A 57671-nucleotide genomic window follows, 5' to 3' on the forward strand; every position below is an offset into this window, starting at 1 on the left:
ATCCCCGGGCGTCTGCCTGCCTAAAGTCCCGGCTTTCTATGCAATGGCCCTGCGCATAACTTTTGGTCTGAACGCTTTTCTGGAACCCAAGTCGATTCTTTGTTGAAGACCACCGCGTCAGAGGGTTCATGGAACCAGGGCTCGACCTGTTCGGCCGTGCCAAGCCTCCAGGGACTTGAGGTGGATAAAAATGCACGAATAGCAGCAATAGTTTTGATAAATACGCACGAATAAGCCCGGAAAGATTGCCGTTGGGGAAATCGATGCAAAGTGTTTCCGCATTTTTGGTATGGTGCAGCACATTTTCACAGGGACTGATTGTTCATCCGCAGGAAGCGGCGTCGACCTTATTCCACGAGATGCTGTAGAAATGCCTGAACCGATACCGATCAAGGATCACGAAAAAGAAAACCGTCTGGTCAACAAGCGGCTGCTGGCCTGCGCGCTGTTTGTGATCGGCATTACCTGCGCTTTGGTAGGGCGCATGTATTTCCTGCAGGTGGTGGAATTCGACTATCACTCCACCATCTCCGAAAACAACCGGGTCCACGTCCTACCCATTACGCCTACTCGCGGTCTGATCTACGATCGCAATGGCGTAGTGCTCGCGGATAACCGGCCGAGCTACAACCTGATCATCACCCGGGAGCGCGCCTCAGACCTCAAGGGCGAACTCGACTCCATCGTCAGCCTCTTGCACCTGCCTGCCGAAGATCGGGCCTTGTTTGACAAGGCCATGAAGCAGGCTCGCCATCCTTTTGTGCCTGTGACGCTGTTCTATGAGCTGACCGAAGAGCAGATCGCCTTGCTGGCGGTCAACGAGTTCCGCCTTCCCGGGGTGGACGTTGAGCCGCAGTTCGTCCGTCATTATCCGATGGGGGCACACTTTGCCCATTCCATTGGTTACGTCGGCCGCATCAACGAGAAAGAATCCAAGGCCCTCGACTCGGTGGAATATCGCGGTACGCAGTCCATCGGCAAGACCGGTATTGAGCGTTTCTACGAGTCGGAACTGCATGGTCATGTCGGCTATGAGGAGGTCGAGACCAACGCTCAGGGCCGTGTGCTGCGAGTGCTCAAACACACCGACCCGATTCCCGGCAAAAACATCGTCCTCAGCCTGGACGTCAAGCTTCAGGAAGCCGCCGAAGAGGCCTTGGGGGACCGTCGAGGCTCAGTGGTTGCCCTTGATCCAGAGACCGGTGAAGTCTTGGCCATGGTCAGCAAGCCCAGTTTTGACCCGAACTTGTTCGTCACCGGTATCAGCTTCAAGGAATACGCCGCGCTGCATGATTCCCTTGATCGACCGCTGTTCAACCGGGTTCTGCGCGGGCTTTACGCACCAGGCTCCACCATCAAGCCCGAAGTGGCCATCGCCGGGCTCGACAGCGGTGTCGTCACCGCCCAGACCCGTGTTTTTGACCCTGGTTATTACCAGCTCCCGGACTTCGATCACAAATACCGCAACTGGAACCACAGTGGCGACGGCTGGGTGGACATGGACGCGGCGATCATGCGCTCCAACGACACCTACTTCTATGACCTGGCCCACAAACTGGGCATCGATCGCCTGCACGATTACCTGGCTGAATTCGGACTCGGCCAGAAAGTCTCCCTGGACATGTTCGAGGAGTCGGCTGGTTTGATGCCGTCTCAGGCCTGGAAGCGCGCCACTCGGCGCCAGCCCTGGTTCCCGGGGGAGACTGTGATCCTTGGCATTGGCCAGGGCTACATGCAGGTCACGCCGCTGCAACTGGCCCAGGCCACCGCGCTGATTGCCAACAAAGGTGTGTGGAACCGGCCGCACTTGGCCAAGACCATCAATGGTGTGCCACCGGTGGATGAGCATCCGATGCCCAACGTCGTCCTCAAGGACCCGCGTGGCTGGGAGCAGGTCAACCACGGCATGCAATTGGTGATGCACGATCCTCGGGGCATTGCTCGGGCCGCAGCCGCAGGCGCGCAATACCGCATTGCCGGCAAGAGCGGCACCGCGCAAGTGGTAGCGATCAAACAGGGCGAACGCTACAACCGTTTGAAGACCTCGGAGCGCAACCGAGACAATGCCTTGTTCGTCGGTTTCGCCCCGGCAGAACACCCTAGAATCGTGATCTCTGTGATGATCGAAAACGGTGAGGCGGGTGGTCGCGTGGCAGGTCCAGTCGTACGGCAAATCATGGACGCGTGGTTACTGGACCAGGAGGGCCATTTGAAGCCGCAATATGCGACCCCGAGTAAAGCACCGGGCGATCCTCACGTCTGATGCGAGAAGGCATGAACCTGTTCATGCCTTCCATTCCTCCCACTGCTCCAGCCCTTCGTACGACAGCCACGGCACATCATGGGACGTCCAGATATGGCACGTCGGCTGTTCTCCCGGATCGTCATCCAGCGTTGCCACCCGCACAATCACATGGGGCTGATGTCCCCGTTCAGCCATCAAGTGTGAGCCGCACCGCGAGCAGAAATGCCTGAGCTTGCCCGGTGAAGATTCGAAAGACGATAAAAGCTCTGCACCTTGAGTCCAGCGAAAGTGCTCGCGCATGACGCCAGCCGTGGCGACGAACGCCGTCGCATGGACTTTACGGCAACTGTGGCAATGGCAGTGGCTGATGGGCATGTCCAGGCGGTCCACCTGGTAACGCACGGCTTTGCAACAGCAACTACCATGGAGCGGTTTCAGTGGATCGTTCATGTATCAGCCTTGTCTGAATGAAAAGTGGCCAATCAATTTATCTCGCACGCCGATAGCTTCGTACCGTGATGTGGTACTGAAAGGTTGCGCATTGGTCGATGTGGCCTACTGTCAATGAAGGAGGTGACTTATGGACGTACATGATCGCATTGAACGAAAAGTCCTGCTCAAGGCCCCGCATGAACGGGTCTGGCAAGCGCTGACCGATGCCGAGCAATTTGGCAGTTGGTTCGGAATTGACCTTAAGGGAAAACAGTTTGTAGCCGGCCAGGCGATTGCAGCTCAGATCACATTCCCGGGTTACGAGCATGTTAAATGGAATGCAAGAATCGAACGGCTTGAACCGCAAAAGCTGTTCTCTTTCAGTTGGCACCCTTACGCGATAGAAGAGGGGATCGACTACGACTCGGAGACTCCGACTCTGGTGGAGTTCGCGCTAGAAGACCACACCGAAGGCACCTTGCTTCGGGTGGTCGAATCAGGTTTTCTCGCGGTCCCCCAAGCGCGCCGCGAGAAAGCCTTCAAGATGAACTCTCGTGGCTGGGATGAGCAGATGAACAACATTGAGGTTCACCTGAGGAAATCCCCTTAGCCTTCGTGAGCCGTGGTGATCTCCAGCGTATCGGTGTAGGTCACCAACACACTTTGCCCGACCTTGAGGTCTTTGAGGCCCGCACGTATTTCCGGCCTCTCGACTGTCAGCACTTTCGATAGGCCCGCTGGGTTTTCCAGGGTGACCTGGTTTTTCTTCAGGTCGATATGGGTGATCTTCAACTGCACCTGCACCTGACGGAACGCTGCGCCACCGGGGTTCGGATTATCGGCAGTCGCACGAACTATGCCGCTCTTCTCGCTGGCGTCCGGCGCGCTTGTGTCCACGTCAGTGTCCAGTACGGCGGCCACCGCATGAGTCACCAGCACCTTGACTTGATCGCCGACCTTCAAATTGTCCAAATCCTTGGCCTGGTCGCTGAGTTGCACATGCACTTGGCGACCTTCAGCGCCTTCCAGTACGACTTGGTGGTTGGCAGGATCAACGGCCAGCACCCTGGTGGTCACTTCATCGGCCTCCAGGGACCTGGACAGCGGGATATCGGCAGCATGGGCGGCAAGGCTGCCGGCGGACATGAGAATCGCCACGGCAACGGCCTGGCGCAAGGAGTGAAATGCTTTCATTGAACGGACTTCCATGTGAGAGGAGTCCTCAGTCTAGTGGCGAGTCATCGATACGCAACCTCACCCCACCAGACGAAAGCGAACCTCTGGCGCCAAACTTGATCACAACAGTATCGACAGCTGTCCGACAAGGAGAACGCCCATGTCCCGTCAAGGTCCATACCCGGGATTTATTCCGCCGTATATTCTCCATCGCTTGATAGACCATGGTTCAGAGTGGCAACGCTCCCGGGCGCTGAACACGTTGACCCATGTTCGCCAGCTGTTACCCAACCCGGGGCTTGCGTCGGTGATGGGCGCGGCGGCAGAGAAAACCGCCCCCGGCACATTGCAACGCCGTATTTACGATGCTCAACACCTGACCGTCCTGCCTGGCACCCTGACGCGGGCCGAGGGCCAACGCGCCAGTGGCGATGCGGCGGTGGACGAGGCCTATGACGCACTGGGTGCCACCCACGACTTTTTCTGGCAAGTCTACGGGCGCGACTCCATCGACAACCGAGGCCTGGCCCTCACGGGCACCGTGCATTACGGCGAAGGTTACGACAACGCCTTCTGGAATGGCGCGCAGATGGTCTTTGGTGACGGTGATGGTGAGGTGTTCCAGCGCTTCACCCGATCCCTGGATGTCGTGGCCCATGAGTTGGCACACGGGATCACCGAGAGCGAGGCGGGCCTGGTCTATCGCAACCAGTCCGGGGCCCTCAATGAATCGGTCTCTGACGTGTTCGGTATCCTGACCAAGCAATACGTCCTCAAGCAGACGGCTGAACAGGCCGACTGGCTGATCGGAGCCGATTTACTCACCGACAAGGTCAAGGGTAAGGGCCTGCGCTCGATGTCCCATCCCGGCACGGCCTATGACGACCCGGTACTGGGCAAGGACCCGCAACCGGCGCATATGCGCGACTTTGTCGTGACCCAGGATGATAACGGCGGGGTACACCTGAACTCCGGCATTCCCAACCGGGCGTTTTATCTGGCCGCCATCGCCCTGGGCGGCTCAGCCTGGGTGCAGGCAGGGCAGATCTGGTACGACACCCTGTGCGATAAACGCCTGGATAACGATGCGGATTTCCGGGCATTCGCCACACTGACCGTCGAGCACGCCGGCGAACGTTTTGGCGTCGCCCAGGGCAAGGCGGTACAGAAATCCTGGGCGGGTGTGGGTGTGGACTTGGCGTGAGGAGAATGCAATGAAAGAACTGCCACCCCTGGGCAGCGATGCCACCGTCCGGCTTTCCCGTCAGGGCGGGGTGACGGCGATGCTGAGTCGGCCCCGTGAAATCGAGTTTGCCCGGTACAATCCGGATGAGCGCGAGCAGATTTGCAGCCTGCTGAAGGGTTGCCTGCCGTTGACCTCATCCGAGCCGGGGCGGGGCGACCAGCGTTTCTATCAAATCGAAGTACGCTTTCGCCAGGATGACCGCGATGATCAGTTGATGCTCCAGGTGCCGGAAGACCGGGCACCTGGAGAACTGGTGCGGCTGTGGGACAAAGGGCTGGTGTCCTGACGTTTGCGAGACCTCAGAAACTCATCTGCCATTGCCCGACTACGGCGTGATTGCGGCTGTTGCTACCCAACTCACCGTTGTAGCCGACGCTCAGGGTATGTCGTGCAGACAAACCGACATCCAGCCCGGCTTCAACCATCAGACTATCGCGATCCAGCGCACTGCCTTCGACGTTGAATGCATCCCCTCCCACCACAAACGCTTGGCGGGTTTCGCTGTCGAGGTTGCCATACACATGTCGCCAACCGAGGCTGGCTCGCGGTGTCAGGCTGATGCCATTGTCCAGTTGGCTCAGGTGCGCCAGGCGCATGCCAAAGGTGCTGCTGAAGTTGTCCTGGGTTTGGGCATCGACCTTGAGTGACGCAATACCGCCTTTTTCGGTGAAGCTGTCGCGGTGATAGCGCTGATAACCCAGGTTGGCAAACGGCTCGATGTTGAAACGCCCGCTGCCCAAGGCATAGCCCAGTTCGGCAAATGCTTGCTGGCTGTCGGCGTCGTAATTGCCTTTTGGCTTGTCGCTGAAACCTTCGAACTCGACTGTGCGCTTGTTATCGCCGTCATGGTGACTGTAAGCAGCGCCCAGGCGCAGGGCCACCGGACCGTCCTGGCGCACGGCGTACCCACCGACGTGCCAGCTGCGCAGTTTGTTGTCGACGTTATGGCTGTCCAGGTTGGTCTTTGAATAACCACCCACGACACCCAGGCGCCAGGTTGAAGACAACGACCAATCCACCCCCAACAAGCTGCCTTGAGTCCGTTGCTGCATGCCGTCGCTGCCGTGCTGACCGTCGAGCTTGCCGTAGCTGCCAATGCCCTGCAGCCAGACGCGGCCGCGTGCGTTCGGGTCATTGAGGTTGCGTGCGCTGCTCGGTACGCCCGTGGCTGCCAGCTCCGGGGTTTGTGTCGATTCAAGCCCCACCAGCAAGCCTGCGCCGTTGCCTATCTGGCGCATGGCGGACAGCATTGATGTGCCGACCAGGGCGCTGGCCGTCAGGGTGGCACTGCTGAGGTTAGCGTTGCTGCTGCCAGCAAGGGCTTCGATGGCGGCGCTGGCGGTGGCTTCCGAGGTGTTGAGCAGGGCGTCGTTCAGCGGGTTTGGCTGCCAAAAAAACGGTGGATAGGGACCGTACATGTCATCCCGATATCTCCAACTGATTGACTCGATGCTCTGAACCGCTCGGGCGCCGTTGGCAGTGCGGGCGTACTCCATGAAGTCAATGTCGTTGCGGGTGTAACTCAGGTCTACCCTGTTGGCTTCATAGCTGAGTTTCGGGGTCAGAAAGGCGTAGTAATTGAGGTACGCTTCGTCGAAGGTTCCAGTGATGCTGCCAGCCTCAAGTATCGTGTAACGGCTATGCCACGGATAGTTATAGTCAGGTCCCGAGTTCGGTACCAAGTAAGCACCATTGAGCTTGGCATTCCCGGTCACATGGGTTGTCGCCGCGCTGCCATCTGAGTTGGTCGAAAAGTAGAAAGTGGACCCTGTGCCCATGATCAGGTTGCCGTTGACTTGCGGCGCTCCAACGGTCGTATTGGTGTTCAGTCGGCCATTGATGGTCAGGTTGGCGACTGAGCCACGGCCCTGGTATTCGCCGCCTTGGTTAACCAAAACGTTGCCAGCGATAGAGCCTTGGTTGTCCAGTAGACCGCCGTTGAACACCTGTGCGCCTTGGCTGAAGTCACCTTGGCTATTGAGTACCCAATAACCCCTACGGACCTGCAGCGATTCAAAATTACGGGTCTCGCCCAGGGTTCCATCAGGTGGGTCGGGATACCAAAAGTGTTGGTAGCCTTCCAGAATCATTGTGTTGTGTCCTGTGCCTCCGTCCACCAATCCTTCAAAACGCGCCCCATGGAGCAGCGTCAAGGTGTCATTGCCGCCTCCCAGATCAAGCGCAACACCGTTGCCGCCGCTGATCAGGCCCCCGTTGAAAACCTGATCATCAAAGTCACCGATGAACTTTGCGCCATACCCGTTCACCCCGCGAAGATCGACGAAGTTTCTCAGGGTTGTAGCACCCAACGCCGAACCATCATGGCCGTCACTGACCAGCAGGCCGTTGTCAGCCCCTGTGATTGATCCCGAGCGCGGAGTATTCCAAATGGCAGGTCCGCCATTGAAGATATAGCCGCCTGCGATGGACACGCCGTCGCTGGTGTTGGGCCGGCCGTGTTTATCCAATCCGCTGGCACCAGTACCTTGGATGATCCCTGCGTTGTTGATATAGGCAATGCCGCCAATCCGAATGCCATCACTGTCGACGTTGGTTTGCTGTCCATCGTGCCTGCCGATGATCGTGCCGTTGGCGTTGTAGACGCGACCGTCTCCCACCAAGGTGATACCTGCGCCGTTACGCCCGAGGAGGGTTCCCAGGTTGCGCAGATATTTGATCTGCTCCCCCGAGATGCCATTACGTCCGCCCGAGATCAGGCCGGAGTTCGTGATTTGAACATCCGTTGCAGAACCGATCTTGATCGCATCGAACGTATCTGCCGCGCTGCGTAAATCGCCGGTGCTGATTTCGCCGTCGTTGGTGAGGTCAACGTGCGAGCCGGTACGGATGGCGTCACCGGCATCAGCCCGAATAACCGCGCCCTTTTGGTTCTCGATAGTCGTGCGGGCGCGTTCTCCCACTACGGAACTGAAGTCCAGGGCTTGTCCGTTCAATGCCCGGATCGTGCCACTGTTCTTGAGCTTGATTTCGCTGTTGTTTTCCAGGCCTGCATTGATCCGAATGGCGTCATTCGCGCCTTGGATCAACGCACCTGCGGCGTTTTCGACGGTGTAGGATCCAGAGCCATTCTGGAAGTCGCGCGTAGCGATTGCCGCTGCGCCAGAAGAAACAATCTGGCCGTAGTTACTGACACGGCTATATGGATACCAGGACGGAGAGCTCCGGATTTCTACCGAGGTCCCGACGGTGTTAATACTGCCAGTGCTCAACACCCATAGACCTGGATCCATACCGTTACCACTGCCAATGAACTGAGCAACGGTAGTCGGTGTACGAATCGCGATTTCTGCTTGGCTGGCCTGGGAAAACCAGGCACCGGAAACGATCAATGAAATATTCAGGGCAAGACGGCGGGGCGTAAACGACATGCTGGAAGTCCTTTTCTTGTATAACGCTATCTTCCTACATAGCGCTTTGCTATTACCAGCCCACCCTGGCAATCAGGTGCGCTGGTAACAGATGCAGCCATTAGAAATCGATGGTCGCCGACAATTTCGCCACTCGCGGTTCACCCTGGCTCAAATACCCACCCAACGCCGATTCCCAATACTTCTTGTTGGCCACGTTCTCCACCGTGGCACCCAGCGTCACATCACGCTGAGCCACTTTGAAGTTGTACCGCGCACCCACGTCGAAGCGATTCCAGGTCGGCAGGCTGAGGTTGTTGGCCGCATCGGCATATTGCCCACCGGTACGCAGCATGCGGCCGTTGAGCGTTACGCCTTGCAGGCCGGGTACGTCCCAATCCACGCCAGCATTGAGCTGGAAGGTCGGTACACCGATGGCACGGTTGCCGTCGTTGGTGCCGTTTTGCGTATCCTTGAGTTCGGTATCCATCACCGTCACACCGCCCAGCAAGCGCAAGCCATCTAACGGTTCGCCAAAGATGTTGAGTTCCACGCCTTTGTTGATCTGCTTGCCTTCGCGGATATAAGTCGCCGAAGTGCCCGCCGCGTTAATCAACGAATACCCATCGCTAGGCTGCTCGATGCGGTACACACCCAACGTCGCACCGTAGGTGCCCATATCGACCTTGATACCGGCTTCCAGCTGTTTCGAACGTGCCGGTGCATAGGTCTGGTTGCCGTTCGTGACTTTGACCCCGCCGGCCGATACAGGCGATGTCGGCCCTTTGGCTAAACCTTCGATGCGGTTGGCGTAGAGGGAGATGTGGTCCCACGGTTTGAACACGATGCCGTACACCGGAGTGGTGATCGACGCGTCGTAGTTGGCAGTGCGGGTACCGGTGCCATAAGCGTAGCCCTGGACCACCATTTCCTGACGTCGTACACCTGCGGTGATCAGCAAGCGGTCATCCATGAATCCAAGGGTGTCGGACACTGCCGCGCTGCGTACGAAAGTCTTGGCGGTGATGCCTGGATCACCCAGGTCACCACCCTTGAAGCCACCCGGTTTGGGCTCCGGAATATCCGAGGGGTTGTAGATATTGCTGCGGTGTTTGGTCAGGTCAAAGTCGTAGGCGTTGCGGGCCTGGGTCCAGATACCGGTCAGCCCGAAGTTCAGCTTGTGGCTCACCGGCCCGGTCTGGAACTTGCCGTTCAGGCCGGCCATGGCGCTGGTGTTGTCTTCCTGGTGGGCGATGCGCGAGCCGGTGACGTTGGCGTTACCCAGGTTGTCGGTCAGGGTCACTGACGAGTAGCGGCCATTTTCCTTGGTGTGTTTGGCGCCGGCGGCGAGGTAGGCCGTCCAGTTGTCGTTGAGGTCGTACTCGCCGCGCAGCATGCCGAAGGTGTCTTCGATGTCGGTGGCACCCCATTGTGGCGCGTAGTTGGTATCCGCCGAGGGTACTTTGGGCACCTCGGTCGCGGTATTGAGGAACACCGAGTTACGCCCGCCATTGACCCGCTGTTTCTGGTAGACAAAATCGCCCGACAGGCGCAGTGCATCACCGCGGTAATCCAGGCCTATGGCAAACAGTTTTGAACGCTGGTTCTCATCATCGATACCCGTATCGCCTTCACGCTGGGACAGGTTCACCCGCGCCCCAAACCGATTGTCTTCACCAAAGCGCTGGCCGATATCCAGGTGCTCGCCCACGCGGCCATCACTGCTGATATCGGTACTGAAACGGCGCAACGGCACATCATCGGCGCGCTTGGGTTGCAGGTTCACGCCGCCGCCGATACCGGAACCAGTGGGTGTTACGCCGTTGATAAAGGCGTTGGGCCCCTTGAACACTTCAACCCGCTCCAGAGCGTCGGTGGACATGATCTGGCGCGGCAGGATGCCGTACAGGCCGTTATAGGAAATGTCATCACCGTTGAGGGGCAAGCCTCGGATCACAAAGACCTGGGCCTGGTTGGCATAGCCCGAGGCCTGGCGCACGGACGAGTCGTTGAGCAACACGTCGCCGACGGTTTCGGCTTGCTGGTCGCGTATCAGTTTCTCGGTGTAGGAAGACATGCTGAACGGCACATCCATGATGTCCTGATTACCCAGCACCCCCAACTGCCCACCGCGAGCCACCTGGCCGCCGGCATACACCGGGGGCAGGGCATTGGCGGTGATGGCTGGCGCACTGATGCTGGTGGCGCCCAACTCCAGTGTATTGCTGTCCTGGCTGTTGTTCGCATCCTGCACAGTGGCAGCGTGCGCGGCGAAGCTCAGGGAGCAGCAAAGGGCGAGCAGGGTGGGGCGAAACGGCGCAGCGAGTCGGGCGGGAGTGGGCATGGTCGATCCTGACGGCGTACCGTCAATGTGAGGAAAAGGGGCAACAACGTTGCGCTTCCCCACTGCGCGAATACGACTCCGATGCGGATGATAATAATTACTATTAATGTCTTGCAACATTTTTGTCGGATTGCTGTCCGCATGCGCGCAGGAAATTTCCGTTAACGTGCCGCGTTTGGTGGGATGCCGAGTAGAATCACGCCCTGAAAGCGATTCTTGAGGTGCGGTACGGTGGATTTACAGCAGGGTTTTGTCCTGACCCGGCATTGGCGCGATACCCCGGCGGGGACCGAGGTCAGTTTCTGGCTGGCCACCGATCAGGGCCCACGCTATATCCGCCTACCTGTGCAGCCTTCGGTGATGTTTATCCCGGCTGCCCACCGCAAGCCCACCGAGCTGCTGCTCAAGGGTGAGCGCGACGTTGAACTGCGCCCCCTTGAACTGTGCGACTTCCATCACCGTCCGGTGTTGGGTCTCTACACTCGTCAGCATCGACAATTGATGGACCTGGAAAAGCGCCTGCGTAAAGCCGGTGTCGACGTCTACGAAGGCGATGTGCGCCCACCCGAACGCTACATGATGGAACGCTTTATCACCGCCCCGGTGTGGTTTGGTGGTACGCCAGGCGAAGGTGGAATGCTGCTGGACGCGCAGATGAAACCCGCGCCCGATTATCGGCCACCGCTGAAACTGGTGTCCCTGGACATCGAGACCACCGCCCAAGGTGACTTGTATTCCATTGCCCTGGAAGGCTGCGGTGAGCGCCAGGTGTACATGCTCGGCCCGCCCAACAGAACTGACGCGGTGGACTTCAAACTCGACTACTGCGACACCCGCGCGCAACTGCTCGAATGCCTGAACCAGTGGCTGGCCACCCATGATCCGGATGCGATCATCGGCTGGAACCTGGTGCAGTTCGACCTGCGCGTCCTCCACGAACATGCGCAGCGCTTGAAGGTGCCGCTACTGCTCGGGCGTGGTGGCGACGTCATGGGTTGGCGCGAACACGGCAGTCGCAACCACTATTTCGCTGCCGCAGCAGGGCGGCTGATCATAGACGGCATCGAGGCCCTGCGTTCGGCCACCTGGACCTTTGAATCCTTCAGCCTGGAAAACGTCGCCCAGACCTTGCTCGGCGAAGGCAAGTCCATCTCCACCCCATACCAGCGCATGGACGAAATCAACCGCATGTTCGCCGAGGACAAGCCTGCACTGGCGCGCTACAACCTCAAGGACTGCGAGCTGGTGACGCGGATTTTTGCCAAGACCGACCTGCTCAAGTTCCTCCTGGAGCGAGCCAGCGTCACCGGGTTGCCGGCGGACCGCAACGGCGGCTCGGTGGCGGCCTTCACGCACCTGTACATGCCGCTGATGCATCGCCAGGGCTTTGTTGCACCGAACCTCGGCGACAAGCCACCCCAGGCCAGCCCCGGCGGATTTGTGATGGATTCGCGGCCCGGCCTCTATGAGTCGGTGCTGGTGCTGGACTATAAAAGCCTCTACCCGTCGATCATCCGCAGCTTCCTGATCGACCCGGTGGGCCTGATCGAAGGCTTGCGCCACCCTGACGACAGCGAGTCGGTGGAAGGCTTTCGTGGTGCGCGGTTTTCTCGCACCCGGCATTGCCTGCCGTCGATTGTGGCGCGGGTGTCAGAAGGGCGTGAAGTGGCCAAGCGCGAACACAACGCGCCGCTGTCCCAGGCCCTGAAGATCATCATGAACGCCTTCTACGGCGTGCTCGGCTCCAGCGGTTGTCGATTTTTCGACACGCGCCTGGCGTCGTCCATCACCTTGCGCGGCCATCAGATCATGCGTCAGACCCGCGAACTGGTTGAAGCCAAGGGTTATGAAGTGATCTACGGTGACACCGACTCCACCTTCGTCTGGCTTGGCAGCGCCCATTCCCAGGAGGACGCCACGCGCATCGGCCTGGACCTGGTGCAGCACGTCAACCAGTGGTGGCGCGAGCGCCTGCTTAATGAGTTCGGTTTGCACAGCGCCCTGGAACTGCAATACGAAACCCACTTCAGCCGCTTCCTGATGCCCACCATTCGTGGCGCGGAGGAGGGCAGCAAGAAGCGCTATGCCGGTCTGGTCACTCGTGCCGACGGCAGCGAGGAAATGATCTACAAGGGCCTGGAAACCGTGCGCAGCGACTGGTCGCCCCTGGCACGGCAATTTCAGCAGGAGCTCTACCAGCGAATCTTTCACCGCCAGCCCCACCAGGATTATGTGCGCGACTATGTGCGCCGCACCCTGAGCGGTGAGTTCGATGAGTTGCTGATCTACCGCAAGCGCCTGCGCCGGCAGTTGGGCGACTACGAGCGCAACGTCCCGCCTCACGTGCGCGCCGCGCGGCTGGCGGATGAATACAATGACCGCCAGGGACGCCCGCGCCAGTACCAGAATGGTGGCTGGATCCGCTACGTGATCACCGTCAACGGTCCCGAACCTTTGGAAGTGCGCCAGGCGCCGATTGATTATGATCACTACGTCACCCGGCAATTGCAGCCTGTGGCTGATGCTATTTTGCCGTTTGTGAATGATGACTTCACCACCTTGGTCGGTGGCCAGATGGGGCTGTTCTGAAAGACTTGCATTGAGGTTCAGAGAGTCTGCAATCTTCGTCTCTGACCACCACCACACGGCGCCACCACCCCATGACCGACATCACGCTGACCGGTACCACGGTCGAACTCCAGCCCCTGCAACGAGAACACTCGGCGGCCTTGCTGCACGCCGCTGCCGATGGGCAACTGTGGAACCTCAAGGTGACCAACGTCCCCGGCCCCGATACCGTTGAACAGTACATTGATGTTGCCTTGGCCGGGCGAGATGCGGGCACGGTGATACCGTTCACTATCGTACGTCGCGACACGGGCCAAGTGGTGGGCAGTACACGGTTCTGGAAGGTCGACCGGGTCAACCGAAAGCTGGAGATTGGTCACACCTGGCTCAGCGAGTCGATGCAGAAGACCGGGATCAACACGCAAGCCAAGCTCCTGCTGCTGACCTACGCTTTCGAGGTGATGAATTGCGTTCGGGTGCAGTTCACCACTGACGAACTGAACGAGAAATCCCGGGCGGCGATTCTACGGATTGGCGCTACCCAGGAAGGTATCGTCCGCCATGAGCGGATCATGCCCGACGGCCGCAAGCGCAATTCGGTGCGCTTCAGCATCATCGATTCGGAATGGCCGCAGGTGAAGGCCATGTTGCAGAAAAAGCTATCTTGCTGATCCCCGTAGCAGCTGTCGAGGCTGCGTTAAGCCAGGTTCAGCGCAAGGCTGTCCCAGCTTCATGGCTCAGCTCCTCCACCAACTCATCCATCCGGTCCGCAATCTTCGGCGTAGTCGACAGCACAAAGCTCTTCTGCGTGCCGACGTAGGTCTCGACGAGATACAGCGTATCGCCCACATCCAGCCCCAGTTCCTGCAAGGTTTCATCCGGCAGGCGAATGGCGCCGTCGCCGTCCCAGTCTTCGATGGTGACTTGTTTGCTGTGCATGTTGGGCTCCCGCTAAGCGATTGAACGTCCTAGCCTAACACCTCGACTCCCTGCCAGGAGGCTCAATGGCCTGTACAGCGCATCGGGTGACCCGAACGCCTTGGCAATCAAAAGAAACAATGAGCCCTGACGTGCCCCAACCCCTTGCGTCACGGGCATCCTGACCTACGCTTTCTGAAAGTTTCGTAGGAATCATCCTTGAATTTGACTGTCGCAGACATGAAACTCAAGAACCCTGCATGGAATTCAAAGGAGGTGCGCATGCTCATCCGGTCGCTGACCCTGGCTACCTTGGTGGCTTTTACGGGGCCGCTGTTGGCTGCCGATGATATCAACCCGCTCAAGCAGGATGTGGGTAAAGCCCGTCCGCTGGTGGTCGTCGAGCTTGATTCCGGTAACCCTGCATTGGCCACGCTCAGGAAAGCCCTGGACGAGCCTGCCAACAAGCAGTCCTTCGAGGACCGCAATATGGTGCTCTACACCGTGTCCTTCACGAGCATCGGTGCCGAAGGTGAGAAAATCGCCAAGGACCCGAAGGACAACAAGAAACTCGCCCCCCCTGAAACCAACGCACTGATCCGCGCACTCAAGTTGGGAGCCGGCAGCGGTACCAAAGTGATCTTGATGGGCAAGGACGGCGAGAAAAAGCTCGAAAAGACTACGCCTCCGGACACCATCAACCTGGCAGATTTCTTCAGTGCCGTCGACCAGATGCCCCAGGCTGAGAAAGACTTGGCTCCACCGGCTGTAGCAGAGCCCGCTGCGCCCCCAGCCGGCAAGGCGGGTGCCAAGGCAGGCAAGGCAAGCAAATCGGCAGCGCCTCAACAGCTGGATGATTGAGCACTGATGACACGCGTCAAGGCCTCCTTCTAAAGCGCTATCTGTCACCACTGCCGAGGTGTTCGGCGGTGGTGGCAAGCCTCACTGTTTCCACGGTTTCAACCACCACCCCAAGCCTCCCAGCACCAGCGCCCCGGCCAAGGTACTCAACCCCAACTGCCAGCCATCGTTGTGCAGCGGGTGCAGCACCAGCGCCGCGAAGCCCAGCAATACCACGCTCAGCAACCATTGCAACGGCCAGCCCAGTTGTCCAAGCAACTGTTGGCGCTGCATCAGCAGCAGGTTGGTGACGATAACCCCGCCCAACGCTGCCAAGGCGATACCCGGCAGGCCGAGGAAGAATGGCAATAGCACCAACAGCGCGGCGTTGATCACGCTGCCCAGCAGTTCGCAGCGCAAGGGCAGGCGTGTGTCGCCGCTGGCGTAGGCGTAACGCGCGAGCATGGCGTTCCAGGCACCGAACACTAACGGTGTGGCGAACCAGCCGAGCAGGGCGGGCAGGGGGCCGTCGGCACTTTGCGCCGGCATCAGCAGATGAATCAATACCGGGCTGGCGCCGATCAGGCCGAGGGCCGCAGGCAGGCTCAGCAGGGTGGCGGCGTCCAGGCCTCGGCGCAGCAGGGCCAGGCGTTGTTGACCTTGCTCGCCGCTCATCAAGCCCAGCAAAACCTGGTTGAGGCTCATCAGCGCAATCAACGGCAAGTTGATCAGCTTGCGTGCCAGGTTGACCCAGGTGACCGCACCTTCTCCCAGGTAACTGGCGATCAGCCGCTCGAGCAACGCCAGGCCCTGACTGGCGACGTTACTGGCCAATAACGGACCGATGCGTGCGAGCAATTCGCGCCCGGCCAGTGTGTCGCCCTTGACCTGCCAGGGGCGCCAGCCGAAGGACCAGACCGGCACCAGCAGCGGTAAGCACATCAGCACGCTACCGGCAAAGAAGCTCATCGCCAGTTCGGCGCTGTCGCTGGAGGCGCCACGAATAAACAGGTACAGCACTGGCGGCAGGTTGAACAACAGCGAACCTAATCCCGGCAGCACAAAGCGCTGGCGAGCCTGCAACGGAATACTGAACAAGCCGTGCATCACCAACCCTGGCGCGCACGCGGCGAGCCAGCGCAGGTTTTCAGTGGCCTGGGCCTGGGCGGCGGCATCCAGGCCGGGACCGATCAGCCGTACCCACAGCGGTGCACCTAGCGCCAGCAGCCCATAGAGCGCCAGCCCCACGCCAAGCAGGCGTGGCGACAGGCTGGCCAACCACGCCTGTTGGCGTTGTGGGTCGCGTTGTTGATAAAGGGGCAGGGCAGCGGCCGCGAGCAGGCCCGCGGCCAGGGTCATGCGCAGGGCTTCGGGCAGAAACACGGCGACCAGAAACCCGTCGCTGCGGCTGCCCGCGCCCCACGCCGCCACCAGCAGCCATTCGCGGGCAAAGCCGGCCACCAGCCCGGCGAGCGTCGCCACGGTCAGCCACAGCGTGCTGCCAAACATTAATGAAACAGGGTGAACAGGCCTTTGCCACCCACCTTGTAAGTCAGGTCGTGAGTACGCTCGCCCATGATCTTGGCGCCACTGCCGCCAACAATTTTGTAAGGGGCGACGTTTTTACCGATCACCGTATTGGCCGTGACCACCGAACCGCGCCCTAGCCGTGTGCCGAAGCCAATCAGCGCACGGGTGCCGATCCACACATAATCCTCAATGTAAATCGGCCCGGAAATCGACCAGAACTCCGGCGCCTGCAAGTCATGGCTGCCGGCGATGATCAGCACATGGGAGGCAATCGCCACATGGTCGCCGATCACCAGGCCGGCGCGGGCATCCACCACGCAGTGCCAGCCGACCACTGTATCTTCACCGATGATCAGGTTATGCATGCCCAGTACTTCGGTATTGCGCCAGAGGCTCGAGCCTTTGCCGATTTTTGCACCACCAAGACGCAACCAGGCCAGGCGCACATGATGACTGGGAATCTTGTTGATCACGATGTTGTAGGCCATATCCCAGGCATTGCGCCAACGGTCCTTGAGGGTGATCCAGTTTTTGCCATACATCGGAACCAGGTCCGACGGAATGTCCTGCTTCAAACGATGGTACAGCCGGCGTGCCACGGGCTGTTCGATACGCTTTTCGATGTCGATGGAGCTTATCCAGAAGCGTTTTCCCTCGCCTGCGCCATCTTCGAAAATCACCTCGTTGGCCAGGCTCCAGGCCAGGGCCTGTTGCAAGTCTTCCAGGCTTACACCCATTTCGTTGGCCAAGCCGGGCAGTCTGTCAGGCAGATCGCTAGAGTGCAGAATCCGGTGTTTCATCGTGGGTTTTCCTCGGGCGCTGATGCCGTAACGGTGGGGCGCAGACGAACCTGTTGCAGACTCATGCCCATCAACAGCCAAAACAGCGCGATCAATACAAAGGTGAAGCTGAAATAGTGGTCGAAAATCCCGGTCAACAACGCCGCCAGTACGCCACATACGCAGCCCAGCCAAAGCGCATTGTCAGCCGTGATCTTACGCACTGGACCCAGGGGCCGCACTTCACGCCACCACAGCACGGTGACGGTTATAAACAGCAGCATCCCCGGAATGCCGATCTTATAAATGAAGTTCAGCCACAGGTTGGAGATCCCCAGCAGGCCGCTACCCGGAACCGGAGGGTCGATCTTGAAGCCGATACCTAGCGGGTAGCGCGCCATGGCTTCGGGGAATCTGGCGTATTCATCAAAGCGAATCTCGGTACTGGCGTTATTGGTTGAAAACATCGTCATCAAGCGGTCTTGCAGAGGGGGATAGAACATCACCAACGCCACGGCAAGGGCCGCACCGATACCGATGATTTTCCCGCTGTTAGGCACGCGCTTGTAGGTCAGCCAGATCAGGATCAGTGCCAGCGCCACAATTGCCCCACGGGAAATACTCAGCAGCAACCCGGCACAACCCAGCACCGCCACCGACAGACCCAGGGCACGTCGCCATCCGGCGCGGGTCCACCCGTAAAACAGCGCCAGCGGGATAAACAACACCAACACACCGCCGGTAAGGTTCGGGTGGACCCAGGGAGACGCCATGCGCTGGTAGTTGGCGGAGAAAATGTCTTTCACCGCTTCCGGGTGGGCGTACTTGAGGTCGGTGAGAACCTGGATCATCGACATTGCATTGCGGGTCTTGAGGAACATGAGGATCGACAACAGCAGCATCGCCAGGTTACCCAGCAGCAAGGCGATGACCACCTTGTCTCGGTCGGCGTCGGTGCGCAGCAGCAGCGGCACGATAAACAGCAACGACAGGTTCATCAGCCAGCGCACCCAGTTGACCGGCCCGCTGCCTTCGGCGTGGATGATCATCATGCCCCAGATAAACGGAATGGTGCTGAACAGCATCAGCCACATCAACGCGCGCTCGGTCGGGCGCCAAAGTACAAGGCCCCGCGTTTTGCCGATAAAGGATTGCCAGAAAACTCCGACCCAGGTCAGCCCCAACACCGCCTCGCTGATGGTGGTGCGCACACCCAGTTGCAGCGTGGTGTAGGGAATACTGGTGGCCAATACGGCAAAGATCAGCAACCCCCACAGCGGCTTGCGAACCAGTGTCAATGCGACGGCAAGGCCGGCGACGCCCAGAAAGACCTTCATTGACGGCAGTACCAGCAGCAAGCCCCCGAAGGCCAGGCCCAGGAGCAGGCTAACGAGTTTTCCTGGCGGCATTAGCGGTTCAACTCCTTGATCAGAGCATTCAGATGCAAGCGATAGGCCGGTTCGGCAAATTGCCTGGCCCACGTGCGTCGCGCTTCGGGGTCGGTCGTGTCCGTGTGCCCTGCCAAAGACAGCATGACCGCTTGCAGTTGCCCTGCATCATGGGGATCAAAACGCGGCGCATCAGGCGGTGCGACTTCGTCCAGAGCCGAGCCCCATGCGACCGCTACCGGTGTCCCGACGCTCAGCGCTTCCACCACTGGCAGGCCAAAACCTTCGGCAAAGGAAGGCTGCCACAGGCACACGGCGTTGCGGTAGAGCGCCTGTAACTGACCATCGGATATGCCACTGCACCAATGCAAGCCGGCCAGGCCTGCGAGCGGGGCGGGCACGTCATCGGCGTGGCCTACTAGCACCAGGTCCGGCACATCCGGGTTTTTGGCGCGGCAGGCCTGCCACTGACGGAGGAAAAACTCCATGTTCTTGCGCGGCTCTCGTGTCCCGACCACCAGCCAATAGCGCGACGGCAAGTCAGCAGGTAGCGGTTCGGGTGCCTCGCTGAACTCAGGCACCAGATTATTCAGCACCCGGAACTTGGAGCGGGCCCAGGGAAACAGACGCGTCGCTTCGTTGCAGGAAAACCGTGATGGGCACCACACTTGGTCGGCCCGCCACACTGACCAGGCGATCGATGCGCCGTCGATCAAACGGTAGGCGAGGGCCTTTAACTTCGAACGATGGAAATTGCGTTGGGTCAGTTGAAACAGGTCATGGAGGATCAGTACGTAGCGAGTGCCTGCGGGTTTACGGCCCAGGGGCAAACCCATATTAGCGGTGGCGATATACAGATCGATACGTTGCTGGTGGAGTGCCTGTGGCAAGAATCTACGTTCAAAACGCAGCCGCACCTGCGGCCGTTGCAGGCCGTCAAGAGGGCTGGCCCAGGGTGGGCAAATTGTCGTCTCACGCTGGGGATGATCCAACGGTGCCTCACTGAACAACACCACCTCGATGTCGTCGCCCTGGCGCAGCGCTTGCTCCAGAGCCTTGACCTGGCGGGCGATACCCGACGAAGGCGCGACCGTGACGGGACGGTAATCCAAGGCTACGCGCATGCGGGATGCTCCTGATGGGGGGGCAAGGTGCAGTAGATTTGCTCCAACTCGTTACCGGCTACCGCCCAGTCGTGGAAATTGCGCGCGTACTCGCGGGCCGCGTCGGCCAGCTGTCGAGCCAGAACGGGTTGGTCCAGCAGCCGGACGATGGCGTCGGCCAAGGCCTCAGTGCTTTCGCCCCTCAGGTAATGATGGTCGGCACGGATCGCTAGCCCCGATGCGCCTTGGGCCGTGCTGACCAAAGGCAGCCCGGCAGCCATGGCTTCCAACACCTTGAGTTTGGAGCCGCCGCCATGGCGCAACGCTGCGACGAAACCCGCGCAGCGGCGTTGCAGCACCGTCAAGTCGGGGACAAACCCCAGCCATTCGACGCGCTCGTCCGGCCAACGACTGCGCCACTCTTCGGGCAAACCATAGCCGACGATGGCCAAGCGGGCGTCCGGGCGCTGCAGCCAGACACGGGGAAAAATGTCATCGAGCAGCCATTGCACGGCATCCAGGTTTGGCGCGTATTCATAGTTACCGACAAACAACAGGCGCAGGCTGTGTGGGTCGTTGGTCACTTCGGCGAAGCTGCGGCTGTCAACACCGTTGACCACTACGCTGACCGGCGTCGATGTGAGTTGGCCCATGGCCTGGGCATCGGCCTGGGTCACGGCAATGACGTGGCGGGCGGCGGCGAATACCTTGCGTTCCCACTGACGGCATCGCCATTGGTCGTAGCGTACAAACGGGCCGGCCCAGGCCGGGAAGCGATCATAGGTGGCGCCTCCCAGGCTCGACTCCAGGTTGTGTTCGGTGAGGATGAAATCCCTGGCTTGCTCCTGCAATGTCTTGAGGAGCGGTTGCAGGCTGTAGCTGTGTTCTACCTGAATCACGTCCCAGGGTTGTGTCAACAGTTCAGCAAATTGATCACTCAGCGGCGTTGACAGGCCGTTGACCGTGGTCAGCAGTGGCCAGGGCGCAAATAGGCCGCCGAGCAGGGTCATGGGGTGTTTCAGCGGGCGGCGAGGGACCACGATCAGCCGCTCCAACATGGGTTCAAGGGCCTCGCGCACCGCCGCATCGGCTTCGGTTTTTGATTGCACCAGCAGGGTGATGCGGTGCCCGCGCTCACTCAAGGTGCGCAGCAAATGGTATTGCCGGGTCTTGCCGCCGCTGGTCATGGGCCACGGCAGATAGGGCACAATCCACAGGATTCTCACGTGCATCTCTCCATGCCTGGGCGTGCTACCACACCAGTATCTGTAACGTCGGTTTCACCGCTGGGCGAATACCATTGTTGTCGTTAAGGGTTTGCTTGGCGCCCGTCAGCGGGTCCAGCAGTTCGGCTGCTTTTACCTCGGGCAGGCTGATATGAGTGCCTTTGGCGCTCCAGTACATCAGCAAGTGCTTACCGTCGGCACGGGTCCAGGACACGCTGTAGAACGTATCCGGCAGCTCCTTGAGTACCGGGGTGGTGCCGGGCTTGAGGCTCGGGCCGGTGGTTTCGAGGAAGCGGGCGAGGGCGGTATAGACCGGTTTTGGTTCGCCCTTGAGGTCCAATAAACCGTAATACTGGTCTCGTACCGAGGCGCGTTCGTCGAGGTCGGAGAGGGCGAACAGGAAAATTTTCTGGTAGTCCTGGGTCGCCATCAGCGCCAGGCGGCGCAAGGTAAAATCGGCCTGGCCGTCGACGCCGACCAGATCCTGCAGTTCCTTGGGCCCTGCGTAGCTGGACCAGCCCCACTCGGTCGCCCACACATCCTTGATACCGGCGTTGTGCAGCGTCGCATTGAGCTGATTGCCCCGCAGCAGCACTTCGTTCTTGCCCGGCTCGTCGGTTTCGGGGGTCATTGTGTAAGGGTGATAGGCCGCGACCATGCCCAGGTTCTGGACCCCAAGTGCCCCGAGTGCTTCGAACATCAGGCTTTTGCCCCGTGGTGGCATTTGGCTGTAGTAGGCCATGCCGCCCATTACCTGAGTCTTGCCCGGTGCGGCGATATTCAGCGCCTTGTGGCTGGCCAGCAGCAACTGCCCATACTCTCTGGCATTCACTGCGGGGCGCCAGTTATTGGGCAGGTTCTGTTCGTTCCACACCTGCCAGGCATCGATGTTCGGGTAGCGCTGGGCAAGCATGGCCAGGCGCAGGGCAAACACGTTGTAGTCCCGTGGTCGGTACTGGTCCTGGAACGGCGCCCCCTTGGGCGCGGTGGTTACAAACGGCGCAGAACCTACGAGGTAGAACACGGAGTGGATTTTCTCGGCGGTCAGTGTTCGGTCCAGTTCGTCGAGAGTACTCAGTTGGTAGCCCTGCTCCTTGGGTTCCAGGCGGTCCCAGTGCAGGTCGACCCGCACCCAGTCCAGCCCCAGTTTTTGATACTGGCTGATTTGCTTGCGGTATTGTTCGGGCTTGAACCATAGAAAGTGCGCGTTCACACCCAGGAAGTCTTTCCACACCACTGTGCGCTCGGGCGCCAGGTTTATGGGTTCTGCGTCGACCGTCTCGCTCAGCAACAGTGCGCTGCCAACAGCCAGGGCCACTACCAGGGGCAGGTAACGCAACATTGGGCGAAGGGGCAAAGGGTTCATCTTGAAGGTTCCTTGCAGACGGCTTGGAACAACTCGGCAAAGCGCTGGGCCGTGTTGGCCCATTGGCGTTGCCGGCCTATTTCGGCCGCCTGGTCGGCCCACTGGCGGGCCTGTTGCGGGTCCAGGATCAGATGGCTCAACGCGTCGCTCAATGAGTCGATGTCACCTTGCTGGTAGGTGATGCCATTGCCGCCGGCCACTTCTTCGGCGAAGGACCGTGCGTTGGAAGTGATGACGCCACGCCCGCAAGCGTTGGCCCATGACAATGCGCCGCTGGTGCCGCGCATTTGCCCCAGAAAACCGAGCTTTTTCGATTCCCGGTACGGCAACACCATCACATGGTGATCCTGGATCGTGCGGGGAATGTCGACCGAGGGCAGGTCCAACTGCCAGTCCACCACATCACTGAGGTGCAACGCGGTGATTTGTTGACGCAATCCGTCCAGGTAGTTGCCGGCCGGGTCGAAAGTCATTTCCGGTGCAGTACCTCCCGCCAGGGTCAGGCGGACCTGGCCGCGGCACTGGGGATGGGCGGCCAGGGAACGGGCCAGTGCTTCAAGTAAATCCTCGATGCCCTTGCCACGGTAGATAAATCCGAAATACAGCAGACGCAACGGTTGCAGTGGCGGCAAGGCCACTGGGGCGATCGGCAGGTTGCCATGGGCAATCACTGCAACCTGATCGGCGCGCAGGCCCATGCGTTGGCGCAGGCACTCGCCGCCCAGGCGGGTGAGGGTGATCAGGCGGCGCATACCTTTGGCCAGGCGCCGTTCTTCGTGCAGGGTCAACGGGTCGGCCAACAAGGCCGCCGCCTGAGGCAGTGGGCGGGGCAGGCGTTCGAGCAAGGTCAGCGGGAAAAACAACTTGGCCCGGCGCCAGATCAGTCGCTCGGGATCATGCACGGTGGCAGTCAGGGGCAGTTGGGGTTGGGCCCGGCGCAAGTAGTCCAAGGCCTGGAACTCGCCGAAGCGTCCGCCGCCCAGTTCTGCATGGACCAGGTCTACGCGGCGCCAGTCAAAACCTTGCAGGCGTCGCAACTGCTCGGGCAGGTTCTGACAACCTTCGAGGGGCGTCAGTACTTCCAAGCCCTGCTCACGCAACGCGTTGCGCAAGTGCGCAGCGTAGTCGGCGATACCTGTCTGCTCCGGTGGCAGCGGCGCCAATAACACGATGCGCATCAGGCGGCACCGCGCCAGCTGTTGAGGCGTGCCAGGACATTGGCCGGCACTTCGAAACGGCGACGGTTGAGGATAATGCCGTCCACTTTTCCGAACGCCGTGGTCAACAACGACAGAGCGTTTTCGATGGTCGGCACGGTACTGGTACGCGCTTCGATCACCAACACAATCTGGTCGGCCCGGCGCAGGATCAAGAACGCCTGTGGGTTGGCTGACAGGGCGCTGGCATCCAACAGCAGGACTTCACCCGGCTGCGGCGCTTCGCCACCGTTGACCGTCACCTGATGGCCTCGCTCCACCAGCAACTGCTGCAACTGTTCGATGATAAATCCCACACCTTCGCCATGGCGCGCCGAGGTCAGGCCCAAGGCAAAACCCTCGCTGGCGATACGGTCAATGGGCAGCAGGCTGTATAAGCGGTAGATGCTGGCGGTGAGGGCTGCGGGCGTGGCGTCTTGCATGTCAGGGATGCTGCTCCATAGCGGCACATGGAAGACTTCCTGCAAGCGGGTGCCGTCGTGGATGCGCTGGTCCAGCAGGTACAACACGTAAATGGTCAGCAGGCCCACGGCCACGCCGGCGGGGATGGTGAGCAGCAGAATCAGCAAGCTCTTTGGAAACACCCGCGCCGGGTTCAGGGTGGCATGCTCGATCAAGGCAATGTTGCTGATCTGGCTGCTGTCCAGCTCGTGGTCGATCCGTGCCTGTTCGAGGTTTTCGGAATACAGCGCGTAGCTTTTCTCGGCGGTGTGCAGCTGTTGAGTCAGGCGATTGAGTTCCGGTTCGTCGGTCATCACCTGGTCACGCTCGGTGCGCAGGGTCTCGAGGGTCTTGTCGTAGTCTTCGATTTGCCCGGCCAGCTTGCGCTCCTGTAATTGGGCGTCGATCACTTGCTGTTTGACGTTGATCACCAGGCTGTTGGGCGCGGTGTTCTGCGAGCGTTCCAGGCGGGTGGCCTCCTGGGCGCTCAAGGCCTCCAGGTCGCGGATGTTCTGTTCAATCTGGTTGACTTGTGGCGTGCCCGGCAGGTAAGTGCGCAGCAGGCGTGCGCGCTCCACTTGCAACGTGTTGAGCTGGCGCTTGAGGTCCAGTTGAGTCGGGTTGAGGCTGACTTCCCGCATCGTTACCACTTCGGCAGGCTGATTCTTGATCTGTTGGCTGGCGTTGATCAGGAAGCTGCGAATCCCCGAGAGCTGGTTCTGCGCACCGACTTTGGCGTCGGTGATGCGGTTGATCTGGCTGGTGAGGTTTTCCAGGCGTGCCTGGACACTGATCGAATCGATTTGCTTCAAGCGGCCTTGCAGCTCTTCCTTGAGACTCAGGATAGTTGCGGCGACCTTGGCCCCTTCGGTTTCATAGAAGGTATGCAGGCTCTTGCGCCCCAGGATCCGCGCACGCTCTTCGAGGTAGGCGTCGACCCAGGTCTCGACGATTTTTTGCGCAACCACTGGATCGTCCCATTTGAACGAAATCTCGATCACCGACGACCCCGGCTCATGGCTAGCCTCGAAGTTTTTCTCCAGACTGGTCGCCAGGCGCTCCAGTGGGCTTTGCTTCTCGGCCAGGCCGATAAATTGCAGTACGCTGCGCACGCCATCGAGTACGCTGCCGATGGCTTTCTTGGCGTAGAACTTGGTGGTCTTCCAGAACCCTTGCGGCGGCTCGGAGGTCATGGCCAGGTAGCGCTCGGCAACGATGTGCACGATCGGTCTACCGGTGAGCATCTTCTCCTCGTCAACGATAGGGTCGTGCTGGGTGCTCGGAGCAATCAGCGTTTGACGGTTGCCGGCTTCGATGGGCACCGTGGTGTTGTCTCGCCCCGGCTTGACCAGCAAGCGCGCGTCGGACTCATAACGTGCCGGCAACAGGAAAGCACCCAGCACGGCGACCACGATGGTGGTGATCACTGCCAGCTTGAATTCGCGGCGGAAGATGAAGAACAACCGCAGCAAGTCGCGTAGAGAGCGGATTTCGATCACAGGATCACTCCGTTGAATAAGTGTTGTGTGCCGGATGGAGTCAGCAGGTTCGAGTGATACCAAGCTTGTGCCATGATCATGGGCTGAGGTTGTAGGTGGTATTGCCGGACGTGTTATTGAGCTGATAGTTCAAGCCCAGCCCAACCCCTTTGTTAACCGGAAACAGCTTGGTGAAGTACATATCCACCGCTTCCACCGTGGCGCCAATACCCGACTGCGGCACGTAGATCAAATCCCCTCGTTGCAATGTCACCAGCGGATGCGTCGGGTCTTTCAACATGCTGCTCACGTCGACGTAGTACAGCTTGTACTTGCCGTCGGCTCCAGTGCGCAGCAGGGCAATGTTGGAGCTGTCCGCCGAGGGCAGCACACCGCCGGAACTGAATAGCGCCTGTTCCACGCTGACCTGGCCCGACAAGTTGAAGAACGCCGGGTTAGGTACCGCGCCGCCGATAAACACACGGTTGCTCGGGGCGCTGGCGATGTTCACCGTCACCGCTGGCTCGCGGTAGATGCGCTTGTATTTCTCGGTAATCTCCTTGCCCAGGTCCTCGGGCGTACGCGAGGCTGCCTTGACCCGGCCGATATTGGGCATCGAGATCACCCCGTCGGGGCGCACCACGAAGATGCTCATCTCATCGGCGGCCGCCGGTTCCTGGGCATCACGCACGATGCGCAGGGAATCGCCGCTCTGGATCAGCACCTGGGCTGGCGGCAGATCGGCCAGGGTCAGCGCCGCTTGGTGGCCGGCCTTGAGCGTATTGTTGTCAGGAAGCGGCACCCGCGCTGGGGTCGAACAGCCAGCCAGCCAGATTGAGGCACTCAGGAGGCCGAGCAGGGTAAGACGGGAACGTCGGTTGATGGTCTTCATGACGGCTCAAGTCCAGTAGGTGGAGAACATACCCAGGCGCTGCTTGAGCGATTTGGGCAGGTAGCGTTCAAGGTGGCCGAGGCGATAGCCCAGCAATTTAAAGGCACTGCGCACCATGACTTCGGGTGTGCGATGCAAGGCACCGGCTTCGCGCAGCGCCTGAAGTTCGGCCAGTACATAGCGCTTACCTTCACCGCCGGCATCACCAAACGCTTGGCGAATCCACGGCTCACGGCCGTAGAACACGCCGATATCGAAGTAGCGGTGAAACTCGTCCATCAGACCGTAATCGTGGGAGTGATAAACCTCGGCGGTGGCGGCGTAGCGCACGGTGTAGCCGTCGAGCAGCATGCGCGCGGCAACGTAGGCGTCTTCGCTGCCGATCACATCGGCCGGAAAACCACCCACCGCCTCCAGGGCGCTGCGCCGGTACACCGAAAAGGAGTCGGAGCTGAAACAGGTCTTGATCCCAAGCTCGGGGGCATCGGCCAGGCTTTTGCTGCGACTCTGTGCGGGGTAGTTGAAGTGTCGCGACTGCGCGCCCAATACGCCGGCGCCGGGGTGGGGCAGTTGGCGTCCGTAGGCGACGCCGTTGAGCGGGTCGAGCTGCAATTCAGTGATCAGGTTGGCGAAGGTTTGCGCATTGGCGGGAATCGCGTCCTGGGTCATGACGATCAACGCTTCGCCGCCGACCTGTTCGCTGGCCCAACGACGTGTACCGCCGTGATTGAAGTCCTTGGCGTCGATCACCTCGACCCGGGCGCCAAACTCGCGAAAGCGCGCCACGGTGTCATCACTTGAGGCGCTGTCGACCACCAGCATCTCGTCCGGCTGCAAGGTTTGCATCCGGAGTGCGGGCAACAGTCGATCCAGATGGCTGGACGCGTTGCGGGTGGGGATGATCAACGAGGTGCGCATCAGGGTTTTACGTCCTGAGGCGCCCGACCGTAGATATCGTCGAACCGCACAATGTCGTCTTCTCCCAGGTACTCGCCGCTCTGCACCTCGATCATCACCAGGTCGATGATGCCGGGGTTGGTCAGGCGATGTTTATGCCCGGCAGGAATATAAGTGGACTCGTTCATGTTGAGTAGGATTTCACGGTCGCCATTGGTGATCATGGCCGCGCCGCTGACCACCACCCAGTGCTCGCTGCGGTGGTGATGCATTTGCAGGGACAATGAACCCTTGGGCTTGACCACGATGCGCTTGATCTTGAACCGCGTGCTCTCTTCCAGCACGGTGTAGGTGCCCCACGGCCGGGTGACGGTACGGTGCAGGCTGAACGCCGGATGGTTCTGGCGCTTGAGTTCGGCCACGATGTAGCGCACATCCTGGCTGCGATTGGCATCGGCAATCAGGATCGCGTCCGGGGTGTCGACGATGATCAGGTCGCGCACGCCCACCGCACCGAGGACGCGCTTGGGCGAGTCGATGTAGCAGTTGTGTACGTCATGCAGGATGGCTTCGCCATTGACCTGATTGCCGTGTTCGTCGCTGGGGGTGAGTTGGCGCAGGGCTTCCCAGGAACCAATGTCACTCCAGCCGATGTCGCAGGGCACCACGGCAACCTGGGCGGACTTTTCCATCAGCGCCACGTCGATGGAAATATCCGGCGCGGTGCCGAAGCCTTCGGCGTTCAGTTCGCGCTGGCGGGAGTGGTTGTTGGTCAGGGTCTGGCTGTGGTCAAGGGCCGCTTTGGCTGCCTCCAGTACGGCGGGAGCATGGGTGGCCAGTTCTTCCAGCACCGTGGCGGCCTTGAAACAAAACATCCCGGCGTTCCACAGGTGCTTGCCGCCATCCAGGTACGTCTGGGCGGTGGCCAGGTCCGGTTTTTCGACGAAGCGCTTGACCCGGAACCCCTGGCTCAGGGCATCACCTTGTTCGATGTAGCCAAAGCCGGTTTCCGGGCGGTCCGGCTGGATGCCGAAGGTCACCAGGTAGCCGGCCTCGGCCAAGTCGCGAGCCTGGGCCACGGCTTCGGCGAACGCGCTTTCATCAAGGATCAGATGGTCGGCGGGCATCACCAGCAATTGAGCGTCGGCGCCGAAATGCTCTTGCACATGCAACGCGGCCACGGCAATGGCGGCGGCGGTGTTGCGGCCGAAGGGTTCCAGTAGCAGGTCCAGACCCAGTTGCGCCTTGTTGACCCCGCGATAGTCGTCCAGGGTGCGAAACAGCAGGTCACGGTTGGTCACCGTCAACACGCTTTCCACGCCAGGCAAATGGCTGGCCCGCAGGAAGGTCTTCTGCAACAGGCTCTGGTCATCGCGCATGCGCATGAACGGCTTGGGCATGTTCTGCCGGGACACTGGCCACAAACGAGTACCCGAACCACCGGAAATGATGCAGGGGATTAATCCGTTGAGGGTATTCATCAATAGACTTCCTTAGTGGAAAGAACGGCCGGGACCGTCATGAACACGATGTACAGGTCGAGCCACACTGACCATTTGGAGATGTACTCCAGGTCGTACTCGACGCGTTTTTGAATCTTGAACAGGGTGTCGGTCTCACCACGATAGCCGTTGATCTGCGCCCAGCCAGTGATGCCTGGCTTGACCCGATGCCGCGAGCTGTATTCGCTGACGGCTTCCTCAAACGGAATGCCGGCGGCCTTGGTAGCCGTGGCATGGGGCCGAGGGCCGACCATCGACATGTTGCCCAGCAGCACGTTGAACAGTTGTGGCAGCTCATCGATGCTGGTCTTGCGAATGATCCGGCCCACGCGGGTGATACGCGGGTCTTCGCGGGTGGTCTGGCGGTCGGCGTTATGGTCGGTCTGGTCGGTGTACATCGAGCGGAACTTGAACACCCGGATCACATTGTCGTTGTAGCCAAAGCGGTTCTGGCGAAACAGCACCGGGCCCCTGGAGTCGAGTTTGATGGCGATGGCTGTCACCAGCATCAGGGGCGACAACAGCACCAAGCCGATGCTGGCCAGCAGCAGGTCTTCACAGCGCTTGATAAACGGCGACCAGCCGCGCAGGGGCAACTGCGAGGTATTGAACATCAGGATGCCGCCGACATCAGTGATGCGGTTGTGGCCATAGCGCAGGGCGGCCATGTCCGGTACCAGCATGACGTTGACGGACATCTGCCGCAGGCGCTTGACCAGCCCATTGATACGCTGCTCGGCGGCCCAGGGCAGGGTGATCATCACCTGGTTGACCTGCTCGGAACGGATCAGTTTTTCCAGGTCGCGGGTATTGCCCAGCAGGGGCAGGTTACTCAGTTCCTTGGGGATCCGCTCGGTACGGTCGTCGATAAAGCCAATCAGGCCGGAGCGGATATCACTGTTACGCGAAAGGTGGTCGGCAACGTGCACGGCGGTGTCGGTGAAGCCGAGAATCACCGTGCGTTGCAGGTATTTGCCGTTCTTCATCAGATTGCGATACAGGCGCAGCATCAGGATGCGTTCAACGCCAAACAATCCCAGGCTGGTAGTGAACCAGAACACCAGGTTGCGCGGGCTCAACTGCGGGAACAGCAGCAAGATCTGATACATGAACAGCAGGATGCAGAACGCCGACGTCCAGGCCACTAACATGACCCGAAAGCGCAGGCGATTGCTGAACAGTTCCTCGGAATACACCCCCAGGGCCTGGAACAGAATAATGGTCAGGATCGCGAAAAACAGCAGCAGGCCGAGGAAGTGGTTACGCAGGTCTGCTTCCATGGGCTGTGGATAGAACAACAAGACCACCGCAGGCAACACTGCTGTTGCACCGTGGAGCAATTTGACGAACACCACAAAAAACTCAATAAAGCCGGTCCGAGTTAGAAACAGGCTATCGACCGACGACTTCTCACTCATGAATCATCCCTCGTTGCACCACCAGGATGTCCCTATTCGGCTGCTCATCTATATAAAGCAGGGATCACTTTATAAGGGGAGCAGGTCGAACAGCAGCTTCGCTGGGTAAACGCAATTGCCTGTCTAAGGACTGCAGGGAATTTGCGGAGTAATGGCCAAATAGTGGCATTTTCCGATTGATCTGTCAAGTAATTGACTGAATTTGCGGTATTTGCCTCCTCTAATCATAGGTTACTCTCGAGGCGACAGTTTGTTGACTTATTTGGGGCTGTGCTCAGATTTATCGAGAATAAGTGATGGCTTTTTGGAGTGTAGGAACAAATGTGGGAAGTTTCTTGCTTGCCAGGAAATCCTTTTTTTGACGTGTGTAGGAAGATGAGTGCATCGCCATGCGACATGGCCTTTGTCATCCGCCATGGCGTGACCTGTGGCTGGCGTGGCGGGTGGTCTAAGGGTTGGGGATCAGCGTAGCGGATGTGCTGCTGACCGCGCTGACGGCCATGGTGCTGAGGGTACTGGCTTTGTGTTTGGCGCTGATGTCACGGCCGACATGGGGGGATCGTTCCCTGACGGGAGCGATCCCGGCAGCCTCAACCCAACCGCGCTGCCGCCCGCGCTACGATCGCCCCGCGTGTCTTGCGCGACTCAACCGTTCGTTTGTTGGCTTCTTCCAGTACATAGGTCGGTGCGGTGTCTGGCCGGCCGGCGTTGAACGGCGGTGCTGGGGCATATTCCAGCTGCAGTTGCACCAGTTGCGCCGCCGCCTCGCTGTACAGCTCTGCCGCCAGGGTCAGGGCAAAATCAATCCCGGCTGTGATTCCGCCACCGGTAAACAGATTGCCATCACGGACCACGCGCTCCTGCACCGGGATCGCACCCAAGGTGGCCAGCATGTCGTGGTAGGCCCAATGGGTCGTCGCTCGACGTCCCCTCAGCAGGCCCGCCGCGCCGAGTACCAGCGAGCCGGTGCACACCGAGGTCACGTAGCGCGCGGTATGGGACTGCATGATGAGGAAGTCCAAGGTCTGCGGATCTTCCATCAAGTCCCCGACACCCGAGCCACCGGGTACGCAAATCACGTCCAGCAGCGGGCATTCATCAAAGGTCATGGTCGGGGTGAATACCAGTCCGGTGCTGGAGGTGAGCGCCAGCAGGTCTTTCCAGATCAGATGGACCTTCACGTCCGGCAAGGACGCCAGCACATCATAGGGCCCGGTCAGGTCCAGTTGCTGGATGCCGGGGAACAACAGAAAGCCGATCTGTAAGGTCATGGGAAACTCCTGGTAGGGGATGGACGACTCCACTTTAGTGGCCTACCTTTTGGCGTATGAGCCATTAATCCCACGAATCACGCCAATCATGCCGAAAATCATCCACGTACTTGCCTTCCCCAATGTGCAGGTGCTCGACGTCACCGGGCCGCTGCAAGTGTTTGCCTCGGCCAACGACTTGGTGCGTCAGCAAGGGTTGCCAGCGCCTTATGTCATCAATGTGATCGCCGCGCAGTTGGAGCCGGTGATGACCTCCGCTGGTCTGGCGCTGGTGGCCGAACCGTTGCCTTCGGCTGATGCACCCTGTGACACCCTGGTAATAGCCGGTGGCTGGGGTGTGTACGGTGCGGCCGACGATCCTGCACTGGTGGATTGGGTTCGGCGCAAGGCCGCGCATTCGCGACGAATGACCTCGGTCTGCACCGGCGCTTTTCTGCTGGCCGCCAGTGGTCTGTTGGACGGTTGCCGCGTGGTGACCCACTGGACTCGCTGTGAAGAGTTGGCGAGCAAATACCCGAAGCTTACGGTCGAGGCCAATCCGATCTTTATCCAGCAGGGCTCGCTCTGGACGTCGGCGGGTGTCACCGCCGGCATCGATCTGTGCCTGGCCCTGGTGGAACAGGACCTGGGCCGGGCCACGGCGCTGGAAGTGGCGCGGCACTTGGTGGTGTTTCTCAAGCGTCCCGGCGGGCAATCGCAATTCAGCGTGACACTGTCCCTGCAAAAGGGCGGCAGCCGCTTCGCTGAGTTGCACGCCTGGATTGCTGAGCATTTGAGCCTGGACCTGAACATCTCGACCCTGGCCGCGCAAGTGGGCATGAGTGAGCGCAGTTTTGTGCGCCACTACCGCGCTGAAACCGGCCAGACTCCGGCGCGGGCAGTGGAGTTGCTACGGGTGGAAACGGCGCGCCGGCAACTGGCCGACAGCGCGGCCTCGATCAAAAGGGTCGCCGTGCACTGTGGTTTTGGCTGCGAAGAAACCATGCGTCGTAGTTTTCTAAGGGCGTTATCGGTGACGCCCCAGACCTATCGCGAGCGGTTTTCAGCGTCTGTCGAGTAGCTCGAATATTGCCTCAAGCGTTGCCTGCGGCGCTTCCTGGGGAATGTTGTGGCCAACACCTGCCAGGACCTGCCGCCGATAAAACCCGGTGAAACATCCCAGGTCTTCATCCTCCTCCGATGCGGGTCCCACCCCATCGTCAGCACCGCACAACGAAATGCTCGGCACCGAAATCGGCGGCGGCTGCACCAGTGCCTGCTCAATCGCCTCCAGCGCCGGATCGCCAAGGGCGTACATGAAACGATGGCGATAAGAGTGGATCACCACGTCGACAAAATCCGGATTATCAAACGAAGGCGCCGTCTTGCCGTACAGGTTCGGTCCTTCGGTCCAGGACGGCGACCACAGTGTCCACAACAGTTCACATAGCTCGCGACGGTTGGCAGTCAAACCGTCCACACCTCGTTGGGTGTGAAAGTAGTACTGGTACCACAACCGATGCTCAGTGATGGGCGCTCGTGGCTGGATCGACTTGGCAATGTCCTGGATGTTGTAGCCGTCGCCCGTTACCAGGCCGCGCACCCGCTCGGGCCACAAGGCGGCGACGATACAGGCGGCGCGTCCACCCCAGTCATAACCCACCAGCGTCGCCTGCGGGATGGCCAGGGCATCCATGAAGTCCAGCAGGTCCTTGGCCAGTGCGGCCTGTTGGCCGGAGCGCATCACCTCGGCGTTGATAAACCGTGTCGGGCCGTAGCCGCGCAGGTAAGGCACCAGCACCCGACAACCGCGGGCGGCCAACACGGGTGCAATCTCGTCATAGCCGCGGGGGTCGTAGGGAAAGCCGTGCAGCAGAATCACCACGTTACCCTCGATCGGGCCGCGGGCCTCATAGGCAATGTCAAGCATCGTGGTGCGTACGTAGTGTAGTGAGGCGATTGTGGTCATGTGTGCTCCGATCAAGGGCAAGAGGCGCGGTGAAACTGTAGCGCCAAACCGGTTTCAGGATGCTTTCCAAATGAGGGTAATTGCGTGATGTGTCTAGCCTGGCTGGCGTCAGCCGATCAGTTAAGCGAACACTGGGCCTCAAGACCGAGAAAATCAAAGGTGGGAGCTGGCTTGCCTGCGATGGCGGTGTATCAGCTTGCATCACTGATGCTGACCCACCGCCATCGCAGGCAAGCCAGCTCCCACATTGGGATTGCCTTCGTTTGCCTGACCTTCATTCCTTAACAGGCAGGCATTATGGCAAGCCCCCTCGCCACATGTTCTATGTGGGGCGAAGCCCTTCAAGGTTGCCAGACGGTTTTTTCACCACTCAACTTACGATCCAGGAAGGTCGCGGCGCTGATCAGCGCCAGATGACTCAACGCTTGGGGCGTATTGCCCAGATGCCGCGCCTGGCTGTCGAATTCTTCGGCATACAACCCCAGTGGATTGGCATAGCGCAGCAGTTGCTCAAACTCCAGGTGCGCCTTTTCCACTTGCCCGGCGCGGGCCAGGCATTCCACATACCAGAAAGAACAGGCCGCAAATGCGCCCTCGGTGCCTTGCAGCCCATCGATCTGGCCGTCGTCGTTGCGGTAGCGGTAGACCATGCCATCGCGCACCAGGCTTTTCTGGATCGCTTCCAGGGTCGACAACCAGCGAGGATCGGTGGCGGCAACGAAACGTACCAGCGGCATCAGCAGCATCGAACCGTCGAGGGCGGTGCTGCCGATGTGCTGTACAAAATGCCCGCGCTCTTCGTTCCAGAAGTTGCTCCAGATGTCCTGGTAAATGGCTTGGCGTGTTTCGTCCCAGCGGGCGAAGGGCGCTGGCAGCGAGCGTTTGGAGGCCAGGCGAATGGCACGGTCCAGGGCTACCCAACACATCAAGCGCGAGTGTAGGAAGTGATGCTGCTCACCGCGCATTTCCCAGATGCCGACGTCTTGCAGGTTCCAGGTTTCACACACCTGATCCACCACTTCAATCGTATGTTTCCAGCCTTCATGGGAGATGGCTTCGCCGTACTTGTTGACCAGGTACACCGCGTCCATCAGCTCGCCGAAAATATCCAGCTGCACCTGATCGTAAGCCTGATTGCCAATACGCACGGGTTGCGCGCCACCGTGGCCGCGGAGGTGAGTCAGTGCGGTTTCCGGCAGTTCCTGGCGGCCGTCGATGCCGTACAGGATATTGAGCTTCATGGATTGGCCATGGCAGTCGCTGACTCGCCCTTTCAACCAGCGCATGTAGTGGTTGGCTTCCTCGACAAAGCCCAGGCGCATGAAGGCGTAGACGGTAAACGAGGCGTCGCGGATCCAGGTGTAGCGGTAGTCCCAATTGCGCTCGCCGCCTGGTGTCTCGGGCAGGCCGAAGGTGGCGGCGGCGAGGATCGCGCCGTGTTTGCGCGAGGTCAACAGCTTCAAGGCCAGGGCCGAGCGGTTGACCATTTCCCGCCAGCGTCCACGGTAGTTGGACTGGCCGATCCAGCCACGCCAGAACTTCAGGGTGCGTTCCAGGCATAGGTCGGTATCGTTGCTGTTGACCCGGGGATCTTCGAGGGCACCGAGGACAAACTCGGCGCCTTGTTCTTGTTCCAGGAGAAAGCTGGCGATTGCAGCTTCGCCGTCGATCTGCAGGTCATGGCTGCTGGCCAGACGCAGGCCGGGTTGATCAATGGCTTCAAAACAGACATCGCCGTTGTTGAGGGCGACGCGGGTCTGGGCACGGGCGTAGTCATGGCGTACCGCGCACCGCAGGTGAATCATCGCCTTGCCACTGACTACCCGGACTCGGCGGATCAACAGTGGTAAATCATCGACTTCGTCGCTGATGGTCAGCAGGTCGGTGATCTCCACCACCGCTTCATCACTGAGCCAGCGGGTTTGCAGGACGTTGGTGTCCGGCAGGTAGATTTGCTCGCGGCGGGCGTCGGGCAGGTCAGGGGTGAGTTGGAAAATCCCGGCGGCGGGGGAGTCCAGCAATGAGCAAAAGATTGACGGGCTGTCGAACTCCGGCCAGCAGAAAAAATCGATGCTGCCCCGGTCGTTGATCAGTGCTGCGCTGCGCATGTCACCGATGATGCCGTGGGCATCGATGGCGCTTTGTGGTTCGTTCAGATCAATCATTGTCACGAAGCTCCTGATAAGAGCCTTGGGGATAAAGACTCACGCCGTCATCGATAAACAGGTACTGCCCACTGTGTGGCCGGAGGCATCGTCTACCCGACTTTATCAGCGTGTCCAGTTAGCTGACTGGTCGTGCGCGGTGGAAGTTCACCGGTTGTCTGAAATGCGACGATGGCTGTCTATATCTATCGTTTTCGCCACAGGGCTTTTCGCTAGAATCAACGCCTGAGTGACGTGAGAACTGCCCATGACGATCCCTTGCCAACCCGGGCCTTGGCTTGAAGCCTATGCCGACAACTACCACAACGATGATGTGGTGCACCTTCATTGCCATGTCCAGGCGCAGTTGATCCACGCGGTCTCGGGGGTGATGGTGGTCAGCACCGCCCAGGGTAGCTGGTTGGTACCGTCTGGCCATGCGTTGTGGGTCCCCGCAGCAATACCCCATGAAATTCGCATGGCGGGCGAGGTGCACATGCGCACCTTGTTCCTGATGCCCGAAGCCGAACCGGAGTTGGGCAGAAGTTGCCAGGTGATCGAAGTGTCGGCGCTGCTGCGGGAGTTGATTGTCGCCGCCACCCTGATAGCAGGCCAAAGCGGCCCACGCCTGCCGGCCATGATCGAATTGATCCGCCTGGAGCTGCTCGCTGCGCCGGTGGTGGCGATGCACGTGCCGGTTCCCTGCGAGGTGCGGTTGGCCAAACTGTGCACTCACTTCATTCGTAATCCGTCCGATGACAGCAGCCTGGACTCCTGGGCCGATACGCTGAACATGAGCGCCCGAACCTTGAGCCGAATCTTCCAGCGTGAACTGGGCATGAGTTTCGGTGAATGGCGCAAACGTGCGCGACTGGCCCTGAGCTTGAAACTGCTGGCCCAAGGCGCATCAATTCTGGAAGTGGCCCTGGAGCATGGGTATCAGAGCCCGAGTGCGTTCAGTGCGATGTTTCGCCGGTCGTTGGGGTATCCGCCGAGTCATTTTCGACCAGGCGCCTCGCCGCAGGGCATGTCGTTGCGTTAAGCAAACATATTGTCTGTTTGGCGACGATACATGGCCCTGGCGCGGGCGAATCCGTCAAGGCAGCTACCTAATCTTCAAGGCTCCTTCTTGAGCGAGCCTTGTGATGCCGATCCGTGTTTTTTTCCTGCCGACCTGCGTGCTGTTGACGCTCGTGCTGACCGGTTGCAGCGCAACGTCCGGCGCGCCGTCGACGCTGATCGCGGCGCAGCCGGCATTGCGTCTGTCCCAAGAGACGAGCGCGCCGTTGCCCGCTCGCTGGTGGCAGCTTTATCGCGACCCGCAGCTTGATGCGCTGGTGGAGCGAGCCCTGCGCCATAACAAAGACCTTGAGGCGGCTGCCGCCCATGTGGATGTCTTGTTGGCGCACCTGGAGCAGGTCGATGGCGAGCGCCAGCCATCCACATCACTGGGTTATGGCCTGGCTTATGGTCGCAGTCTCGATGATCAGACGTTGGCCCAGGCCACCCATCAGACTGCCGATGGCCAGTGGAACCATTCGCCTGAGTTCTCCTTGAGTTACACCCTGGACCTGTGGGGCGAGGTACGTTATCGCATGGCTGCTGCCCGCGCTGACGCCGAGGCGGCTCGTGCCCTTGAAGACGAGTTGCGGGTAACGGTGGCCGCACAGACGACCCGTGCCTATGCCCAGGCGTGTGTCTATGGGCTGCAAGGCCAGGTGCAGGCACATTCGGTGCAGTTGCTGGAGCGCAGTGTCGAGATCACCGGGAAGTTGCAAAAGGCCGGTGCGGCGACCGATCTGGATGAGCTGCGCCTGAAGGGCTTGCTGGAAGAAACCCGCGCGCCATTGCCGATCTTCGCCGCGCAACAGAAAAACGCCTTGTACGAACTGGCGGTGCTCAGCGGCCTGCCGCCGGGGCAGGTTGCCCTGCAAAGTTGTGCCCATGGCCCGCAGTTGCAGGCGCCGTTGCCGGTCGGTGACGGCTGGGCCTTGTTGCAACGCCGGGCCGATATCCGCCGCGCCGAACAGCGCTTGCAGTCCGCCACGCTGTCCATTGGCGTGGCGCGTGCCGAACTGTACCCCCGCGTCACCTTCGGGGCGATGCTCGGGTCCTCCGCCAGTAGCCTGGGCAAACTGGGCGGCGGCGATGCCGTGGTGTATTCCGTTGGCCCGCTGGTGTCCTGGCGTTTCCCCAATCGCCAGACTGCCCAGGCGCGAGTCAAACAGCATCAGGCCCAGGAACGCCAGGCCCAGGCGCGATTTGACGGCACGGTGCTTACTGCCCTGAAGCAAGTCGAGCAGGCCTTGGCGTTGTACCAGGGCGAGCAGCTGCGTCGCCAGGCGTTGGGGGCCGCGCTGGATAACAGTCGCCAAGCCCATCTACTGGCCAGCCGCAGCTATCGGGCCGGGGCGCTGGATGCCCTGCAATTGCTGGATAGCGAACGCAACCTTGTCAGCCTTCAGGCCAGCCTGGCCCAATCCGACTTGCGTTTGATCAACCGTCAGATCGATGTTTTCCAGGCGCTGGGCGGTGGCTGGCAACGTGCTGAACAATCCATTGCCGACCTTGGAGCAAAACCATGAATCAGGCTGTTGAACCCTCCACCCTTAATCCGCTGTTGAACCAGACGTTCAGCCAGCGTCACCGGCGCCCGCTATTGATCAGCGTCTCCCTGGCAGCGTTGTTGGGGTTGGGCGTATTTGCCGGATATTGGTGGAACCTGGGGCGTTTCCTGGAGGAAACCGACGACGCCTATGTGCGCGCCGATTGGGTTGCGATCAGCCCGCGGATTGCCGGTTATGTCGCCCAGGTGCTGGTGGAAGACAATCAGCCGGTCAAGGCGGGGGATGTACTGGTGCGCATTGAGGAACGTGACTTCACCGAGCGCCTGAACAGTGCCCAGGCGCAGTTGCAGCAAGTGCAAGCGGCGGCGAATGCACAGCAGGCCACGTTGCAAACCCTGGACGCACGGATGAGTGAGCAGCAACAACGTATCGCCCAGGTCCAGGCGGCCTTGCGCAGTGCCGAGGCTGAGGCCCGACGGGCGCAGTTGGACTATGCGCGTTATCGCGAACTGGTGGCGCAACATGTCGCCACCGCCCAACGCCTGGAGACGGTCAGTGCAAGCCAGGCCCAGGCGCAAGCGGCCGTTGCCGTGGCCCGTGCTCAGGTCGCCCGACAACAAGCCCGGTTGCAGGTGTTGCAGGCCAGTCGCCAACAGGCGCAGGCGCAAATCATTGAGCATCAAGCCAGGGTCGGCGAGGCTCAGGCCAATCTGGCCCTGGCGCGCAATGCTTTGAGTGACACGGAAATTCGTGCGCCCTTTGACGGTGTCGTCGGGCAGCGCAAGGTACGTCGTCAGCAATACGTTATGCCCGGCCTCCCGCTGCTGGCGGTGGTACCTGTGGAGCAGGCCTATGTGATTGCCAATTACAAGGAGACCCAGTTGCAGCGCATGTTGCCCGGGCAATCGGTGGAGATCGAAGTGGACAGTTTCAGCGGCCAGCACTGGCACGGTCAGGTGGAAAGTATCGCCCCGGGTTCCGGTGCGGTGTTTGCGCTGTTGCCGCCGGACAACGCCACGGGCAACTTCACCAAGGTTGTGCAGCGTTTTCCGGTGAAGATTCGATTGGTACCGGAGGGGGACGAGACGTCCCGGATTTTGCCGGGCATGTCGGTGATCGCTACCGTCGATACGCGTCCGGGCGTCAGGCAGGAGCATGTCCATGGGGGCTGATAGGCACTCATCCAACGTCTCGTTTCGTGCCTGGGTCGCGGTGATTGGCGGCCTGTTTGGCTGCTTCATGGCCGGCATGAACGTACACGTCACCAGCGCTGCCTTGCCGGAAATCGAAGGGGCCTTGGGCGCGACTTTCGAGGAAGGCTCATGGATTTCCACTGCTTACCTGGTGGCGGAAATCATCATGATTCCGCTCACGGCATGGCTGGTCCGGGTGTTCTCCCTGCGTCGGGTGATGTTGATGGGCTCGGGGGTATTTCTGGTGGCGTCGGTGGCGTGTTCGCTGGCGCCGAACCTGACGACCATGATCATCATCCGTGTGATCCAGGGAGCGGCCGGGGCGGTGCTGATTCCGCTGTCGTTCCAACTGATCATCACCGAGTTGCCGGCGAGCAAGATCCCCCTGGGCATGGCGCTGTTCAGCCTGGCCAACAGCGTGGCCCAGGCTGCCGGGCCATCCATGGGCGGCTGGTTGACCGACGCTTATTCATGGCGCTGGATTTTCTACCTGCAACTGTTTCCCGGTATTGCATTACTGGCGGCGGTGGCCTGGTCTATCGACCGCCAACCGATGAACCTGGGGTTGCTGCGTCAGGGTGATTGGCTCGGGATCGTTTGCATGGTGCTGGGCTTGGGTGCGTTGCAGATCGTGCTGGAGGAGGGCGGGCGAAAAGACTGGTTTGGCTCAAGCTTTATTATCTGGATGACGCTGTTGGCGGTGCTCGGACTGGTGGGGTTTATTGGCCGTCAGTTGCGGGGCGCGCACGCGTTTATCAACCTGCGGTTGCTGGGGCACTACAACTTTGGTGTTGCCAGTGTGGCGATGTTTATCTTCGGCGCCAGTACCTATGGGCTGGTGTTTCTGGTACCCAATTACCTGGCGCAGTTGCAGGGTTACAACGCCCGGGAAATCGGTGTCAGTTTGATTGCCTATGGCTTGGTGCAATTGATCCTGGCGCCATTTCTGCCGCGCTTGATGAAGTGGCTCAGCGCCAAACTGTTGGTGGCGTCGGGTTTTGCAATCATGGCCCTGGGGTGCTGGATGGGGGCGCACCTGTCGGCGGACAGCGCCAGCAACGTCATCGTCCCGTCCATTGTGGTCCGGGGGATTGGCCAGCCGTTGATCATGGTGGCCTTGTCGGTGCTGGCGGTGCATGGGCTGGCCAAGGCCGAGGCGGGATCGGCTTCGGCGGTGTTTTCGATGTTGCGTAACCTGGGCGGGGCCGTTGGCACGGCATTGCTGGCGCAACTGGTGGTGGTGCGTGAACGGGTGCATTCGGCGCGCATCGGCGAGTCGGTGACGGTGTTTGAGCCTGCGCTGCAACAACGGCTGCCCGGTGGCGGCATGTTGGATGAGCAACTGCCGGATCATCAGGTGGTGTTGAACCTGTTGGATCAGGGCGTGCGCCATCAGGCGTTTTTGATGGCCTACAGTGATGCATTTTTTCTGGCGTGCGTGGCGCTGGCCGCGTGTGCAGTGGCGGCGCTGATGTTGCGGCGTACTGGATAGGGTATTACTGCTCATATCTGGTAGCGGCCACTGTGCCGATGCCATTCGTTATTACCGCCCAGCCAAGCTTTGACCCCGGCCAGAAAACGCCTGAGCGGCGGTGAGGCATCTTTGAGCAGTTGATACTCTTGGACTTCATAAGTGCGCACGATGCCATCGTGGATGTCGGCGGTCAGATGCATGGCCTCTTGAAGGGTGCAATGGTGCTCTGCTGCAAGTAGCAGCGGCAGGTTGAAGTCACCTATTTCGGGCACGCTCTCCTTGGGTGCCGAATACAAGTCATTGGCAATGATGGTCGCGCTGGCGGCAAGGGTCGTAATCCGCCGCACGGGGGCATAGGAATAGAGGTTGGCATCGAGCTCATATCCACCGACCACGTCGATCAAGGCCATGCACGGCAGAAAACTATTGACCTGGCGATGGGCCAGGTATTCCCACACAGATGGGCTTGCATGTTCGATTCGCCATGTCGCTTCGGCACCCATGGTGACGAACATTGCAGCTACTTCGTGGCGAGCGCGGGCCATCTGTGATGGGGTGGCGTACGACGCCAAGTGGTTCATGTAGCCACACAGCCCTCTGAGTACCGGATCCTGCTCCAGAGCCCGCTCAAGTTTTTGAGCATAAGGCGGGTTCAGGTGTGCAGGCTCCAGGGCCGCGAGTGCCAACGACAGGCGAGGTCCCAGTAGCCTGGGGTTGGAGCCACAGCGCTCGTCATCACAATAGTGATCGTCTACTGCGAACAGTGCTGCAATGCAGGTTGCCGACAACAGCAACCGATCCGGGTCGTTGGTATCCGCATGGCACAGCATGGCGAACCGGCCGAAGTTCGAGGCGCGAACCCGCTCTGACTGGCCGGGGAAAATCCCCATGCGCTCGACCCATGGCAACAGCAGTTCATTGACCTGGTTACCCAATGACTCATCAATGCGCGCAGGAGGCGGGCAATGAAGGGTGGGAACCACCAGGGGGTTGGCAGAGCGGTTGTTCTGGCTCATCCCAGGATCTCCTGTCTTGTCAGTCGTTGTTGCGGGGAACGATCAACGGGTCGCTGTTCAATGCTCCGGTATACAGTAGCCTGTGCAGTTCGTTCCGTGCTGAGTCCAATTCGCCATAACGGGCCTGTACATAGGTTTTAGCCGTCGAATGAAGTTTTCGGTGATGTATTGACCTTTGAGGATCAAACACCGTCCACCATCGATGTACACCAGTGCCGAAGGGGGCTCTCCGGCTCCGGGCAGGCGACTACCGAGGGCCAGAAGGCCAGTACGTCCATGGTTTGCAGAATCTGTTGGGCGACGTGTACCTCTCGCTCACGCTTGCCTTGAGGTTCTGGTGTCAGAGGAATTGGCTCATGAGGCGATCCAGAATCAGTGGGCTTGAACCTTCGGTTTGAGGCCTCGAAGCAGCAGGTCCAGGCTTTGTAGCGCGTCATTCAATCGCCCCCCCGCTCCTTCGTCCCCGGCGATCCACAGTGCCGTGTCCACCAGGCTGCCATTGATTAGCCGGGCCAGTGCGTGGCTGGGCGCTTGTTCGATTATTCCGGCATCCATCAACGCATCGAGCAACAGACGCAGCGAGTCGACACACTGTTGCTGGTTTGCCGATGCGGCATCCCCCAGCACCGCCGGCGCATCCTGCAGCACGATGCGCTGGATCTCGGGATCCTGCGCCATGCGCAGGTAGGCACGGCAGCGTTCGCAAAAACCACCCCAAGGCTCGTCGGCCTGGTCCGTGATGTGTTGTAACCGGGCGTCCATTTCGCTATCGAGTTGCGCAACGACGGCCGCCAGCAAACCTTTCTTGTCGCCAAAGTGGTGGTACAACGCACCGCGGGTCAGGCCGGCCCGGGCGGTGAAGTCGTCCATCGAAGTATTGGCGTAGCCTTGGCTGGCGAAGGCCTGGCGGGCGCTGGAGATCAGGCGGGCGCGGGTGTCTTCGATCATCTCGGCACGGGCTCGGCTCATGGGCGGGACTCGTCGTGGGAAGTGATTGACATACGGTACGTATGTTGCGCATGATTTTCCACATACGCACCGTATGTATTTTGCCTTGTTAACCCGAGATAGCAAGTTAAAGGGCACTCAGGAAGAGGTTGCACCGTATGGCAAACCCTTACGCCGAACTGTTCCAGGCGCCAGGTTCCCGGGCGTTTGTATTGGCCGGCATGCTCGCCCGCATGCCCATCTCCATGACCGGTATCGGCTTGATCACCATGCTGTCGCAAGTCCATGGAGGCTATGGTTTGGCCGGGGCCGTGGCCGCGACGTTTGCCCTGGCTACGGCATTTTGTGCGCCTCAGGTTTCGCGCCTGGTGGACCGTTATGGTCAGGGCCGTGTGTTGCCGATAGCGGCTTCGATGGGAGGTGGCGCACTGTTGCTGTTGTTGCTCTGCACTCGTTTGCAGGCACCAAGCTGGACCTTGTTTATTTTCGCCGCCCTGGCCGGTTGCATACCCAATATGTCGGCCATGGTGCGGGCGCGCTGGACCGAGCTGTACCGGGGCCAGCCCAAATTGCAGACGGCCTTTGCCCTGGAGTCGGTGCTGGATGAAGTGTGCTTCATCCTTGGGCCGCCGCTGTCGGTGGGTTTGTGCGTGGTGCTGTTTCCCGAAGCGGGGCCGTTGATTGCCGCGTTGTTGTTGGCGGTAGGTGTCACTGCCTTTGTCCTGCAAAGGCAGACAGAGCCACCGGTTCACGAGTACCACGCCCATCACGGCCAGTGGTTGATTGCCTCGCCTTCGGTGCTGACGCTGATGATCCTGCTGACCGCCATGGGCACGATTGTGGGTGTGGTAGATGTGGTCAGCGTCGCGTTCGCCCAGCACCAGGGCCAGCCGGCTGCCGCCAGTATCGTGTTGTCGGTGTACGCCATTGGTTCGTGCCTGGCGGGGCTGGCCTTTGGCGCGCTCAAATTGAAGACACCATTGCCTCGCCAGTTTCTGTATTGCGGTGTGGCCACGGCCCTGACCACGCTGCCGCTGTTGTTGGTGGTGAATATTCTTGGCCTGTCAGTGGCAGTCTTCGTGTCGGGACTGTTCTTCGCCCCGACCCTGATCGTGGCCATGGCCCTGGTGGAGCGGGTGGTGCCTCCCAGTCGCTTGACCGAAGGCATGACCTGGTTGATCACCGGGTTGAGCATCGGCGTGGCGATTGGCGCGGCCAGCTCCGGCTGGATGATCGACCGATTCGGCGCACCCAGTGGGTTCTGGGTGGCGTTGGTGGCTGGCGCAGTGGTGCTGGGAGCAGCGGTGTTGGGGTATCGGCGGCTGGGGTGATTACCCCGTTACGAGCGCACCGTGATGTTGCAGGAACTCGTTCAGCGCCTGTCGCGTCAGGTCGTTCAGTGTCACTTTCTGTCGGGTCGCGGCCAAGGCCGCGGCCAAATGCAGGTCATGGCCGACCCGAACGTTGAACGAGCCCTTGCAAGGTTTTTCGGGTGTTTGGCCGAGGCTGTGGCAGGTGTCGAGGTAGTCGTCCACCGCGTCGCGAAAGGCGGCTTCCAGTTCGGCGACGGTTTTGCCTTCATAGCTGACGAGCGCCTTGATGAATAGAAGCTTTCCGAACAGGCAATTGTCTTCGATGCTGGCTTCGATCGAGCCGATATAGCCGTTGTGTTTCAACTGGTTATTCACTGAATCAGGTCTCCTGATTTCAATTGTTCGATGATCTGGCGCCGAATGTAGTGTTTCAACTCGTTGCCGGGATGCGGTTTGTGCAGGGTGATCATTGCGCTCGGATCGCCCTTGTCGAACTTGACGCGACTCCCGGCCCCTTCGATTTGTGTGTAGCCCAGTCGACGCAGCAGCGTGACGAGTTCGGGCCAGGTAAAGGCCATTTGCTCATTGAGCAGTTTGGCCAGCAGCTTTTCATTTTTCGACACGGCGATCCTTGCCTGTAACTAAATGTAGTTGCAATGGGTGGGGTCCGTCAATCATAGGACGACCTCGGCAGGCCTTCTGAACTTTGATGTAACCCCTGATGACATCGCCGGTGTCCGGTTTTTCTCCCTTCAAGACCCCGCTAATTTTTCCCGCCCGGATTCGTTTTATAGGGACGACGTGCCTTTGTGCTTCCCGCCTATTGCTCCGGATCCCAAGAAATGAACGCTGAAGACTCCCTGAAACTTGCTCGCCGGTTTATCGGGCTGCCCCTGGAAAAACGCCAGATGTTCCTCCAGGCGCTGCAAAAGGAAGGGATCGACTTCTCCCGTTTTCCAATTCCGGCCAGTGTGGAGGCGGATGACCGTCAGGCGTTGTCCTACGCCCAGCAGCGAATGTGGTTTCTTTGGCAACTGGACCCGCAAAGCGGCGCTTACAACCTGCCCAGCGCGGTGCGCCTCACGGGACGCCTGAATGAGTCGGCCATGGAGCAGGCCTTTGCCGGGCTGATCGAGCGCCATGAAACCCTGCGCACGGTGTTCGTCCAGGACGCTGACGACCAGCCCCGGCAGGTGCCTGTGGCGCAAGCGCTGCACATCACCCGTGCAGATATTTCGACCATGACGCCCATTGACCGGGAAGCCTGGGTACAGGCTGAAGCCGAGCGCGTGGCCTTGCAGCCTTTCGACCTGAGCCAGGGGCCGCTGCTGCGGGTGCAGTTGATCAAACTGGCCGAGCAGGAACACGTGTTGCTGCTGACCTTGCACCACATCGTCTCCGATGGCTGGTCCATGGGCGTGTTGATCGAGGAGTTCACCCGACTCTATGGCGCGCCCGACGCCGGCCAAGTCGCCAACCTCCCACCGTTGCCGATTCAATACAGCGATTACGCCCTGTGGCAGCGCCGCTGGCTGGAAGCCGGCGAGCAACAGCGCCAACTCGCCTATTGGCGTGAAGCACTGGGTGATGAGCACCCGGTACTCGACCTGCCCACTGATCACCCGCGTCCCGCCCGCCCCAGTCAACGGGGCGCTCGCCATGAGTGGGTGATTGCCCCCGACCTGGCCGACGGCTTGCGCCAGAGCGCCCGCCAGCAGGAAGTCACGCTGTTCATGTTGCTGCTGGGGGCGTTCGGCACCTTGTTGCACCGCTACAGCGGCCAGGCCGATATCCGCATCGGCGTACCGATTGCCAACCGTAATCGCAGTGAAATCGAAGGCCTGATCGGTTTTTTCGTTAACACCCAGGTGCTGCGTATTCAGTTCGATGCGCAGACCCCAGGCGATCAGTTGCTGCGGCAGGTAAAGGCCGCCGCATTGGGCGCTCAGGCCCATCAGGATCTGCCGTTCGAGCAACTGGTCGAAGGCCTGGACCTGGCCCGGGACGCCAGCCACCACCCGCTGTTCCAGGTGATGTACAACCACCAGCCGCAAGTCGCCAATCTGGAGACCTTGGCGGTCAGCGCCGACCTGCAGTTAAGCGCGGTGGAGTGGTCCAGCCGCACCACGCGCTTTGACCTGACCCTCGACACCTTCGAGCGTGGCGGGCAGTTGTGCGCAGCGTTCACCTACGCCAGTGACTTGTTCGACCCGCACACCATCGAGCGGATGGCCGAGCATTGGCAAACCCTGCTCGCGGCCTTGGTCCAGGCGCCGAAGGCCCGCGTAGGCGACTTGCCGTTGCTGGCTGACGACCAGGTGCAACAAGCGCTGGTGCAATGGAACAACACCCAGGCCGAGCGTGATCCGGCACTGTGCATTCATCACTTGATCGAGCGCCAGGCAGCCGCCAGGCCTGACACGACCGCGCTGGTGTTCGCCGGCCAATCCCTGACCTACCAGCAACTCAACCAACAGGCTAATCGCCTGGCACACCGACTGATCGCCCTGGGTGTTAGCGCCGATGTGCCGGTGGGGATCGCCGTCGAGCGCTCCCTGGACATGATTGTCGGCATGCTGGCCATTCTGAAAGCGGGCGGGGCCTACGTGCCGCTGGACCCGGATTTCCCGGCCCAGCGCCTTCTGCACATGGCCGAGGACAGTGGTATTCATCTGCTTGTGACCCAGTCAGGCCTGGTCAAACGATTGCCTGCCCTGGTCGGCGTCCAGCACCTGCTGATCGAGCAGCACGACGAGCAACCGGCCAGCAATCCGGATGTGGCCCTCGATCCCGATCACTTGGCCTACGTGATCTACACCTCCGGTTCCACCGGCAAAGCCAAGGGCGTGACCCTCAGTCACCGCTCGCTGGTCAACTACGTGCAAGGCATCCTGCAGACCCTGCCGCTGGCCGACGCCCGCAGCATGGCCGTGGTCTCGACCCTGTCCGCCGACCTTGGCCACACTACCTTGTTCGGCGCCTTGTGCTCCGGTTGCACCTTGCATGTGCTGGGCCTGGACCTGACCCTGGATGCCGAGCGCTTTGGTGCCTACATGGCCGAGCAGCAGATCGACGTGCTGAAGATCGTGCCGTCCCACCTGGAAGCGCTGCTCAGTGATGACCCGCATGCCGGCGGGCTGCCTCGCCAATGCCTGATCATGGGCGGCGAGGCGGCATCACCGGCGCTGCTGGCGCGGATTCGTACTCACGGCGATGGCTGCCGGGTGATCAACCACTACGGGCCAACCGAGACCACCGTGGGCGTGTTGACCACCGCGAACGAAGCGCCCACGCAGTCGGTGTTGCCGCTGGGGCGTCCGCTGCCCAACACCACCGCATATATTCTGGAGGACGGCCTGCAACCGGCGATGGTCGGGGCATCTGCCGAGCTGTATCTGGGCGGCGCGGGTCTCGCGCGCGGCTATCTGGGCCGCGCGGCCATGACCGCCGAGCGCTTTGTTCCGCATCCATTTGGCACGACCGGTGAGCGCCTGTATCGCACCGGTGACCTGGCCCGTTATCGGGCTGACGGCAGTATCGAATTCAAGGGCCGGGTCGATCATCAGGTCAAGGTCCGTGGCTATCGGATCGAGTTGGGTGAAATCAACGGCTGCCTGCGTCAGCACCCTGGTGTTCGCGAAGCCGTCACCCTGGTGGCTGGCGCAGCGGACAACCCGCATCTCGTCGCCTACGTGGTGCTCAAGGACGGCTGCAACAGCGACGACCTGCGCACGGCCCTGGGCCACGAGCTGCCGGAGTACATGGTGCCCGCCATGTTCGTCAGCCTCGACGCGTTGCCACTGACCCTCAACGGAAAACTCGACTTGCAGGCCCTGGCAGCCTTGCAGCAAGACCTGCCGCAAGTGGTGCATCAGGCGCCGGTCACCGACCTGCAACAGCGTCTGGCGGCTGTTTGGGCTCAGGTGCTGAAAATCGATCAGGTCGGTCTGCAAGACAACTTCTTCAGCCTCGGCGGCCACTCCTTGCTGGCCACACAAATCATCTCCCGGACCCGGCGCGTGCTGGGCGCCGATGTGGCTCTGCGCACGGTGTTCGAAACGGCCACTTTCGGCGAGTTCTGTGCGGCGGTGGAGCAGGGTGATCCGTCCAGCACCCGCCCGGTGATCACCCGATTGACCAACCAGCAACCCCGACGGGCCTCGTTTGCTCAACAACGCCAGTGGCTGTTCTGGACCCTCGAACCCGACAGTGTCGCCTACCACACGCCGATCATCGTCAAGCTGCAAGGCGAACTGGATCACACCGCCCTGGAGCAGACCTTCGCTGCCCTGGCCACCCGGCATGAAGCCTTCCGCACCCGCTTCGTGCTGGACGGCGATGTGCTGTGCCAGCACGTCGATGCGGTGTCCCGCGTCACCGTGCAATGGCAAGTACTCGAGGGGCCGGTCGAGCCGGCGGTGATGGCTGAAACCCACAGCCTGTTCGACCTGGCCGAGGGCCCGCTGATGCGGGTCAAGGTGTTCCAGCTCGATGCGCAACAGCACTTGCTGGTGGTGACCTTGCACCACATTATTTCCGACGGTGCCTCCATGGGCGTACTCGGCCGTGAATTCGCCGCCCTGTACGCGGCCTTCCAGGCACGCCAACCGCTGGAGCTGCCGGCCCTGACGGTGCAATACGCCGATTACGCCCAGTGGCAGCGCGACTGGCTGGCGGCCGGTGAAATGCAACGTCAACTGGACTACTGGCGCGGGCAACTCGGCACTGAGCATCCGCTGCTGGAACTGGCCACTGATCACCCACGTCGCGACGGCCAGGGCTATCGCGAAGGGCGCGTGGATTTCACCCTCGACCCGACGCTGGCCGCCGGCGTCCGTGCCTTGGCTCAGCGCAGCCAATTAACGCTGTTCCAGTTCTTCGTCGCCTCGTTCGGCCTGCTGCTGCAGCGCTACTCGGGCAGTGATGACCTGCGCATCGGCGTCCCTGTCAGCAACCGCAACGCCCAGGAGCTGGAAGGCGTGGTGGGTTTCTTCGTCAACACCCTGGTGCTGCGCCTGCAACCCGAACCGCAGTTGTCGGTGTTGGCCCTGTTGCAACAGGCCAAGGCCACCGCATTGGCAGCCCAGGCCCATCAGGATTTACCGTTCGACAAACTGGTGGAAGCCCTCAACCCGCAACGCAGCCTGCAGCACAACCCGCTGTTCCAGGTGATGTACAACCACCTCAATACCGTCGGTGCCGCTGGTGCCGACAGTCTGCCGGGGCTTCGTGCCGCAGAAGTGGTGCTGGAAGGTGGCATGGCGCAGTTCGACCTGACGTTGGAAACCCTGGAAACCGATCACGGCATCCGTGCGGCGTTCATTTACGCAGCTGACCTGTTCGAGGCGTCCACCTTGCAAACCCTGGCGGGTCAGTGGCGTCAGCTATTGGCCGCAATGGTCGCCGATCCGCAGCAAGCCATCGGCGAACTGGTGGTGCACACCGACGAGGAACAGCGTGCGCTCATCAGTCACGGTCAGCGACCTGAAGGTGAGTACGCCAGCGTCATCCATCTGTTTGAACAGCAAGTCAGCCAAGCGCCCGATGCGATTGCGCTGATTGCCGGCGATCAGCGCCTGAGCTACCGCCAACTGGATGCCCGGGCCAATCATCTGGCCCAGCGCTTGCTCGATGCGGGTGTCACCGCCGAGATGCCGGTGGGCCTCGCATTGCCGCGCAGCGCCGAACTGGTGGTGGGCCTGCTGGCGATCTTCAAGGCCGGTGCGGCGTTTGTTCCGCTGGACCTGCAATACCCTGCAGAACGCCTGGCCTACATGATCGAAGACAGCGGCATCGCCGTGCTGTTGACCCAGGCTTGCGTGGTTGAGCAACTGCCAACTGTCGACGGTGTAGGCACCGTGCTACTGGACGGTGCGCAGGAACAAGTCATCGTACCGACCTTGAGTGGCCTGCGCGGCGAAGGGCTTGCCTACGTCATCTACACCTCCGGCTCCACCGGCCAACCCAAGGGCGTCGGGATTGAGCATGCAGCCCTGGCCATGCATTGCCGGGCGGCGGGTGAGCGTTATGCAGTGACTCGCGACGATTGCCAGTTGCAGTTCGCGTCCATCAGCTTCGACGCGGCGGCCGAACAGATTTTCATGCCGCTGATTCACGGCGCCAGTCTGGTGCTGGGAGAGGTTGGCCAATGGTCCTTCGAGCAACTGTTAACGCAGATTCGTCAACATCGCATCAGCATCCTCGACCTGCCGCCAAGCTATTTGAACGCTATGGCGCAGCATGCCGATCCAGCAGAGGCGGGTGTGGATGTACGTGTGTGCATCCTCGGTGGCGAAGCGTGGGGCGCAGGTCAGTTAGCGGCGCTGAAGATTATCCGTGCCGCACAGCTGTTCAACGCCTACGGCCCGACCGAGGCGGTGATCAGCCCATTGATCTGGGCCTGTGATGAGCAGCGTCTGGCGCAGGGCACCTACGCGGCCATCGGCGCACCGGTTGGCGCGCGTTCGGCCTGTGTGCTGGATGGCAACCTCAACCTGCTGGCGAACAATGCGGTCGGCGAGCTGTACATCGGTGGCGAAGGCCTGGCGCGTGGCTACCTGGGCCGCCCAGGCCAGACTGCCCAGCAGTTTGTCCCGGACCCATTCAGCGCTACCGGTGCCCGGTTGTACCGCACGGGCGACCTGGCTCGCCGTGATGCCGATGGCGTGTTCGACTATGTCGGGCGCATCGACCATCAAGTGAAGATTCGTGGTTTTCGTGTCGAGTTGGGCGAGATCGAGGCGCGCTTGCTGGCGTTGCCGCAGGTTCGCGAAGCCGTGGTCCAAACCTCGGCTGCCCGGCAACTGGTGGCTTATCTGGTGCTGAGCGATGAATCAGCCGTGGACGCAATCAAGGCCCAACTCGGTGCCAGCCTGCCGGACTACATGCAGCCGTCCCACTGGGTGCTGCTGGACGCGTTGCCATTGCTGCCCAGCGGCAAGCTGGACCGCAAGGCCTTGCCGGAACCTCACATCAGCCAGGCTGAAGACCACTACCTGGCGCCGCAGAACGCCATGGAGCAACAGCTCGCCGAGATCTGGGCGCAAGTGCTCAAACTCGAACGGGTCGGTGTGCAAGACAACTTCTTCGACCTGGGCGGCGACTCGATCATCTCGATCCAGGTGGTGAGCCGGGCGCGGCAGGCGGGGATTCATTTCAAGCCCAAGGACCTGTTCCAGCACCAGACGGTACAAGGTGTGGCCCGTGTCGCGGTACTGGGCGACAGCGTGCAGCGTATCGATCAGGGTACGGTCCACGGTGATCAGCCACTGCTGCCGGTGCAGCAGGTATTTTTTGAAGAAGTGCGCAGCCAGCGTCATCACTGGAACCAGTCGGTGATGCTGCTGTGTCGCCAGCCTCTGGAGCCGCAACGCCTCGAGCAAGCCTTGCAAGCGCTGATCAGTCACCACGACGCGTTGCGCCTGGCCTTTGCCGAAGGCGACGACTGGCAAGCGCATTACCCCGAGCGGGACCCGCAACCCACCATCCTCTGGCAGGCTGAAGGCTGCACGCAGCAGGGCTGGCAAGCTTTGTGCGACAAGGCCCAGCGCAGTCTCGACCTGGCCCATGGGCCGCTGGTGCGGGGCGTACTGGCGACCCTGGCCGACGGGCAGCAGAAGCTGTTCCTGGCGATTCATCACCTGGTGGTGGATGGCGTGTCCTGGCGCATTCTGTTTGAAGACCTGCAAACAGCCTATCGCCAACTGGCCGAAGGCAAGCCCGTGCAACTGCCCCTCAAGACCAGCGCCTTGCAGACCTGGGGCCAGCAGTTGGCGCTCTATGGCGCCAGCCCCACGTTGCAGGCTGAGTTGCCGTTCTGGCAGGCCCAGCAAGCTATAGGTGAACAGGCATTACCCGGCGCCAATCTGGCGGGCGGCCAGCTCAATCGCCATGCCGTCACCGTCCACAGCCGTCTGGATAAATCCTTGACCCGACGTCTGTTGCAGGACGCCCCGGCGGCGTATCGCACCCAGGTCAACGACCTGCTGCTGACCGCTCTGGCGCAGGTCATGTGCCGTTGGACGGGGCGCGACAGCACGGTGATTCAACTGGAAGGTCACGGCCGCCAGGAGCTGTTCGACGGCATCGACCTGACCCGCACCGTGGGTTGGTTCACCAGCCTGTTCCCGGTGCGCCTGACCCCGGCGGATCAGCTTGGCCGCTCACTCAAAGCCATCAAGGAACAACTGCGCGCCGTGCCCAACAAGGGTATTGGCTACGGTGTGCTGCGCTACCTCGGCGACGATGCCTGTCGCGCCACACTGCACAGTGGGCCGACGGCTCCCGTCACGTTCAACTACCTGGGCCAGTTCGACGGCAGTTTTGATGATGACCAGGCATTGTTCGTCCCCTCCGGCGAAAGTGCCGGCGCCGACCAGAACGATGAAGCACCTCTGGGCAGCTTGCTGACCCTCAACGGTCAGGTCTACGACGGCGAACTGAGTCTGGGCTGGACCTTCAGCGGCCAGGTTTTCGATGAGGCGGTGATTGCCGGTCTGGCCGACGAGTACAGCGCGATTCTGGAGGCGCTGGTCGAGCATTGCTGCGAAGCCGGTGTGGTCGGATTGACGCCTTCCGATGTACCGCTGGCCGGCTTGAGCCAAGCACAGCTCGACGGTCTGGGATTGCCATTGGCTGAGCTGGATGATCTCTATCCGCTGTCGCCGATGCAGCAGGGCATGTTGTTCCACTCTCTGTATCAGCAGGACGGTGGCGACTACATCAATCAGATGCGCGTTGATGTACACGGTCTGGACGTGGCGCGCTTCAAGGCGGCCTGGCAGGCGACGGTGCAGGCCCACGACATCCTGCGTTCCGGCTTCATCTGGCAGAGCGAACTGGGGCGGCCGCTGCAATGGGTCCACCGGCAACCGGCGCTGCCGTTTGCAGAGCATGACTGGCGTGGTCGTGAGGGCGTGCCTGCAGCGTTGGAGGTGCTGGCGATTGAGGAACGCCAGCGTGGTTTCGAGCTGGCCGAGGCGCCATTGTTGCGCCTGGTGCTGGTGCAAGCCAGTGATGACACCTGGCACTTTATCTATTCCAACCACCACATCCTGATGGACGGCTGGAGCTATTCGCGGCTGCTGGGAGAAGTCTTGCAGCGTTATCACGGCCAGGCCGTGGCGGCGCCGGCTGGGTGTTATCGCGATTACATCGGTTGGTTGCAGGCCCAGGACGGCGTCGTCAGCGAGCAGTTCTGGCAGCAACAACTGGTGGTGCTGGAAGAGCCGAGCCGACTGGCGCCTGCCTTGTCGGCGTTCGGCAGTCTCGACACTACCGTCAGTCGCGCGGCACATATGCGCCAAATGGATGCCGTCGCCAGCGATCACCTGGCTGCCTTTGCCCGTGCCCAGAAAGTCACGGTCAACACCCTGGTGCAAGCAGCGTGGTTGCTGCTGTTGCAGCGTTACACCGGGCAAAACGCCGTAGCGTTCGGCGCGACCCAGGCCGGGCGGCCGGCGCAGGTGCCGGGTGCCGAGCAACAGATCGGCCTGTTCATCAACACGCTGCCAATCATCGCTGAACCTGCGGCACAACTGACCGTTGGCCAGTGGCTGCAGCAGGTGCAAACCCTCAACCTGGCGGTACGCGAGCACGAACACATGCCGTTGTTTGAAATCCAGCGTCTTGCGGGCTTGGGCGGTGAAGCGCTGTTCGACACGCTGCTGGTATTTGAAAACTACCCCGTAGCCGAAGCCCTGCAACAAAGCGCCGCCACCGGCCTGACCTTCGGTGAAGTGCTCAGCCATGAACAAACCCACTATCCGTTGGCCCTGGCCGTAGAAGCGGGGGAGACGCTGATCCTCAACTTCGACTACGCCACCGCACAGTTCAGCGCCCAGGCCATCGAGCGCTTGGCAGCACACTTGCTCAACGTGCTGGCGCAACTGGTGCAAGGCCCGGATACCCGCCTGGGTGGGATCGCGTTGATGAACGCCGCGCAAGAAGCCGCGGCGGTGGCAGCCGGTTCGGCGGCCAGCAGCGTTCCTGCGTTGTTGGTGCACCAGCGCATTGCGCAGATTGCTCGCCAGACACCCACGCACACGGCGGTGGTTCAAGGTGAACGCAGCCTGGATTTTGCCAGCCTCGACCGTCAGGCCAACCAACTGGCCCACGCCCTGATCGCCCAAGGCGTCGGTCCGGAAGTGCGCGTTGCAGTGGCCTTGCCCCGCAGTGAACACCTGCTGGTAGCGTTGCTCGCGGTACTCAAGGCCGGTGGTGCCTACGTGCCGCTGGACATCACCCATCCGGCAGAACGCCTGGCCTACCTGATGAGCGATTGCGCGGCGGCGCTGGTGCTGACGGACTCGACCTTGACCGCACAGATGACCCTGGCCACTCACGCCCGTGTCGTCGAAATCGACCGCCTGGACCTGGCGCCCTGGCCGCAGACCGAGCCGTTGGTGGTGCTGCACCCGGACAACCTGGCCTACGTGATCTACACCTCCGGTTCCACCGGCCAGCCCAAAGGCGTGGCGGTAACCCACGGCCCGCTGGCGATGCATTGCACCAGCATCGGCGAGCGCTACGGCATGACCCCGGCCGATTGCGAATTGCTGTTCATGTCGTTCGCCTTCGACGGTGCCCATGAACGCTGGCTGACCACCTTGACCCACGGCGGCCGCGTGCTGCTGCGCGATGAAGAACTGTGGACCCCGGAGCAAACCTTCGACGCCCTGCACCGTCACGGCGTGACCGTCGCAGCGTTCCCGCCGGTGTACCTGCAACACCTGGCCGAACACGCGCAAAAGGTCGGCAACCCGCCGCCGGTACGCATCTACTGCTTCGGTGGTGATGCGGTGCCCCAGGCCAGTTTCGAACTGGCACGGCGCGCCCTCAAGCCGCAGTTCATCATCAATGGCTACGGGCCGACAGAAACGGTGGTCACGCCGCTGATCTGGAAGGCGGGCAGCGATGATCACTGCGAGGCGGCCTATGCGCCAATCGGTACCCGCATCGGCGAGCGCAGCCTGCAAGTGCGTGACCCGGAGCTCAATCTGCTGCCTGATGGCCTGTCCGGTGAGCTGTACCTGGGCGGCTACGGCGTGGCCCGTGGTTACCTGAACCGCCCAGCCATGACCGCCGAACGCTTTGTGCCGGACCCGGCCAGTGACAACGGCGCACGCCTGTATCGCTCCGGCGACCTGGTACGCCAGCGTGAAAGCGGGGTGATTGATTGCCTGGGGCGTATTGATCATCAGGTGAAGATTCGCGGTTTCCGTATCGAGCTGGGTGAAGTGGAAGCGCGGCTCAAGGACCAGGCCTCGGTGCGTGACGCACTGGTGGTGGCCCAAGACAGCGCCCACGGCAAGGTATTGGTGGCCTATCTGGTGGCCGAGCCGTTTGTGCAGGCGCCCAACGAGTTGGGTAAAACCCTCAAGGGCGCCCTGGAAAGCGTGTTGCCGGGCTACATGGTGCCGTCGCAGTGGGTGGTGCTGGAGCGCTTCCCGCTCAACCCCAACGGCAAGATCGACCGCAAGGCCCTGCCGTTGCCGCAAGCCATGACCGCCGCCCATTACAGCCCGCCGGTGGGTGAGCTGGAGCTGCAGGTGGCGGCGATCTGGGGCGAAATTCTCAAGCTGGATCGCGTGGGCCGCGAAGATGCGTTCTTCGAATTGGGCGGCCACTCGCTGATGGCCACGCAAGTGGTGATGCGCCTGCGCCAGCAATTGCAGGTGGATGTGCCGTTGAAGTTGTTGTTTGAAACCCGCGACCTGGCCGACTTCTGTGAACAGGTGGCGCTGTTGCAGGCTGGCGGCGACGACCTGGTGGATGAGTTGACTAAATCGTTGGGGGATCTCACACGTCTATCAGCTGAAGAGCTTGAGAAACTGATTTCCTAACGAGGGACCTGGCGTGCAAAAGTTAATTGAGTCTGTGGGAGCGCTGTCCTCCAAACAAAGGAAAGCGCTGGCGGTCCTGCTCAAGCAAAAGGGCATCAACCTGTTTGGGATTGCCCCGATGTTTACCCGCGACCCGGACGAGCCGCTCCTGCTGTCCTACGCTCAGCAACGCCAGTGGTTTCTGTGGAAGATGGACCCGCAGAGCCCGGCCTATAACATTCCGCTGGCGATTCGTTTGCGCGGCGCGCTGGATATAGACGCCCTGCGCCGCAGTGTGGCGGCACTGGTGGCGCGCCATGAAACCCTGCGCACGCTGTTTGCCGAAGATGAACAGGGGCGAGTGTCCCAGGTGATCGTCCCGCAGCTTGAGGTGCCGCTGGAGGTGGTTCCCTGCCCGGCGGGTGAGTCGCAACGCGGTATCGACGAGTTTGTCGCGATCCAGGCCGCCACGCCATTCGACCTGGCCAGTGGGCCACTGCTGCGCCTCGCGTTGTTGCCGGTGGCCGATGACGACTGGGTATTGACCTTGACCCAGCACCATATCGTCTCCGATGCCTGGTCCATGGGGGTGATGGTCGAGGAATTGCTCCAGGGCTATGCCGCCTTCAGCCAGGGCCAGTCGCCGGTGCTGCCGGACTTGCCGGTGCAGTACGCTGACTACGCCGCCTGGCAACGCCAGTGGATGGACAATGGCGAGCGCGAGCGGCAACTGGCGTATTGGGTCGAGCACCTGGCCGAGACGCCGGTCAAGCTGCAACTGCCGGGGCAGCGTGTGCCCGGGTCACAGCGCAGTCATCAGGGCGCGAGCCTGAACCTGACCCTGGGTGGTGCCTTGAGCGAGCAGCTCAAGGCATTGGCAACACGCGAGGGCGTGACCCTGTTTGTGTTGCTGCTGGCGAGTTTTCAGGCGCTGTTGCATCGCCTCAGCGGGCTGGATGACATCCGTGTCGGCGTGCCGGTGGCCAACCGCACGCGGGTTGAAACCGAGCGCCTGATCGGCTTTTTCGTCAACACTCAAGTGCTCAAGGCCCAGGTCAGTGGTGAGCAGCGCTTCAGTGATTTGCTGCGGCAGATGCGCGACACCGCGCTCAAGGCCCAGACCTTCCAGGACCTGCCGTTCGAGCAATTGGTGGACGCTTTACAGCCGCAGCGCAGCCTGAGTCATTCGCCACTGTTCCAGGTGATGTTCAACCATCAGCACGATGCACCGAGCCAGGCGCGTTCGCTGGCGGACGGCCTGACTGTGGAGCCTGTGGTGAGCGAGGTGCATAGCGCCAAGTTCGACCTGACCCTCAACACCCTTGAACACGCCAATGGCATCGACGCCAGTTTTATCTATGGCAACGAGGTGTTCGACGCTACCACCATTGAGCAACTGGCCAGCCAGTGGCAACGGGTGCTGGAGGCGATTGCTCTGAATGCACAGTTGCGCATTGAAGACCTGCCGGTAGTGACGGCCCTCGATCAACAGCGGGTAGTGCTGGCGGGCACTGGCGAACATCGCGAGTTTGCCGCGAGTAATGTGCTTGAGCTGTTCGCCCAACAGGTAGCACAGGTGCCGTACGTGCTGGCCGTGGTGG

38 protein-coding genes and 1 pseudogene (1 of these 39 running past the window's edge) are annotated in these 57671 nt (G+C 60.8%); 15 read left to right on the forward strand and 24 right to left on the reverse strand.

The window, feature by feature from the left end; all coding sequences use genetic code 11:
* Positions 1–370 precede the first annotated feature (370 nt).
* The gene (mrdA, locus tag GNF76_RS25010) at positions 371–2263 is read left to right on the forward strand and encodes a penicillin-binding protein 2 (RefSeq protein ID WP_155585757.1); all 1893 of its coding nucleotides are present in this window, start codon (positions 371–373) and stop codon (positions 2261–2263) included.
* Between the two features lie 21 nt (positions 2264–2284).
* Here mrdA and GNF76_RS25015 read toward each other — a convergent pair whose 3' ends face one another.
* Positions 2285–2695, reverse strand: a complete 411-nt coding sequence (locus tag GNF76_RS25015) for a GFA family protein (protein WP_155585758.1) — start codon at positions 2693–2695, stop codon at positions 2285–2287.
* A 130-nt stretch (positions 2696–2825) separates the two neighbouring features.
* On the opposite strand from GNF76_RS25015, the gene GNF76_RS25020 reads away from it, so the two are divergent.
* Positions 2826–3287: an SRPBCC family protein gene (locus GNF76_RS25020; protein ID WP_155585759.1), complete on the forward strand. Its 462-nt coding sequence runs from the start codon at positions 2826–2828 to the stop codon at positions 3285–3287.
* Here GNF76_RS25020 and GNF76_RS25025 read toward each other — a convergent pair.
* On the reverse strand, positions 3284–3871 hold the full coding sequence (locus GNF76_RS25025; RefSeq protein ID WP_155585760.1) for a hypothetical protein: 588 nt from the start codon (positions 3869–3871) through the stop codon (positions 3284–3286). The genes GNF76_RS25020 and GNF76_RS25025 overlap by 4 nt on opposite strands.
* Positions 3872–4013: 142 nt before the next feature.
* Here GNF76_RS25025 and GNF76_RS25030 point away from each other — a divergent pair, with 142 nt between their 5' ends.
* Entirely contained in the window at positions 4014–5057 is a 1044-nt protein-coding gene (locus GNF76_RS25030) for a M4 family metallopeptidase (protein WP_155585761.1), read from the forward strand.
* A 10-nt stretch (positions 5058–5067) separates the two neighbouring features.
* On the forward strand, positions 5068–5385 hold the full coding sequence (locus GNF76_RS25035; RefSeq protein WP_155585762.1) for a protealysin inhibitor emfourin: 318 nt from the start codon (positions 5068–5070) through the stop codon (positions 5383–5385).
* A gap of 13 nt (positions 5386–5398) precedes the next feature.
* On the opposite strand, the gene GNF76_RS25040 is transcribed toward GNF76_RS25035, so the two are convergent.
* Complete coding sequence (locus GNF76_RS25040) at positions 5399–8488, reverse strand: autotransporter family protein (RefSeq protein WP_155585763.1); 3090 nt, start codon at positions 8486–8488, stop codon at positions 5399–5401.
* Positions 8489–8588: 100 nt separating this feature from the next.
* The gene (locus GNF76_RS25045; RefSeq protein ID WP_155585764.1) at positions 8589–10811 is read right to left on the reverse strand and encodes a TonB-dependent receptor; all 2223 of its coding nucleotides are present in this window, start codon (positions 10809–10811) and stop codon (positions 8589–8591) included.
* A 231-nt stretch (positions 10812–11042) separates the two neighbouring features.
* Between GNF76_RS25045 and GNF76_RS25050 the strand changes: the two genes are divergently transcribed.
* Entirely contained in the window at positions 11043–13400 is a 2358-nt protein-coding gene (locus GNF76_RS25050; RefSeq protein ID WP_178123566.1) for a DNA polymerase II, read from the forward strand.
* 71 nt (positions 13401–13471) lie between these two features.
* Entirely contained in the window at positions 13472–14050 is a 579-nt protein-coding gene (locus tag GNF76_RS25055; RefSeq protein ID WP_155585766.1) for a GNAT family N-acetyltransferase, read from the forward strand.
* A gap of 37 nt (positions 14051–14087) precedes the next feature.
* Here the strand turns inward: GNF76_RS25055 and GNF76_RS25060 are convergent, their stop codons facing one another.
* Positions 14088–14318 carry an AbrB/MazE/SpoVT family DNA-binding domain-containing protein gene (locus GNF76_RS25060; RefSeq protein WP_155585767.1) on the reverse strand — a complete coding sequence of 77 codons (231 nt, stop codon included), beginning with the start codon at positions 14316–14318 and terminating at the stop codon, positions 14088–14090.
* A 261-nt stretch (positions 14319–14579) separates the two neighbouring features.
* Between GNF76_RS25060 and GNF76_RS25065 the strand changes: the two genes are divergently transcribed.
* Positions 14580–15158: a DUF4174 domain-containing protein gene (locus GNF76_RS25065; RefSeq protein ID WP_155585768.1), complete on the forward strand. Its 579-nt coding sequence runs from the start codon at positions 14580–14582 to the stop codon at positions 15156–15158.
* 81 nt (positions 15159–15239) lie between these two features.
* Here the strand turns inward: GNF76_RS25065 and GNF76_RS25070 are convergent, their stop codons facing one another.
* The 13 genes from GNF76_RS25070 to inhA form a co-directional block, all read right to left on the reverse strand.
* Positions 15240–16646, reverse strand: coding sequence for a lipid II flippase MurJ (locus tag GNF76_RS25070; protein ID WP_155585769.1), 1407 nt, complete (start codon positions 16644–16646; stop codon positions 15240–15242).
* Positions 16646–17467, reverse strand: coding sequence for an acyltransferase (locus GNF76_RS25075; protein ID WP_155585770.1), 822 nt, complete (start codon positions 17465–17467; stop codon positions 16646–16648). The genes GNF76_RS25070 and GNF76_RS25075 overlap by 1 nt, the downstream gene beginning before the upstream one ends.
* Positions 17464–18855, reverse strand: a complete 1392-nt coding sequence (locus GNF76_RS25080) for an O-antigen ligase family protein (RefSeq protein ID WP_155585771.1) — start codon at positions 18853–18855, stop codon at positions 17464–17466. The genes GNF76_RS25075 and GNF76_RS25080 overlap by 4 nt, the downstream gene beginning before the upstream one ends.
* The gene (locus GNF76_RS25085; RefSeq protein ID WP_155585772.1) at positions 18855–19958 is read right to left on the reverse strand and encodes a glycosyltransferase family 4 protein; all 1104 of its coding nucleotides are present in this window, start codon (positions 19956–19958) and stop codon (positions 18855–18857) included. The genes GNF76_RS25080 and GNF76_RS25085 overlap by 1 nt, the downstream gene beginning before the upstream one ends.
* Positions 19949–21163 (reverse strand): glycosyltransferase, encoded by a 1215-nt coding sequence (locus GNF76_RS25090; RefSeq protein ID WP_178123568.1) that lies wholly within the window; start codon positions 21161–21163, stop codon positions 19949–19951. The genes GNF76_RS25085 and GNF76_RS25090 overlap by 10 nt, the downstream gene beginning before the upstream one ends.
* A gap of 25 nt (positions 21164–21188) precedes the next feature.
* A complete protein-coding gene (locus tag GNF76_RS25095) occupies positions 21189–22505 on the reverse strand; it encodes a glycoside hydrolase 5 family protein (protein WP_379652592.1) in 1317 nt (438 codons plus the stop codon).
* 20 nt (positions 22506–22525) lie between these two features.
* Entirely contained in the window at positions 22526–23707 is a 1182-nt protein-coding gene (locus tag GNF76_RS25100; RefSeq protein ID WP_155585775.1) for a glycosyltransferase, read from the reverse strand.
* Entirely contained in the window at positions 23707–25686 is a 1980-nt protein-coding gene (locus GNF76_RS25105) for an exopolysaccharide transport family protein (protein WP_178123570.1), read from the reverse strand. The genes GNF76_RS25100 and GNF76_RS25105 overlap by 1 nt, the downstream gene beginning before the upstream one ends.
* Positions 25687–25762: 76 nt before the next feature.
* Positions 25763–26557 carry a polysaccharide biosynthesis/export family protein gene (locus GNF76_RS25110; RefSeq protein WP_155585777.1) on the reverse strand — a complete coding sequence of 265 codons (795 nt, stop codon included), beginning with the start codon at positions 26555–26557 and terminating at the stop codon, positions 25763–25765.
* 6 nt (positions 26558–26563) lie between these two features.
* Positions 26564–27475, reverse strand: a complete 912-nt coding sequence (locus tag GNF76_RS25115) for a glycosyltransferase family 2 protein (protein WP_155585778.1) — start codon at positions 27473–27475, stop codon at positions 26564–26566.
* Positions 27475–28935 carry a mannose-1-phosphate guanylyltransferase/mannose-6-phosphate isomerase gene (locus tag GNF76_RS25120; protein WP_155585779.1) on the reverse strand — a complete coding sequence of 487 codons (1461 nt, stop codon included), beginning with the start codon at positions 28933–28935 and terminating at the stop codon, positions 27475–27477. The genes GNF76_RS25115 and GNF76_RS25120 overlap by 1 nt, the downstream gene beginning before the upstream one ends.
* Positions 28935–30374, reverse strand: coding sequence for an undecaprenyl-phosphate glucose phosphotransferase (locus GNF76_RS25125; protein ID WP_155585780.1), 1440 nt, complete (start codon positions 30372–30374; stop codon positions 28935–28937). Before GNF76_RS25125 ends, GNF76_RS25120 begins: the two co-directional genes overlap by 1 nt.
* 590 nt (positions 30375–30964) lie before the next feature.
* Complete coding sequence (gene inhA, locus GNF76_RS25130) at positions 30965–31645, reverse strand: isonitrile hydratase (protein ID WP_155585781.1); 681 nt, start codon at positions 31643–31645, stop codon at positions 30965–30967.
* A gap of 88 nt (positions 31646–31733) precedes the next feature.
* Between inhA and GNF76_RS25135 the strand changes: the two genes are divergently transcribed.
* Positions 31734–32705: a GlxA family transcriptional regulator gene (locus tag GNF76_RS25135; RefSeq protein ID WP_155585782.1), complete on the forward strand. Its 972-nt coding sequence runs from the start codon at positions 31734–31736 to the stop codon at positions 32703–32705.
* Here GNF76_RS25135 and GNF76_RS25140 read toward each other — a convergent pair.
* Positions 32688–33593, reverse strand: coding sequence for an alpha/beta fold hydrolase (locus GNF76_RS25140; protein ID WP_155585783.1), 906 nt, complete (start codon positions 33591–33593; stop codon positions 32688–32690). The two genes, GNF76_RS25135 and GNF76_RS25140, sit on opposite strands and share 18 nt — an antisense overlap.
* A 341-nt stretch (positions 33594–33934) precedes the next feature.
* The gene (locus GNF76_RS25145) at positions 33935–35758 is read right to left on the reverse strand and encodes a glycoside hydrolase family 15 protein (RefSeq protein WP_155585784.1); all 1824 of its coding nucleotides are present in this window, start codon (positions 35756–35758) and stop codon (positions 33935–33937) included.
* Positions 35759–36005: 247 nt separating this feature from the next.
* Between GNF76_RS25145 and GNF76_RS25150 the strand changes: the two genes are divergently transcribed.
* The 4 genes from GNF76_RS25150 (at position 36006) to GNF76_RS25165 (ending at position 40989) form a co-directional block, all read left to right on the forward strand.
* The gene (locus GNF76_RS25150; RefSeq protein ID WP_155585785.1) at positions 36006–36779 is read left to right on the forward strand and encodes an AraC family transcriptional regulator; all 774 of its coding nucleotides are present in this window, start codon (positions 36006–36008) and stop codon (positions 36777–36779) included.
* Positions 36780–36882: 103 nt separating this feature from the next.
* Complete coding sequence (locus GNF76_RS25155; RefSeq protein WP_155585786.1) at positions 36883–38322, forward strand: efflux transporter outer membrane subunit; 1440 nt, start codon at positions 36883–36885, stop codon at positions 38320–38322.
* Positions 38319–39476, forward strand: a complete 1158-nt coding sequence (locus GNF76_RS25160; RefSeq protein ID WP_155585787.1) for an HlyD family secretion protein — start codon at positions 38319–38321, stop codon at positions 39474–39476. Before GNF76_RS25155 ends, GNF76_RS25160 begins: the two co-directional genes overlap by 4 nt.
* Positions 39466–40989, forward strand: a complete 1524-nt coding sequence (locus GNF76_RS25165) for an MDR family MFS transporter (RefSeq protein ID WP_379652591.1) — start codon at positions 39466–39468, stop codon at positions 40987–40989. The genes GNF76_RS25160 and GNF76_RS25165 overlap by 11 nt, the downstream gene beginning before the upstream one ends.
* 11 nt (positions 40990–41000) lie before the next feature.
* On the opposite strand, the pseudogene GNF76_RS25170 reads toward GNF76_RS25165, so the two are convergent.
* Positions 41001–42005, reverse strand: a pseudogene (locus GNF76_RS25170) (family 2 encapsulin nanocompartment cargo protein terpene cyclase); the annotation flags it as partial.
* A 354-nt stretch (positions 42006–42359) separates the two neighbouring features.
* Positions 42360–42956, reverse strand: a complete 597-nt coding sequence (locus tag GNF76_RS25175) for a TetR/AcrR family transcriptional regulator (RefSeq protein WP_155585790.1) — start codon at positions 42954–42956, stop codon at positions 42360–42362.
* A gap of 137 nt (positions 42957–43093) precedes the next feature.
* Here GNF76_RS25175 and GNF76_RS25180 point away from each other — a divergent pair, with 137 nt between their 5' ends.
* Positions 43094–44266 carry an MFS transporter gene (locus GNF76_RS25180; RefSeq protein ID WP_155585791.1) on the forward strand — a complete coding sequence of 391 codons (1173 nt, stop codon included), beginning with the start codon at positions 43094–43096 and terminating at the stop codon, positions 44264–44266.
* Here the strand turns inward: GNF76_RS25180 and GNF76_RS25185 are convergent, their stop codons facing one another.
* Both GNF76_RS25185 and GNF76_RS25190 read right to left on the reverse strand, forming a co-directional pair.
* Complete coding sequence (locus tag GNF76_RS25185) at positions 44267–44623, reverse strand: type II toxin-antitoxin system HicB family antitoxin (protein WP_178123571.1); 357 nt, start codon at positions 44621–44623, stop codon at positions 44267–44269.
* Positions 44620–44871 (reverse strand): type II toxin-antitoxin system HicA family toxin, encoded by a 252-nt coding sequence (locus GNF76_RS25190; RefSeq protein ID WP_169355221.1) that lies wholly within the window; start codon positions 44869–44871, stop codon positions 44620–44622. The genes GNF76_RS25185 and GNF76_RS25190 overlap by 4 nt, the downstream gene beginning before the upstream one ends.
* Positions 44872–45090: 219 nt before the next feature.
* On the opposite strand from GNF76_RS25190, the gene GNF76_RS25195 reads away from it, so the two are divergent.
* Both GNF76_RS25195 and GNF76_RS25200 read left to right on the forward strand, forming a co-directional pair.
* On the forward strand, positions 45091–56091 hold the full coding sequence (locus GNF76_RS25195) for a non-ribosomal peptide synthetase (RefSeq protein WP_155585792.1): 11001 nt from the start codon (positions 45091–45093) through the stop codon (positions 56089–56091).
* Positions 56092–56104: 13 nt separating this feature from the next.
* On the forward strand, positions 56105–57671 hold the beginning of the coding sequence (locus GNF76_RS25200; protein ID WP_343037848.1) for an amino acid adenylation domain-containing protein. Its footprint extends 6977 nt past the window's final position; the window shows 1567 of its 8544 coding nt (coding positions 1–1567); it begins with the start codon at positions 56105–56107; its stop codon lies beyond the right edge, outside the window.

Source organism: Pseudomonas spelaei (assembly GCF_009724245.1).
GTDB lineage: Bacteria > Pseudomonadota > Gammaproteobacteria > Pseudomonadales > Pseudomonadaceae > Aquipseudomonas > Aquipseudomonas spelaei.

Coding starts and splice junctions, on each gene's coding strand:
- mrdA (WP_155585757.1), top strand. CDS start 371: ATGCCTGAACCGATACCGATCAAGGATCACGAAAAAGAAAACCGTCTG.
- GNF76_RS25015 (WP_155585758.1), bottom strand. CDS start 2,695: ATGAACGATCCACTGAAACCGCTCCATGGTAGTTGCTGTTGCAAAGCC.
- GNF76_RS25020 (WP_155585759.1), top strand. CDS start 2,826: ATGGACGTACATGATCGCATTGAACGAAAAGTCCTGCTCAAGGCCCCG.
- GNF76_RS25025 (WP_155585760.1), bottom strand. CDS start 3,871: ATGAAAGCATTTCACTCCTTGCGCCAGGCCGTTGCCGTGGCGATTCTC.
- GNF76_RS25030 (WP_155585761.1), top strand. CDS start 4,014: ATGTCCCGTCAAGGTCCATACCCGGGATTTATTCCGCCGTATATTCTC.
- GNF76_RS25035 (WP_155585762.1), top strand. CDS start 5,068: ATGAAAGAACTGCCACCCCTGGGCAGCGATGCCACCGTCCGGCTTTCC.
- GNF76_RS25040 (WP_155585763.1), bottom strand. CDS start 8,488: ATGTCGTTTACGCCCCGCCGTCTTGCCCTGAATATTTCATTGATCGTT.
- GNF76_RS25045 (WP_155585764.1), bottom strand. CDS start 10,811: ATGCCCACTCCCGCCCGACTCGCTGCGCCGTTTCGCCCCACCCTGCTC.
- GNF76_RS25055 (WP_155585766.1), top strand. CDS start 13,472: ATGACCGACATCACGCTGACCGGTACCACGGTCGAACTCCAGCCCCTG.
- GNF76_RS25060 (WP_155585767.1), bottom strand. CDS start 14,318: ATGCACAGCAAACAAGTCACCATCGAAGACTGGGACGGCGACGGCGCC.
- GNF76_RS25065 (WP_155585768.1), top strand. CDS start 14,580: ATGCTCATCCGGTCGCTGACCCTGGCTACCTTGGTGGCTTTTACGGGG.
- GNF76_RS25070 (WP_155585769.1), bottom strand. CDS start 16,646: ATGTTTGGCAGCACGCTGTGGCTGACCGTGGCGACGCTCGCCGGGCTG.
- GNF76_RS25075 (WP_155585770.1), bottom strand. CDS start 17,467: ATGAAACACCGGATTCTGCACTCTAGCGATCTGCCTGACAGACTGCCC.
- GNF76_RS25080 (WP_155585771.1), bottom strand. CDS start 18,855: ATGCCGCCAGGAAAACTCGTTAGCCTGCTCCTGGGCCTGGCCTTCGGG.
- GNF76_RS25085 (WP_155585772.1), bottom strand. CDS start 19,958: ATGCGCGTAGCCTTGGATTACCGTCCCGTCACGGTCGCGCCTTCGTCG.
- GNF76_RS25095 (WP_379652592.1), bottom strand. CDS start 22,505: ATGTTGCGTTACCTGCCCCTGGTAGTGGCCCTGGCTGTTGGCAGCGCA.
- GNF76_RS25100 (WP_155585775.1), bottom strand. CDS start 23,707: ATGCGCATCGTGTTATTGGCGCCGCTGCCACCGGAGCAGACAGGTATC.
- GNF76_RS25110 (WP_155585777.1), bottom strand. CDS start 26,557: ATGAAGACCATCAACCGACGTTCCCGTCTTACCCTGCTCGGCCTCCTG.
- GNF76_RS25115 (WP_155585778.1), bottom strand. CDS start 27,475: ATGCGCACCTCGTTGATCATCCCCACCCGCAACGCGTCCAGCCATCTG.
- GNF76_RS25120 (WP_155585779.1), bottom strand. CDS start 28,935: ATGAATACCCTCAACGGATTAATCCCCTGCATCATTTCCGGTGGTTCG.
- GNF76_RS25125 (WP_155585780.1), bottom strand. CDS start 30,374: ATGAGTGAGAAGTCGTCGGTCGATAGCCTGTTTCTAACTCGGACCGGC.
- inhA (WP_155585781.1), bottom strand. CDS start 31,645: ATGACCTTACAGATCGGCTTTCTGTTGTTCCCCGGCATCCAGCAACTG.
- GNF76_RS25135 (WP_155585782.1), top strand. CDS start 31,734: ATGCCGAAAATCATCCACGTACTTGCCTTCCCCAATGTGCAGGTGCTC.
- GNF76_RS25140 (WP_155585783.1), bottom strand. CDS start 33,593: ATGACCACAATCGCCTCACTACACTACGTACGCACCACGATGCTTGAC.
- GNF76_RS25145 (WP_155585784.1), bottom strand. CDS start 35,758: ATGATTGATCTGAACGAACCACAAAGCGCCATCGATGCCCACGGCATC.
- GNF76_RS25150 (WP_155585785.1), top strand. CDS start 36,006: ATGACGATCCCTTGCCAACCCGGGCCTTGGCTTGAAGCCTATGCCGAC.
- GNF76_RS25155 (WP_155585786.1), top strand. CDS start 36,883: ATGCCGATCCGTGTTTTTTTCCTGCCGACCTGCGTGCTGTTGACGCTC.
- GNF76_RS25160 (WP_155585787.1), top strand. CDS start 38,319: ATGAATCAGGCTGTTGAACCCTCCACCCTTAATCCGCTGTTGAACCAG.
- GNF76_RS25165 (WP_379652591.1), top strand. CDS start 39,466: ATGGGGGCTGATAGGCACTCATCCAACGTCTCGTTTCGTGCCTGGGTC.
- GNF76_RS25175 (WP_155585790.1), bottom strand. CDS start 42,956: ATGAGCCGAGCCCGTGCCGAGATGATCGAAGACACCCGCGCCCGCCTG.
- GNF76_RS25180 (WP_155585791.1), top strand. CDS start 43,094: ATGGCAAACCCTTACGCCGAACTGTTCCAGGCGCCAGGTTCCCGGGCG.
- GNF76_RS25195 (WP_155585792.1), top strand. CDS start 45,091: ATGAACGCTGAAGACTCCCTGAAACTTGCTCGCCGGTTTATCGGGCTG.